This is a genomic window from Thiothrix nivea DSM 5205 (assembly GCF_000260135.1).
Taxonomy (GTDB): Bacteria; Pseudomonadota; Gammaproteobacteria; order Thiotrichales; family Thiotrichaceae; genus Thiothrix; species Thiothrix nivea.
In genome coordinates, this window is record NZ_JH651384.1 from 3,749,379 (window position 1) to 3,804,579 (window position 55,201).

The 55,201-nt window shown below is 54.9% G+C and carries 60 protein-coding genes, 1 other RNA gene and 1 pseudogene (2 of these 62 only partly in view); 29 read left to right on the forward strand and 33 right to left on the reverse strand.

Features of this window, described 5'->3' with window-relative positions:
- Window positions 1-619: the 5' portion of an AfsR/SARP family transcriptional regulator gene (locus THINI_RS18655; RefSeq protein ID WP_002710081.1), read on the reverse strand. The gene continues 605 nt to the left of window position 1, outside the view; only the first 619 of its 1,224 coding nucleotides appear in the window; its start codon is at window positions 617-619; the stop codon falls past the left edge of the window.
- Window positions 620-731: 112 nt separating this feature from the next.
- Between THINI_RS18655 and THINI_RS18660 the strand changes: the two genes are divergently transcribed.
- The 7 genes from THINI_RS18660 (at window position 732) to THINI_RS18690 (ending at window position 5,691) form a co-directional block, all read left to right on the forward strand.
- The gene (locus tag THINI_RS18660; RefSeq protein ID WP_002710082.1) at window positions 732-926 is read left to right on the forward strand and encodes a hypothetical protein; all 195 of its coding nucleotides are present in this window, start codon (window positions 732-734) and stop codon (window positions 924-926) included.
- A 159-nt stretch (window positions 927-1,085) separates the two neighbouring features.
- Window positions 1,086-1,742 (forward strand): pseudouridine synthase, encoded by a 657-nt coding sequence (locus tag THINI_RS18665; protein ID WP_002710083.1) that lies wholly within the window; start codon window positions 1,086-1,088, stop codon window positions 1,740-1,742.
- 118 nt (window positions 1,743-1,860) lie between these two features.
- Window positions 1,861-2,508 (forward strand): YiaD family glycine zipper/OmpA-like lipoprotein, encoded by a 648-nt coding sequence (locus tag THINI_RS18670; RefSeq protein WP_002710084.1) that lies wholly within the window; start codon window positions 1,861-1,863, stop codon window positions 2,506-2,508.
- A gap of 95 nt (window positions 2,509-2,603) precedes the next feature.
- On the forward strand, window positions 2,604-3,152 hold the full coding sequence (locus THINI_RS18675; RefSeq protein WP_211206995.1) for a CDP-alcohol phosphatidyltransferase family protein: 549 nt from the start codon (window positions 2,604-2,606) through the stop codon (window positions 3,150-3,152).
- A complete protein-coding gene (locus THINI_RS18680) occupies window positions 3,149-4,264 on the forward strand; it encodes an AI-2E family transporter (protein WP_002710086.1) in 1,116 nt (371 codons plus the stop codon). The genes THINI_RS18675 and THINI_RS18680 overlap by 4 nt, the downstream gene beginning before the upstream one ends.
- On the forward strand, window positions 4,261-4,977 hold the full coding sequence (hda, locus tag THINI_RS18685) for a DnaA regulatory inactivator Hda (protein ID WP_002710087.1): 717 nt from the start codon (window positions 4,261-4,263) through the stop codon (window positions 4,975-4,977). The genes THINI_RS18680 and hda overlap by 4 nt, the downstream gene beginning before the upstream one ends.
- A 30-nt stretch (window positions 4,978-5,007) precedes the next feature.
- Entirely contained in the window at window positions 5,008-5,691 is a 684-nt protein-coding gene (locus tag THINI_RS18690) for a DUF533 domain-containing protein (RefSeq protein ID WP_002710088.1), read from the forward strand.
- 49 nt (window positions 5,692-5,740) lie between these two features.
- Here the strand turns inward: THINI_RS18690 and THINI_RS18695 are convergent, their stop codons facing one another.
- The 4 genes from THINI_RS18695 to THINI_RS18710 all read right to left on the reverse strand — a co-directional run bounded on the left by THINI_RS18695 (window position 5,741) and on the right by THINI_RS18710 (window position 9,439).
- Window positions 5,741-5,920: a PA3496 family putative envelope integrity protein gene (locus tag THINI_RS18695; RefSeq protein ID WP_002710089.1), complete on the reverse strand. Its 180-nt coding sequence runs from the start codon at window positions 5,918-5,920 to the stop codon at window positions 5,741-5,743.
- A gap of 246 nt (window positions 5,921-6,166) precedes the next feature.
- On the reverse strand, window positions 6,167-8,434 hold the full coding sequence (gene dsbD / locus THINI_RS18700; protein WP_002710090.1) for a protein-disulfide reductase DsbD: 2,268 nt from the start codon (window positions 8,432-8,434) through the stop codon (window positions 6,167-6,169).
- Entirely contained in the window at window positions 8,431-8,730 is a 300-nt protein-coding gene (gene cutA, locus THINI_RS18705; RefSeq protein ID WP_211206996.1) for a divalent-cation tolerance protein CutA, read from the reverse strand. The genes dsbD and cutA overlap by 4 nt, the downstream gene beginning before the upstream one ends.
- A gap of 322 nt (window positions 8,731-9,052) precedes the next feature.
- A complete protein-coding gene (locus tag THINI_RS18710; RefSeq protein WP_245536645.1) occupies window positions 9,053-9,439 on the reverse strand; it encodes an H-NS histone family protein in 387 nt (128 codons plus the stop codon).
- A gap of 311 nt (window positions 9,440-9,750) precedes the next feature.
- On the opposite strand from THINI_RS18710, the gene THINI_RS18715 reads away from it, so the two are divergent.
- Entirely contained in the window at window positions 9,751-10,440 is a 690-nt protein-coding gene (locus tag THINI_RS18715; protein WP_169314646.1) for a PAS domain-containing protein, read from the forward strand.
- A gap of 9 nt (window positions 10,441-10,449) precedes the next feature.
- Here THINI_RS18715 and tnpC (THINI_RS18720) read toward each other — a convergent pair whose 3' ends face one another.
- Window positions 10,450-11,868 carry an IS66 family transposase gene (gene tnpC, locus THINI_RS18720; protein ID WP_002707930.1) on the reverse strand — a complete coding sequence of 473 codons (1,419 nt, stop codon included), beginning with the start codon at window positions 11,866-11,868 and terminating at the stop codon, window positions 10,450-10,452.
- A 29-nt stretch (window positions 11,869-11,897) separates the two neighbouring features.
- Between tnpC (THINI_RS18720) and THINI_RS18725 the strand changes: the two genes are divergently transcribed.
- The 5 genes from THINI_RS18725 (at window position 11,898) to mnmC (ending at window position 17,803) form a co-directional block, all read left to right on the forward strand.
- Entirely contained in the window at window positions 11,898-13,121 is a 1,224-nt protein-coding gene (locus THINI_RS18725; protein WP_081485888.1) for a putative bifunctional diguanylate cyclase/phosphodiesterase, read from the forward strand.
- A gap of 72 nt (window positions 13,122-13,193) precedes the next feature.
- The gene (locus THINI_RS18730; RefSeq protein WP_002710093.1) at window positions 13,194-13,658 is read left to right on the forward strand and encodes an FxsA family protein; all 465 of its coding nucleotides are present in this window, start codon (window positions 13,194-13,196) and stop codon (window positions 13,656-13,658) included.
- A 141-nt stretch (window positions 13,659-13,799) separates the two neighbouring features.
- The gene (gene groES, locus THINI_RS18735) at window positions 13,800-14,090 is read left to right on the forward strand and encodes a co-chaperone GroES (RefSeq protein WP_002710094.1); all 291 of its coding nucleotides are present in this window, start codon (window positions 13,800-13,802) and stop codon (window positions 14,088-14,090) included.
- A gap of 51 nt (window positions 14,091-14,141) precedes the next feature.
- Complete coding sequence (gene groL, locus THINI_RS18740; protein WP_002710095.1) at window positions 14,142-15,779, forward strand: chaperonin GroEL; 1,638 nt, start codon at window positions 14,142-14,144, stop codon at window positions 15,777-15,779.
- Between the two features lie 128 nt (window positions 15,780-15,907).
- The gene (gene mnmC, locus THINI_RS18745; RefSeq protein ID WP_002710096.1) at window positions 15,908-17,803 is read left to right on the forward strand and encodes a bifunctional tRNA (5-methylaminomethyl-2-thiouridine)(34)-methyltransferase MnmC2/FAD-dependent 5-carboxymethylaminomethyl-2-thiouridine(34) oxidoreductase MnmC1; all 1,896 of its coding nucleotides are present in this window, start codon (window positions 15,908-15,910) and stop codon (window positions 17,801-17,803) included.
- Window positions 17,804-17,809: 6 nt separating this feature from the next.
- Here mnmC and THINI_RS18750 read toward each other — a convergent pair whose 3' ends face one another.
- Entirely contained in the window at window positions 17,810-18,310 is a 501-nt protein-coding gene (locus THINI_RS18750; RefSeq protein WP_002710097.1) for a hypothetical protein, read from the reverse strand.
- The gene (locus tag THINI_RS18755) at window positions 18,300-18,743 is read right to left on the reverse strand and encodes a hypothetical protein (protein WP_002710098.1); all 444 of its coding nucleotides are present in this window, start codon (window positions 18,741-18,743) and stop codon (window positions 18,300-18,302) included. Before THINI_RS18755 ends, THINI_RS18750 begins: the two co-directional genes overlap by 11 nt.
- Window positions 18,744-19,014: 271 nt before the next feature.
- Between THINI_RS18755 and THINI_RS18760 the strand changes: the two genes are divergently transcribed.
- Entirely contained in the window at window positions 19,015-19,677 is a 663-nt protein-coding gene (locus tag THINI_RS18760) for a c-type cytochrome (RefSeq protein WP_002710099.1), read from the forward strand.
- Between the two features lie 294 nt (window positions 19,678-19,971).
- On the opposite strand, the gene THINI_RS24545 is transcribed toward THINI_RS18760, so the two are convergent.
- The gene (locus THINI_RS24545) at window positions 19,972-20,544 is read right to left on the reverse strand and encodes a hypothetical protein (RefSeq protein ID WP_002710100.1); all 573 of its coding nucleotides are present in this window, start codon (window positions 20,542-20,544) and stop codon (window positions 19,972-19,974) included.
- Between the two features lie 169 nt (window positions 20,545-20,713).
- Between THINI_RS24545 and ssrA the strand changes: the two genes are divergently transcribed.
- Both ssrA and THINI_RS18770 read left to right on the forward strand, forming a co-directional pair.
- Window positions 20,714-21,080: a transfer-messenger RNA gene (gene ssrA / locus THINI_RS24550) on the forward strand.
- 165 nt (window positions 21,081-21,245) lie between these two features.
- Entirely contained in the window at window positions 21,246-22,469 is a 1,224-nt protein-coding gene (locus THINI_RS18770; RefSeq protein ID WP_002710101.1) for a tyrosine-type recombinase/integrase, read from the forward strand.
- A 278-nt stretch (window positions 22,470-22,747) separates the two neighbouring features.
- Here the strand turns inward: THINI_RS18770 and tnpC (THINI_RS18775) are convergent, their stop codons facing one another.
- The 5 genes from tnpC (THINI_RS18775) to THINI_RS18790 form a co-directional block, all read right to left on the reverse strand.
- Complete coding sequence (gene tnpC / locus THINI_RS18775; protein ID WP_002707094.1) at window positions 22,748-24,373, reverse strand: IS66 family transposase; 1,626 nt, start codon at window positions 24,371-24,373, stop codon at window positions 22,748-22,750.
- A gap of 35 nt (window positions 24,374-24,408) precedes the next feature.
- Window positions 24,409-24,777, reverse strand: coding sequence for an IS66 family insertion sequence element accessory protein TnpB (gene tnpB, locus THINI_RS25805; protein WP_002706841.1), 369 nt, complete (start codon window positions 24,775-24,777; stop codon window positions 24,409-24,411).
- A complete protein-coding gene (gene tnpA, locus THINI_RS25810; RefSeq protein ID WP_002706643.1) occupies window positions 24,777-25,124 on the reverse strand; it encodes an IS66 family insertion sequence element accessory protein TnpA in 348 nt (115 codons plus the stop codon). The genes tnpB (THINI_RS25805) and tnpA (THINI_RS25810) overlap by 1 nt, the downstream gene beginning before the upstream one ends.
- Window positions 25,125-25,170: 46 nt before the next feature.
- Window positions 25,171-25,419 carry a DUF4236 domain-containing protein gene (locus tag THINI_RS27390; protein WP_002710102.1) on the reverse strand — a complete coding sequence of 83 codons (249 nt, stop codon included), beginning with the start codon at window positions 25,417-25,419 and terminating at the stop codon, window positions 25,171-25,173.
- 512 nt (window positions 25,420-25,931) lie between these two features.
- Window positions 25,932-26,231: a TraY domain-containing protein gene (locus tag THINI_RS18790; RefSeq protein WP_002710103.1), complete on the reverse strand. Its 300-nt coding sequence runs from the start codon at window positions 26,229-26,231 to the stop codon at window positions 25,932-25,934.
- A 214-nt stretch (window positions 26,232-26,445) separates the two neighbouring features.
- Here THINI_RS18790 and THINI_RS18795 point away from each other — a divergent pair, with 214 nt between their 5' ends.
- The 8 genes from THINI_RS18795 to THINI_RS18830 all read left to right on the forward strand — a co-directional run bounded on the left by THINI_RS18795 (window position 26,446) and on the right by THINI_RS18830 (window position 31,278).
- On the forward strand, window positions 26,446-26,628 hold the full coding sequence (locus THINI_RS18795) for a hypothetical protein (protein ID WP_002710104.1): 183 nt from the start codon (window positions 26,446-26,448) through the stop codon (window positions 26,626-26,628).
- A 218-nt stretch (window positions 26,629-26,846) separates the two neighbouring features.
- Window positions 26,847-27,035: a helix-turn-helix transcriptional regulator gene (locus THINI_RS18800; RefSeq protein ID WP_002710105.1), complete on the forward strand. Its 189-nt coding sequence runs from the start codon at window positions 26,847-26,849 to the stop codon at window positions 27,033-27,035.
- A complete protein-coding gene (locus THINI_RS18805; RefSeq protein WP_002710106.1) occupies window positions 27,032-27,943 on the forward strand; it encodes a toprim domain-containing protein in 912 nt (303 codons plus the stop codon). The genes THINI_RS18800 and THINI_RS18805 overlap by 4 nt, the downstream gene beginning before the upstream one ends.
- Entirely contained in the window at window positions 27,940-29,484 is a 1,545-nt protein-coding gene (locus THINI_RS18810) for a YfjI family protein (protein ID WP_002710107.1), read from the forward strand. Before THINI_RS18805 ends, THINI_RS18810 begins: the two co-directional genes overlap by 4 nt.
- Complete coding sequence (locus tag THINI_RS18815) at window positions 29,481-29,735, forward strand: hypothetical protein (protein WP_002710108.1); 255 nt, start codon at window positions 29,481-29,483, stop codon at window positions 29,733-29,735. Before THINI_RS18810 ends, THINI_RS18815 begins: the two co-directional genes overlap by 4 nt.
- Window positions 29,736-29,805: 70 nt before the next feature.
- Window positions 29,806-30,153: a hypothetical protein gene (locus tag THINI_RS18820; protein ID WP_002710109.1), complete on the forward strand. Its 348-nt coding sequence runs from the start codon at window positions 29,806-29,808 to the stop codon at window positions 30,151-30,153.
- A gap of 687 nt (window positions 30,154-30,840) precedes the next feature.
- Window positions 30,841-31,041, forward strand: a complete 201-nt coding sequence (locus tag THINI_RS18825; RefSeq protein ID WP_002710110.1) for a hypothetical protein — start codon at window positions 30,841-30,843, stop codon at window positions 31,039-31,041.
- 15 nt (window positions 31,042-31,056) lie between these two features.
- Window positions 31,057-31,278 carry a hypothetical protein gene (locus THINI_RS18830; protein ID WP_002710111.1) on the forward strand — a complete coding sequence of 74 codons (222 nt, stop codon included), beginning with the start codon at window positions 31,057-31,059 and terminating at the stop codon, window positions 31,276-31,278.
- 558 nt (window positions 31,279-31,836) lie between these two features.
- Here THINI_RS18830 and THINI_RS18835 read toward each other — a convergent pair.
- The 4 genes from THINI_RS18835 to phoB form a co-directional block, all read right to left on the reverse strand.
- Window positions 31,837-32,484, reverse strand: coding sequence for a GNAT family N-acetyltransferase (locus tag THINI_RS18835; RefSeq protein ID WP_002710112.1), 648 nt, complete (start codon window positions 32,482-32,484; stop codon window positions 31,837-31,839).
- Window positions 32,485-32,518: 34 nt separating this feature from the next.
- Window positions 32,519-33,052, reverse strand: a complete 534-nt coding sequence (locus THINI_RS18840; protein ID WP_002710113.1) for a phosphatase PAP2 family protein — start codon at window positions 33,050-33,052, stop codon at window positions 32,519-32,521.
- Entirely contained in the window at window positions 33,030-34,226 is a 1,197-nt protein-coding gene (locus THINI_RS18845) for a glycosyltransferase family 4 protein (RefSeq protein WP_002710114.1), read from the reverse strand. The genes THINI_RS18840 and THINI_RS18845 overlap by 23 nt, the downstream gene beginning before the upstream one ends.
- Window positions 34,227-34,336: 110 nt before the next feature.
- Window positions 34,337-35,023, reverse strand: a complete 687-nt coding sequence (gene phoB, locus THINI_RS18850; RefSeq protein WP_002710115.1) for a phosphate regulon transcriptional regulator PhoB — start codon at window positions 35,021-35,023, stop codon at window positions 34,337-34,339.
- Between the two features lie 204 nt (window positions 35,024-35,227).
- Between phoB and THINI_RS23765 the strand changes: the two genes are divergently transcribed.
- The gene (locus THINI_RS23765) at window positions 35,228-36,586 is read left to right on the forward strand and encodes an Lcl C-terminal domain-containing protein (protein ID WP_002710116.1); all 1,359 of its coding nucleotides are present in this window, start codon (window positions 35,228-35,230) and stop codon (window positions 36,584-36,586) included.
- Between the two features lie 6 nt (window positions 36,587-36,592).
- Here THINI_RS23765 and THINI_RS18860 read toward each other — a convergent pair whose 3' ends face one another.
- The 8 genes from THINI_RS18860 to THINI_RS18895 form a co-directional block, all read right to left on the reverse strand.
- A complete protein-coding gene (locus THINI_RS18860; RefSeq protein WP_002710117.1) occupies window positions 36,593-37,282 on the reverse strand; it encodes a hypothetical protein in 690 nt (229 codons plus the stop codon).
- 1 nt (window position 37,283) lies between these two features.
- On the reverse strand, window positions 37,284-37,730 hold the full coding sequence (locus THINI_RS18865) for a hypothetical protein (protein WP_002710118.1): 447 nt from the start codon (window positions 37,728-37,730) through the stop codon (window positions 37,284-37,286).
- Window positions 37,731-37,768: 38 nt separating this feature from the next.
- The gene (locus THINI_RS18870; RefSeq protein WP_002710119.1) at window positions 37,769-43,183 is read right to left on the reverse strand and encodes a DUF7379 domain-containing protein; all 5,415 of its coding nucleotides are present in this window, start codon (window positions 43,181-43,183) and stop codon (window positions 37,769-37,771) included.
- 91 nt (window positions 43,184-43,274) lie between these two features.
- Window positions 43,275-44,075 carry a formylglycine-generating enzyme family protein gene (locus THINI_RS24560; RefSeq protein ID WP_002710120.1) on the reverse strand — a complete coding sequence of 267 codons (801 nt, stop codon included), beginning with the start codon at window positions 44,073-44,075 and terminating at the stop codon, window positions 43,275-43,277.
- 110 nt (window positions 44,076-44,185) lie between these two features.
- The gene (gene tnpC, locus THINI_RS18880; protein ID WP_002707094.1) at window positions 44,186-45,811 is read right to left on the reverse strand and encodes an IS66 family transposase; all 1,626 of its coding nucleotides are present in this window, start codon (window positions 45,809-45,811) and stop codon (window positions 44,186-44,188) included.
- Between the two features lie 35 nt (window positions 45,812-45,846).
- Window positions 45,847-46,215 carry an IS66 family insertion sequence element accessory protein TnpB gene (gene tnpB, locus THINI_RS25815; protein ID WP_002706841.1) on the reverse strand — a complete coding sequence of 123 codons (369 nt, stop codon included), beginning with the start codon at window positions 46,213-46,215 and terminating at the stop codon, window positions 45,847-45,849.
- Entirely contained in the window at window positions 46,215-46,562 is a 348-nt protein-coding gene (gene tnpA / locus THINI_RS25820; protein WP_002706643.1) for an IS66 family insertion sequence element accessory protein TnpA, read from the reverse strand. The genes tnpB (THINI_RS25815) and tnpA (THINI_RS25820) overlap by 1 nt, the downstream gene beginning before the upstream one ends.
- An 84-nt stretch (window positions 46,563-46,646) precedes the next feature.
- Window positions 46,647-48,584 carry a TIR domain-containing protein gene (locus tag THINI_RS18895; RefSeq protein WP_002710121.1) on the reverse strand — a complete coding sequence of 646 codons (1,938 nt, stop codon included), beginning with the start codon at window positions 48,582-48,584 and terminating at the stop codon, window positions 46,647-46,649.
- Between the two features lie 135 nt (window positions 48,585-48,719).
- On the opposite strand from THINI_RS18895, the gene THINI_RS18900 reads away from it, so the two are divergent.
- Window positions 48,720-48,923, forward strand: a complete 204-nt coding sequence (locus tag THINI_RS18900; protein WP_002710122.1) for a type II toxin-antitoxin system VapB family antitoxin — start codon at window positions 48,720-48,722, stop codon at window positions 48,921-48,923.
- A complete protein-coding gene (gene vapC / locus THINI_RS18905; protein WP_002710123.1) occupies window positions 48,920-49,321 on the forward strand; it encodes a type II toxin-antitoxin system VapC family toxin in 402 nt (133 codons plus the stop codon). The genes THINI_RS18900 and vapC overlap by 4 nt, the downstream gene beginning before the upstream one ends.
- A 155-nt stretch (window positions 49,322-49,476) precedes the next feature.
- On the opposite strand, the gene THINI_RS18910 is transcribed toward vapC, so the two are convergent.
- From THINI_RS18910 to THINI_RS18935, 5 genes and pseudogenes are all read right to left on the reverse strand, one after another.
- On the reverse strand, window positions 49,477-50,520 hold the full coding sequence (locus THINI_RS18910; RefSeq protein WP_081485941.1) for an IS701 family transposase: 1,044 nt from the start codon (window positions 50,518-50,520) through the stop codon (window positions 49,477-49,479).
- A 27-nt stretch (window positions 50,521-50,547) separates the two neighbouring features.
- Window positions 50,548-50,874 carry a type II toxin-antitoxin system VapC family toxin gene (locus THINI_RS18915; protein WP_050988089.1) on the reverse strand — a complete coding sequence of 109 codons (327 nt, stop codon included), beginning with the start codon at window positions 50,872-50,874 and terminating at the stop codon, window positions 50,548-50,550.
- Between the two features lie 3 nt (window positions 50,875-50,877).
- Window positions 50,878-51,099, reverse strand: coding sequence for an AbrB/MazE/SpoVT family DNA-binding domain-containing protein (locus THINI_RS18920; RefSeq protein WP_002710125.1), 222 nt, complete (start codon window positions 51,097-51,099; stop codon window positions 50,878-50,880).
- 28 nt (window positions 51,100-51,127) lie between these two features.
- A pseudogene (locus tag THINI_RS27395) lies at window positions 51,128-52,395 on the reverse strand (ISAzo13 family transposase).
- An 85-nt stretch (window positions 52,396-52,480) separates the two neighbouring features.
- Window positions 52,481-52,963, reverse strand: coding sequence for a LabA-like NYN domain-containing protein (locus THINI_RS18935; protein ID WP_002710126.1), 483 nt, complete (start codon window positions 52,961-52,963; stop codon window positions 52,481-52,483).
- A 259-nt stretch (window positions 52,964-53,222) separates the two neighbouring features.
- On the opposite strand from THINI_RS18935, the gene THINI_RS18940 reads away from it, so the two are divergent.
- Entirely contained in the window at window positions 53,223-53,708 is a 486-nt protein-coding gene (locus tag THINI_RS18940; RefSeq protein WP_002710127.1) for a DUF427 domain-containing protein, read from the forward strand.
- 136 nt (window positions 53,709-53,844) lie between these two features.
- Window positions 53,845-54,144 (forward strand): hypothetical protein, encoded by a 300-nt coding sequence (locus THINI_RS18945; RefSeq protein ID WP_002710128.1) that lies wholly within the window; start codon window positions 53,845-53,847, stop codon window positions 54,142-54,144.
- Window positions 54,145-54,186: 42 nt separating this feature from the next.
- Here the strand turns inward: THINI_RS18945 and THINI_RS18950 are convergent, their stop codons facing one another.
- A complete protein-coding gene (locus THINI_RS18950; RefSeq protein WP_002710129.1) occupies window positions 54,187-54,729 on the reverse strand; it encodes a DUF924 family protein in 543 nt (180 codons plus the stop codon).
- 18 nt (window positions 54,730-54,747) lie between these two features.
- Window positions 54,748-55,201, reverse strand: partial view of an RNA-guided endonuclease InsQ/TnpB family protein gene (locus tag THINI_RS18955; protein ID WP_002710130.1) — the 3' end only. Its footprint extends 770 nt past the window's final position; 454 of the gene's 1,224 nt are visible here — the last part of the coding sequence; its start codon lies off the right edge, out of view — the gene reads right to left on this strand; its stop codon occupies window positions 54,748-54,750.

A 55,201-nucleotide genomic window follows, 5' to 3' on the forward strand; every position in this document is an offset into this window, starting at 1 on the left:
CGGCATGGTCGCCAATACCTGCATGAGCCTGCATCAGTGCCCGGTAGCCTGCTTCCTGTAACGGGTCTATTGCTACCAGCCGGGCAGCGTAGTGCAAACTGTGTTCGAAGTCCTTTTGTTTCAACAAGCTGGAAATGCGTTGCCGCAGGAGGGTGGCTACCCGCAGGCTGTATTCATTGCGGTAGGGTTCCAGCCAGTCGCTGAACATATCGGAACGGGGATTGCAGCCTTCCAGCAGTTCGCCCTGGTACAGGTTAATGGCCTGATCGTGGGCAGCCTCATCGTCCTGGGTCAGGGCAACGTTGAATGTTTGCACATCAATCGTCATCAATGCGCTATCCAGTAGCAGCCAGTCACGGGTAGCGCGCAAAACACCGAGTTCTTCCGGCAGGTAGCGGTGCAGATCCACCAGCGTTTGGCGCAAGCTGTGACGTGCCTGGGTTTCATCGCTGTCAGGCCATAACAGGCCAGCAATTTTTTCACGCGGGTGCTGGCGGTCGGGTGTCAGCGCCAGCCATGCCAGTAAGGCTTTGGCCTTGCGGGAGCTTGGGGTTAACGGCTGGCCTTGTGGGTCTGCCAGATGAAAACCACCAAATAGGGTTAGCTTGAATTTTTCCATGGGTATTGACTTGTTTGACCTTGGGTTGACGCTAGGTTGTTATCTTGCATCCAACGGTTAATGAATATTAGTTTTTCATAATTTTCTAAATTTGTAAAAAGAGGTGAATACCATGAACATGAAAAAAATGCGTGGGGTTGTTGATCCATTGACTCTTGGTTTCCTGCTCACCGTTGCAATCGGTGGTCTGGGTGCAGCCACTAACGCCAATATCAAGCAGGCTGAACAGGCGCAGGCCAACGTCCAGGTTCAACAGGCTTCTGTCCAACCCCAGGCGATGCCTGCGTTGGCAGCAGCGGGCAAGTAATCCATGCCGGGATGGAAAGCGGTGGCCAGCCCTAATCACAACAATGAAAGGCTGGCTCCGCTGTTTTAAATTCGCTATTTCCCGTATTTTTCTTGAGAAAGGATGGGTGCTTCTGTCAGGATGCGTGACAAGTAGAATCGCCAGTCTCAGGAAGGGTATTTGATCCAGTACAATCCACCAGCACATGACAGCCTGAAGATCCTTTACCGGGATGCTTCCTTGTTGGTAGTCGATAAGCCTGCGGGTTTGCTCTCCGTCCCGGGTCGTGGCGAAAGCAAGCAGGATTGCCTGCTAAGCCGTGTACAAGCCGAATTTCCCGATGCCTTGATTGTCCACCGGTTGGACATGGGTACGTCGGGCATTATGCTGTTGGCGTTTGGCAAGGCAATGGAGCGCGCCCTCAGCATCCTGTTCCAGACGCGCAATGTGCACAAGCGTTACGTGGCGTTGGTCACCGGGCAATTGCAACAGGCGTGCGGCGAAATCAACCTGCCACTGATGACCGACTGGCCAAACCGCCCACGTCAGATGGTGAGCCTTGAACAGGGCAAGCCTTCCCTCACCCGTTATCGCGTGCTTGACTATGATGTCAGCATGAATGCTTCCCGGGTGGAGCTGGAGCCTGTCACCGGGCGTTCCCACCAGTTACGGGTGCATTTGCAGGCGCTGGGGCATCCAATCTTGGGTGATGAGCTATACGCCAGCGCGGCGGTATGCGCCCAGTCCGTGCGTTTGTTGCTGCACGCAACATTCATTGAATTCCCACATCCTTTGACAAGTAGGCAAATAGCGGTTGAAAGTAAGGCTCCGTTTTAAAATGTCTGTTGTCATTTGAGACAGGTTTGCGTCAAAATCCGCACTGCTTTTCTGAACTCTGTGGGCTAACAGGTTTCTAACTACGTGACGATATACAACAATCATTGAGGTGTTCACTATGAAAATTTCCATGCGTACCCTGTTGATCAGTACCGTTTCTGCGGCAGTGCTGGCAGGCTGCGGCCCCAATGGGGAAATGACCCGCGCTGAACAGGGCGCTATCATCGGCGCGCTGGGTGGTGCTGTCGTCGGCAAGAATACCGGCGACAAGGATCGGGGTCACACCGTAGCCGGTGCTGTCGTCGGCGGTCTGGCCGGTGCGGCCATCGGTAACTATATGGATCAGCAGGAAGCCGCCCTGCGCCAGCAACTGCAAGGCACTGGCGTACAGGTTGAGCGTCAGGACAACAACATCATCCTGACCATGCCGGATGCAATTACCTTCGACTTTGGCCGTTCTGAAGTCAAGCCGCAGTTCTATGGCGTGCTGAACAATCTGGCGACCACCCTGAACCAGTTCCCGGAAACCCGCATCCAGATTGCCGGCCATACCGATGCTATCGGCAGTGATGCGTCCAACCTGACCCTTTCCCAGCAACGCGCCAACAGTGTGCGCGGTTATCTGGCAGGTGCAGGTGTGGCCCAGCAGCGTATGCAGGCAGTGGGTTACGGCGAAAGCCGCCCGGTTGCGGATAACAGTACCGATGCGGGCCGTGCACAAAACCGCCGGGTAGAAATTACCCTGATTCCGGTTCAGCAACAATAACCCCGCAATAGTCGGAAATCCGGCTTCTGCACTATAATCCGTTGTAGGATGAAGGCTCCATAAGGAGCCTTCCTTGTATAAAAATGGATGGTAACGTGCGGGAACAAATTCCAAACATCATCACAGTTATCCGTATCCTTTCTATAGCGCCGATTTGCTGGCTGCTGTGGCAGGGGTCTTATGCGCTGGCGCTGGCATTGTTGGTGGTGGCGGGCTTGTCCGATGCGCTGGACGGTTTTCTGGCGCGCCGCTACGGCTGGTTCACACGGCTGGGGGCAATACTCGACCCGGTGGCGGACAAACTGTTTGTGGTGTCAGTGTTCATTGTATTCGGCTTGAAAGGTAGTCTGCCATGGTGGCTGGTTGCGCTGGTTATCGGGCGTGATGTGGTGATCGTGCTGGGTGCGCTTGCCTACCGGCTGGTAACGGGTACGCTGGATATGCGGCCATTGCTCATCAGCAAGCTGAATACCGGTTTACAGATTTTCCTGCTGGCGACGACCTTGCTAAGTATGGCATTGCATCCATTGCCGGGTTGGTTCAATCAGGGCTTGCAATGGTTGGTGGCGGTCACGACCGTGCTGAGCGGCATTGCTTATGTCTTGTTGTGGAGCCGTTATACGATTAACAGGAGTCATGCATGATACTGGAAAGCGGGCGTTGGTTCTGGTTGACCGTGGGTGTTATCAGTGTTGCCTTGCTGGTGCTGCTGTCCCCCATCCTGACCCCCTTTTTAGTGGGCGCGTTTCTGGCCTATCTGGGGGATCCGCTGGTTGACCGGCTGGAAGGGTGGAAGCTTTCCCGTACCCTGTCAGTCACAACCGTGTTTGTGGCTATCTTCTTGCTGGTGCTGCTGTTTTTCCTGTTTCTGGTGCCGGTGCTGGAAACCCAGGTGAAACTGTTCATCAGTACAGTTCCCCGTTATCTCGACTGGGGCGTGAACATGCTGGGGCCTTACCTGAACGAAAATTTTGGTGTTGATCCTAGCGTGCTGGAGATGGATAGGCTCAAGGGCGTCATCGCTTCGCACTGGAAAGAGACGGGTGGCTTTATCCGCAATGCCATCCAGACCATTTCCAAATCAGGTTTTGTCGTTTTGGGGTGGGTAGCAAACCTGGCGCTGATCCCGATTATTACCTTTTACCTGCTGCGCGACTGGGATCGGATGGTGGCGTATATCGACGACCTGTTGCCACGTTCGATCGAGCCGTTGGTGGCGAAACTGGCGCGCGAATCGGATGATGTGCTGGGCGCTTTCCTGCGCGGGCAATTGCTGGTCATGATGGCGCTGGCGTGTATTTATGCTCTAGGCTTGTGGCTGGTGGGGCTGGAATTTGCCCTGCTGATTGGGTTGATTGCCGGGCTGGTCAGTTTTGTGCCTTACCTCGGCCTGATTGTCGGGGTTGGGGTTGCCGGGGTTGCCATCCTGTTCCAGACACAGGATGTTTTCAACCTGTTCTGGGTGTTTGCCGTGTTTGGCGTAGCGCAGGTAATCGAAGGCACGGTGCTGACGCCGCTGCTGGTGGGGGAGCGTATCGGTTTGCATCCGGTCACCGTCATTTTTGCCGTGCTGGCAGGTGGGCAACTGTTCGGTTTCTTTGGAGTATTATTGGCCTTGCCGGTAGCGGCAGTGTTGGCGGTAATCATGCGCCATGTCCATGAAACCTATAAGCAGAGCCAGATTTACGGCATTGAGACACCTGAAATGCCGCCAGCCATTGAACTGGACGACAGCGAGGAAAAAAGCCGGGGATGACGCAGCAACTGACATTGAACGTCGGGATGCGGGAAGGGCACCGTTTCAGCTCTTTTTTTGTTACGCCCGAAAATGCTGAACTGCTGGGAATCCTCAAGCAGGGGTTTGGGCAGTATTTCCCCCAATTATTTCTGTGGGGCGAGACGGAGGCAGGCAAATCCCACCTGTTACAGGCATATTGCGAGCAGTATTATCAGCAGGGTCTGCTAGCCGCCTATTTGCCACTGAAAAGTTGTATGCACTACGGCCTCAGGGTGTTGGGGGGAATTGAAAACAAGCATCTGGTCGCCATTGATGAACTGGATGCTGTGATCGGTCAGCGCGATTGGGAACTGGCGTTGATGAACCTGATCAATAATTGCCGCGCCAGTGATCGTCCCTTGCTCATGGCAGCGCGTATCAACCCCCGCCAAATGCACTGTGCTTTACCGGATTTTGCCTCACGTTTATTGTGGGGGGCTGATTATCGTGTCCACCCGGTACAGGGTGGGCAGTGCTTTCAGGCAATGGCCTGGCGCGCCCATCAGCGTGGTTTTGATTTGCCGGAACACGTCATGAAATATATAAAGCGGCATTTCCCAGCTGACATGCCAACGCTCATGGCTGTACTGGATCGGCTGGATAAGGCCAGCCTGACTAGAGGGCGGAGAATTACCCGGGAGTTCATCCGGGAAGTCATGCAGGATTTCAATCCTGTGCCACACTTGACATAACCCATTATCATCAAAACAAGGAGATTAATCATGGATATGCATAGTTTTCTCAACCAGTTACTGCAATCCGGTAAGGATATGGCGCAAAAAGGCCAGGACATGGCGGAACAGAAACTGGGTATTCCGGCAGAAGGCGTTGAGCGCGACCAGATGTTATCCGGCCTGAAAACGGGTGCGGCAGCGGCAGGCGTACTGGCGTTGTTGCTGGGCACTGGGGCAGGCCGCCGGGTAACGGGCGCTGCGGTCAAGGTTGGTAGTCTGGCTGCATTAGGTGGCTTGGCCTACCAGATGTACCGACAATGGGAAACAGGTGGCACCGCTGCCAGTGGCACGGCACAAGCCGGTGAGCCTGCCATGCTGGAAGCGCCAGCACCCAAAGCCAGCACGGAAGCCTTGATGAAAGCCATGATTGCCGCAGCCAAGGCGGATGGCCATGTGGATTCCGGTGAACTGGAGAAGATCCGCCAACAACTGGCAGAAGTGGATCTGGATGGCAACGTCAATGACATGATCATGGAAGAGCTTGCCCAGCCGCGCAGCGCTACCGACATTGCCGCACTGGCAAACAATGATATTGCTGTGGCTACCGAACTCTACTTGGTGTCAGCAGCGATTATTGATGATGCCAATGACGCAGAAAAAGCCTGGCTGACTGATTTGCGGGCTGCACTGCAACTGCCAGAAACGATCGATAGCAATATTCAATCATTGTAAAAGCTTTGTGCCCTTGGTTTTTTCCCTGATGGGATAAAGAGCCAGGGGCTTAATCTTCTTCGAACACATCTTTCAGGCGGCGTGCTAGCGCTTTGCGCTCCAGATAATCCTCCAGATTTCGTCTGACAACATGAGGTTTTACCTTTTTGCCATCTGTTGTGGGTGTGGTTTTCTCAAAGCTGAAGAGTTCGTCTTCCTGGTCAATCTCGAATTCTTTATTATCACGCATGGTTTTAACTCCTGTTCCCGTTATGCACGGTAAATCCCAGAACTGAAGTGTTTTGATACGCTTTGTGGTTCTGCCGCAAGCCAGTTTCGGGTTTGCGTTTGCAGTATAAAAAATATAGCTGAACTTGTGCTGATCAAGTCCTGTCAGCCAGTAAATTTTTCAACAGGTGGAATCTGGCTGATGGGTGGCAGGATAGGTGAACGAGTCACTGATGTCACCTATCCTCTATGACAATGTTATGAAGGTTTAGTGGACATTTTGCTGGAAGCGTTGGATACGCCCGAGGAAAGCTTCAGGTGCTTCATACCCTGCCAAACGGACTTCCTTGATTTCTTCCCCATTGGGTTTGAAAAACAGGACTTGTGGTGGGCCAAACAGGCCGAAGTGTTTGTTTAAGGCTTGATCCTGCCCATCATCAGCAGTTACATCCGCTTGTAATAACAGGGTGTTGCCATTGCCAAGGGCGGTAACGACAGCAGGGTTCTTGAAGGTTTTGTGTTCCAGTTCCTTACAGGCAATGCACCAGTCGGCGTAAAAGTCGAGCATCACCGGCTTGTTTTGCGCCTTGGCTTGTTCCAGTGCCTGTTGCAGACCATCCAGCCCCTTGATACGCTGGAAACTTAGGCGCGGTTCAGCCGCGGTTGCTGCATTGGCGTAGCCTCCGCCAAAGATGCCCTTGAGTGGTTGTAGCAGGTTGCTGCTGCCCGCAGCGACGCCAAACAGGATCATGCCGCCATAGAACAGCATGATCAGGCCGAGGCTTTTCCAGAAGCGCCCCCAACCGCCTGATTCATCATCGACCCGTTCCAGTGCGCCCATGTAGATGCCGGAACTCACTAGCAGGATGCCGGTCAAGGCCATGGTGACCTCCGCCGCTACAATGCGGTTGAGCATCCAGATGGCCAGCCCCAGCATCATGATGCCGAAAATGGCTTTGGTGGTGTCCATCCATGCGCCCGCACGCGGCAGCAGGCGGCCAGCGGAGGTGCCTATCATCAGGATGGGCAGTCCCATGCCGAGGCCGAGGGTAAATAATGACAGGCCGCCAAGAATAGCGTCGCGTGTCTGGGCAATGTAAACCAGAGCACCTATCAGTGGTGCGGTAACGCAGGGGCCAACGATCAGGGCAGAGAGAATCCCCATAATGCCAGCGCCGATAAAGCTGCCGCCTTGCTGACGGTTACTGATTTCGGTCAGGCGGCTCTGGATGCTGGTTGGCATTTGCAGGTCGTAAAAACCAAACATGGAGAACGCCAGCAACACAAACAACCCGGCAAAGCCGCCAATAATCCACGGATTCTGGAACATGATCTGAAGGTTGGAGCCGCTCAGCCCAGCGATGACGCCGACAATGGCGTAGGTCAAGGCCATCGGCAGCACGTAGGAAAGGGAGAGCAGGAATGCCTTGCGCGGTGACAAATCAGAGGCTGACCCGGCAATAATGCCAGACAGGATCGGGATCATCGGGAAAACGCAGGGGGTGAACGCCAGCCCCAATCCAGCCAAGAAGAAGAACAGCAGAATGCTTAAATAACTGTCATCCCGCATCCGCATGGTGATAGCGTCCTCGGGAGAAGTTGGGCTATTGGCGGTAGCGCTGGCGCTGTCATCCTGTTCACGGGGCGGGGCGTCCGCTAGCCCGGCAAGGGAGAGTTCAGTGGCCTTTTTTACTGGGGGGTAACAAATGCCGGTGCTGTCTGAACAGCCCTGGTACTCGGTTTCCACCACCAGTTTTTGCAGGCCGGTTGAATCAATAATAGGGACTTCGACATCAATATCCTGCCCATAGACTTCGATTTTACCGAAATACTCATCTTCGACCTGCTCACCCTGGGGGAAAATGGGGGAACCCAGCTGGACACCTTGAGGCTCCTTGACATTAAAGCGGATTTTGGGGCGGTATAGGTGATGGTCAGGCTGGATGACCCAATGCGCCTTGAGCGTGCCTTTGTCCACTGCCACCAGATCAAAGCTGAAAGCTTGTTCCACTGGCAACGCACCGCCGCTCTTGCCGCTTTTTTGGATGACATCCAGCAGGGCGTTAGGTTTGCCTTTTTCAGGCTTCTTGGCATTGTCAGCAGCTGCCAGTGTCAGGCTGGCCGTTTTGCGTTGGGGGGCGTAACAAAGGCCAGCATCAGCGCACCCCTGGAACTTGACCTTGAGGGCCATTTCCACCGCTTCGCCAATGGTCTGACCACGTCCGACGGGAATCTCTACATCAACCTTATGGTGGAAGACTTCAATGGTGCCAAAGTTAGGGTCGTTCTTGCTGTCGCCTTTGGGGAAGCTGGGGTCGGCCAGCGTCAGCCCTGTATTTTCAGTCTCAAAACCGAAGCGGTCGCGGTATAGGTAATAACCGTCTGCTATATCCCAGGTGGCTTTAATCTTGTCAGGTGTAACGGCCTCGGCCTTGAATTTGAAGGCTTCGTCAGGCGGCAATAAGTCTTCCTGCTTGAGTGCATGAGCTTGTAGCGAAGCAACAAGCAATAGCAGGAAGCAGAGCAGTTTTCTCATTCTTGGGTACTCTCTTCAATCCATCCTAAGTAGTCTGGTAAACCGTGGCTGATGCCAGTCGCAATGATTTCTGGCAATTGGTAAGGGTGATGGGCGCGTATCAGGGTCTCGACCTGTGCGTAGCAAGCCTGTCGGGTTTTGATCAGCAACAGGTATTCGCTGTCTTCACAGACTTCACCTTTCCATTGATAAATCGAAGTCATGGGTGGCATGACATTGATACAGGCGGCAAGTTTTTCCTCCAGTAACTTGTGTGCGAGGGATCGGGCGGTATCCTGATCCGGCAAGCTTGTCATTATAAGCAGACAATCCGTCATTCTTTAGAGTCGTTTACCTAGATTCGGGTAATAGTAGAGTAAATGAGGGGGATCGGCAAAACATCTTCGCTTCCTTTTGCGGTGTAGGGTGTTTTTGCTTCTTGGTAAACGGGAAGTCGTTGAAAAAAAGGAATTTACAGTGTCTTTTGCGCAACAGTCGTGGTTTCTTTGCAACAGGCTGGGGGTGTTCTGAAAAGGGCGATACAGGGAGGCTGGGAGATAAAAAACTTATAGCTGAGGCATGGGGGGAGGGATAAAAGGAAGCCTGTTTAAATCAAGCTTCCTTAAACCTGTATGTGAGTTAAATCAGGCATTCATCCAAGCTATGGCCAGAGCCGACCCACTCTTCCACCCAGCCAGGCTTTCTGCCGCGGCCACTCCAGGTTTGTTCCGGGCTATTCGGGTTTTTGTATTTGGGTTTAATCACCCGTTTTTTACCTGAGCGCGCTTGCATGACTTCATCCAGGGTAAAACCAGCTTCTTCCACCATTTCTTCAATGGTTTGGCGCAGGCTTAATAATTCAGTATCACGGCGGTTGGCTATTGCGCTGTCAATGCTGCCCTTTAGTTTTTCAAGTTCGGCGACGCTGAGGCTGGAAATATCAACTGACATAAATAACACCTTTCCTTTTGCATTATGATGAAAAAATATTTTCGGTATATTCCTTTTCTTTAAGGCTAAAGTCAAGTATGGATTAATAAAATTAAAGGCTCCAGATTAAAAATATAAGGGAGGGCACAATTTTTTTAGTTTTGTCACTGGTGTGTTTTCAGGTAAACACCCCACCTTCCCTGATGATTTTTTATCAGACAGGCGGGTGTAGCAGGAAGCGGGCTGATTCTATATACTGAACCCCAATATCTAATCATAACTATTACATTAATAACACATTTCAGGGGGATTTGATGCGCTTGGCCGTTCCAATCCTGTCATTGGCCGGATTAGTGGTTATCTCCACTTGGGCAGTACTCAACAGGCAAACCGATAGTAGTATGCTCATGGCAACCAGTCTGTCGCTGGTGACAGAATTCATGCCTTATTTGATGCTGCTCATATTGGCCGCGCAGGTAACACTGGTGTATCTGCAACTTCGCCCCCGTGCGCTTGCGAACCGTACTGCCCTAGTTGAAGCAGGCGAAATCAGCATGGAAAAGCCGGACACTGCCCCTGAACAAATGAATACTGAGTGGGTGTTGGATGCGCTGGCTGGCGGTGTGATTGTGACAGATCAGCAGGGTAAAATCACTTATATGAACAGCAGCGCGGAAAAGCTGACGCTTTGGCAGCGTGACAAGGTGTTGGGTGAGCATATCGGTAAAATCCTCAAACTGGAAGACATGCAGGGTAATCCGCTGGGGGAACGCGCTTTTGAGGCCAATCGCGCCCATCCCGGGCATCCCTTGCAGTTTGGGCAGGTTAAACTGATTCCACGGGTAGGTGATTTCCGTTTTGTGGAATTAAATACAACCTGCATCTTGGAGAACTGTAAAGCTGTGGTTTTCATTTTTCGTGATGTGACTTCTGACCGGAAAATCATTAATCGTCTGTACCGTCAGGCTTCCCATGATGCGTTGACTGATCTGATGAACCGCACCAGTTTTGAGCAGTATGTAGAACAGTTGGCGCATGATACTTCCAGTCTTACCCGTACCCATGTTTTGGCCAGCGTGGATCTGGATAATTTGTAACTACTCAGTCTATGCCAAAACCGATCTGAGGGACTCAAACGGATTCCGTCCCTGCAGCTTGTTGGTTTCCCAAACGGAACGGATGACACAGAAGGCATCGGCACCACCGATAGCCCGGAATCCGCCCGCCACCTTGAGTTTGACTTTCACGGGGCGCACTGCCCGCTCGGCGAGGTTGTTGTCAAACGGCACGTCAAACCGCTGGATGAACAGCAACACCGAATCCTTGAAGTCGCGCAAGCGGCATAACAGGTTTCTGGCCGGGTGCTGCTTCGCTTTACCCTGTTTGGGGTGGGTTTTGGGCAGTTCAGGGAAGACCAGCAGGCCGTGGTTCACCCATTGGTCATAACGCTGCCCCAGTTCTGCCATCTGGTCAGGCGTCAGGGAGTCATGTTGTGCTGCCCTCGCTTGTGCCACGGCGGTTTTGGCATCAACCAGGACTTGTTTGAGCTGTGCAGGCCATTGGTGCCGGAGGGTTTCGTCAAAGTAGTTCAGCTCACGCAGCAGGTGTGCCCCACACAGGCCATGCACCACGTTGTCGAAGCGGAAGTAAGGTTTCCAGTGGTCATGCACGGCAACCCCGTTGAAGACAGGCAGGATACCGGCGGCGACCATGGCTTCCTGTCCCCGCTTGGCATGGGCGGTGTAGTACACCGCTTCCGGGGTGGCGGCCACATGCAGCCATTGGGTTTTGCCTTGGGCCCGGATACCGCTTTCATCAAAGTGTGCCACCGGGCTGGTGCTGATGGTTTGCCGGATGTCGCCGTAGGTGGCGGTGAGGCTGCCGCTGGCCTGGCTGACCCAGCGTTGCACACTGCCATCGGAAGGCTTGATGCCATATTGGTCAGATATGACCTCCGTTACCCGCGACAGCGAGATGAAATGCCCATGAACCAGGCCGACCGCATACGCTTTCAGGCGTGCCCCATAACTGATGTACGGGGGCAGTGATGCGGGGAATTCCCCTGCATGGGCTTTGCCACAACGGCAAGTGCTGATGATCTGGCGATATTCCGTCACCACGATTTGCGGGGCGGGGATGTCCCATTGCTGGCGGCGTTCAGCCACGGCCACAGCCGCTTCGGATAGCGGCAGGCCACAACCACAGTAGCCGACGGCACGGCAATCCTCAACGTAATCGGGCGATGGGTGCATGACAAGGCTATGCCCCTTGTGTCCCGGCTGGCCACCTTTGGGGCGTTGGCCTGCTTGACGGGGTTGGGCTGGTTGGCGCTTCAGCCCATCCGATGACGGCGGTTTGTGCGAATTCTTGCTGTTTTTGCCCAACTGCGCCTCCAGTTCAGCTACCCGGGTTGCCAGTGACGATAGCTGTTCTATCGTGTCAAACAGCGACAACACCAAATCCACCAGCTGGGCGTGGCTCAACTGCTGCAAATCTTCTCTCGTGGGGTGGATGAACTGGTTCATAAGGATAGCGTAGCTGATTTTTTAGGGAACTGAGTAGTTACGATAATTTCAAAATTATCAATGATACCTGTGGGCATTTGGCGGGTGATGAGCTATTGAAACATGTTGCGCACATATTCCGTCATGCAGTCCGCCGTTCTGACAAGGTGGCGCGTATTGGCGGCGATGAGTTCGCTGTTTTTCTGGAGGATTGCGGGCTGGAAAAAGGCCGCAATATTATGGAGTCTATCCTGACCGAGTTGCGGAATTTCCGTTTTAGCTGGGAAGGCAAAGTGTTTTCGGTAGGGGCGAGTATCGGCTTACTGGAATTTATGCCTGCGGCTAATGTCCAGATCAAGCAATTGTTTTCAGATGCGGACAAAGCCTGTTATACAGCCAAGGCACTGGGGCGCAATCAGGTGTTTATCCATGCTGAGGAAAAGCGTGAGGAAATGTCCAATCAGCGCGTACATGACTGGAGCAAATTGCTGAAAGATGCCATCCGCGAAGACCGTTTTATCCTGTTTGCCCAGCCGATTGTACCTTTGCGGCATGAGCAGGGCAGGTCGTTCCGCCAGTTTGAAGTCCTGTTGCGGTTGCCGTTCCGTCAGGCATTGCTGAACCCGGGCAGTTTTCTGCCGGTTGCCGACCGGCTCGACCTGATGACCAGTATCGACCGCTGGATTATCCGCAAAGCACTGGAAATGTTGGCAGGCTGCCGCTGTGATCCTGCCAGTGGCCAGTGCGTTGAAACCCGTCTGATGATTAACCTTTCCGCCCAGTCGGTGCAGGATGCGCGTCTGTTCCCCTATGTGGAGCAGCAAATCAAGCAATTCAATATTGAGCCGGGTACGATTTGTTTCGAGATTTCAGAATCCGTCGCCATCAGTAATTTTGTCCATGCAAAGCGGGTAATGAATGCCCTGCATGGCCTGGGTTGCCACGTGGTGTTGGATGACTTTGGCAGTGGTTTTTCCTCCCTCAGCTATCTGCGTGAATTGCCGTTGAGTTACCTGAAAATCGACGGCAATTTTGTCCACAACCTGGTTTCCAGCCCGGTGGATGCGGCCATGGTCAAGGCTGTACATGATGTCGGCCAGGTAATGAACTTACTGACCATCGCGGAACTGGTGGAAGACGCGGAAACCCTGCGGAACCTGCGCCAGATTGGCGTGGATTTCGCCCAGGGCTACTATTGCGGGCGACCTATCCCCTTGGTACAGCTTTGCCAACGCATCCAGAATGGCATGGCTATGGATACCAAAGCTGCCTGATTTCGCTATCGGTATTGAAAATACCGGATTCAGACCGATATATATCGTGTTATCGGTTTGAATGGAATTTTCATGCGCCCCCTACCTTTGTTTGGTGTCTTTTTCCTACTGCTCCCGTTTATTGAGATCTGGTTGTTGATTAAGGTAGGCAGTGCCATTGGCGCACTGCCCACCATCCTGCTGCTGATCCTGGCGGGTGTGGCAGGCGTCTTCCTGTTGCGCCATCAGGGCTTTGTCACCTTGACCCGTTTGCAGCGTAGCCTGAATGCAGGCGAGTTGCCGGCCCAAGCCATGCTGGAAGGGGCGCTGCTCGTACTGGCAGGCCTGCTGTTCCTGATCCCCGGCTTTTTCACTGACATACTGGGTTTGTTGCTGGTGTTGCCACCTACCCGTTATTTGTTGTTGAAAGTGCTGTTGAAGAGCAGCCTGACGGTTGTCGGCGATTACCAGCAGCATCCGGGGCAGAGGCGCAAACGGGGGGATATTGAGGGCGAAGTTGTCCGCCGCCAGGACGATGACGGGTCGTTTCTGCCTTGAAACAACAGGCTGATCCAAAAAAATTCATCAAGCTGCCCTTGACTTTGCCTAACCCGACCTTATTATTGGCACTCACTAGCCTAGAGTGCTAACAACAACCCGAATGTCCTAAATTACTTTTGGTTCGAGGAGACAATTCCAATGAATATCCGTCCTTTGCACGACCGCGTTGTAGTCCGTCGTATGGAAGAAGAGCGTAAAACTGCCAGTGGCATCATCATTCCTGACAGTGCGGCTGAAAAGCCGGATCGCGGCGAAGTGGTTGCCGTAGGCCCAGGCAAGATGACTGACAATGGCGAGCGTGCAGCCCTGCAAGTGAAAATTGGCGACAAGGTTCTGTTCGGCAAATACGCCGGCACTGCTGTCAAGATCGATGGCGAAGAAGTGCTGATCATGCGTGAAGAAGACCTGCTGGCTGTTATCGAAGGCTAAGCGGTAAATACATTTCCCTACCCGGACAAGATTTGAAAGAGGTTTAAGACAATGAGTGCTAAAGAAGTACGTTTTGGTGATGACGCCCGTTCCCGCATGGTGAAAGGCGTTAACGTTCTGGCTAATGCTGTAAAAGTTACCCTGGGGCCTAAAGGCCGTAACGTCGTGCTGGAAAAATCTTTCGGTGCGCCAACCGTTACCAAGGACGGTGTATCCGTCGCCAAGGAAATCGAACTGGAAGACAAGTTCGAGAACATGGGCGCGCAACTGGTGAAAGAAGTTTCTTCCAAAACTTCCGACGCTGCCGGTGACGGCACCACTACTGCGACCGTTCTGGCGCAGGCTATCGTCCGTGAAGGCATGAAAGCCGTTACCGCTGGCATGAACCCGATGGATCTAAAGCGCGGTATCGACAAGGCAGTCATCGCTGCGGTTGAGCAACTGCAAGCCATGTCCAAGCCTTGCGCAGACAACAACGCGATTGCCCAGGTTGGCACCATTTCTGCCAACTCTGACGAAGCTATCGGCAACATCATCGCCAACGCGATGGATAAAGTGGGCAAGGAAGGCGTCATTACCGTTGAAGAAGGTTCCGGCCTCGACAACGAACTCGACGTTGTGGAAGGTATGCAGTTTGACCGTGGCTACCTGTCCCCTTACTTTGTCAACAATCAGCAGAGTATGGCTGCCGAACTGGAAACCCCATACATCCTGCTGCACGACAAGAAAATTTCCAACATCCGCGAACTGCTGCCTGCGCTGGAAGGCGCTGCCAAGGCTGGCAAGCCGCTGATGATCATTGCTGAAGACATCGAAGGCGAAGCACTGGCGACTCTGGTTGTGAATAACATCCGTGGCATCGTGAAAGTGGCTGCTGTTAAAGCGCCTGGTTTCGGCGACCGTCGCAAAGCCATGCTGCAAGACATCGCGATCCTGACTGGCGGTACTGTCATTTCTGAAGAAGTCGGCATGAGCCTGGATCAAGTCACCCTCGACGATCTGGGTCAAGCCAAGCGCGTGGTCATCACCAAGGAAAACACCACCATCATCGACGGCGCTGGCGCTGCTGATGACATCAAGGGTCGTGTTGACCAAATCCGTGCACAGATCGAAACCACCACGTCCGACTACGACCGTGAAAAACTGCAAGAGCGCGTAGCCAAACTGGCTGGCGGTGTTGCAGTCATCAAGGTTGGCGCTGCCACCGAAGTCGAAATGAAGGAAAAGAAAGCCCGCGTTGAAGACGCCCTGCACGCAACCCGTGCTGCGGTGGAAGAAGGCGTAGTGCCTGGCGGTGGCGTTGCGCTGGTACGCGCCCTGCAATCCATCGGCGACCTGAAAGGCGACAACCACGATCAGGATATGGGCATCAAGATCGCCATGCGCGCGATGGAAGAGCCGCTGCGCCAGATCGTTGGCAACGCTGGCGAGTCTGCTGATGTTGTCCTGAACGCGGTGGAAGCTGGCGAAGGCAACTTCGGTTACAACGCCCGCACGTCCGAGTACGGCGACATGATCGCCATGGGTATCCTGGATCCTACCAAAGTTACCCGTACTGCCCTGCAAAACGCAGCGTCTGTTTCCGGCCTGATCATCACTACCGAAGCGATGGTGGCTGAACTGCCGAAGAAAGATGCAGCTCCAATGCCTGACATGAGCGGCATGGGTGGTATGGGCGGCATGATGTAAGCGTGCTGCTGACACCGCCTGCCGTTGCGTAGGCAAACTGAAAAGCCCGGCATTCAATCCCCTGAATGTCGGGCTTTTTTATTGCCCACAGTGTTGTCCCGCAATCCGGAACAGTATACTGCGGTGCTATGCAAGAACTTGTTCCCGCCCACATCCAGCTTGATGCCACTGGCACGCCGTATGCGCCTGCATTCGCTGATTGCTATTTTTCCCGTCAGGATGGTTTGGCGGAAACCCGGCATGTATTTCTGCAAGGCAACCACCTGCCCCAACGCTGGCAGGGCAGGGAGCAGTTCGTTATTGCCGAAACCGGCTTTGGTGCCGGGTTGAATTTTCTCGCAACCTGGCAGGCATGGCAGGTTGACCCGCAGCGTTGTGGGCGCTTGCACTTCATTTCCATCGAAAAACACCCCATCACCAAAAACACCTTGCGGGAGTTGCTGGCAGCCTGGCCGGAACTGCAAACGTTTGCCGCTGAACTTTTGGAAAATTATCCACCACTGGTGACGGGCTTCCACCGCCTGCGTCTGGCGCAGGGGCGTATTACCCTGACCCTGTGCTTCATGGATGTACAGGCGGCTTTGGCGGAGCTGGTGGCAAAGGTTGATGCCTGGTTTCTGGACGGTTTCGCGCCTGCCCGTAACCCGGCGATGTGGGCACTGCCGGTTATGCAGGCCATTGCTGGCCTCAGCCATACACAAACCACCCTGGCTACGTTCACGGCTGCCAGCGAGGTGCGCCGTCATCTGCAAGCCGCCGGTTTCAGGGTTGAAAAGCACAAGGGGTTTGGTAAAAAGCGCGAAATGTTGGTGGCAAGTTTGCCAGCAGACGGTGGGGTAGGGCGTATTCCCCCTTGGTTCGCGCTACCGGAACCTGTCGGGGATCGCCGTGCAACCATCATCGGCGGTGGCATTGCCGGTTGCCAGATAGCCAACGCATTGGCGCAGCGTGGCTGGCAAGTGACCCTGCTGGAGCGCCATGCCCGTTTGGCGATGGAGGCTTCCGGCAACCGCGCCGGGGTGCTGACGCCGAAACTGACAGCGGAACCGGGCTGGGGCGAAATGTTCTACCGTCAAGCGTTCCTGTATGTTGTCCGCCAAATCCGCCAATTGGTGGAGGATGGCCATGACATCAGCTGGGCGCAGTGCGGGGCATTGCAACTGGCGCATGAGCCGCGCGAAGCCGCCCGCCAGCAGGCTATTCGTGAGCGTGGGCTGACGGAGGATTTTGTACGTATCCTCGACGCTGGGGAGGCTGCTGAGGTTGCCGGTATCCCCTTACCAGCCGGAGCCAGTTATTTCCCGCAGGCAGGTTGGTTGAACCCGGCCAGCTTGTGCGCTGCTCTGGTTGCCCATGACAATATTGAGGTACGCACCTTGACGGAAGCGCAAGCAGTTCCAGCCGCAACGGTTACCCTGCTGGCCAACGGGCGGGAGGCAGACCGGTTTGGGCAAAGCGCTTTCTTGCCATTCATGCCCGTGATGGGGCAGACCAGCCTGGCGCAGGCGTCGGATGTCAGCGCCAGGCTCAAAATTGCCTTGGGGCATGAAGGTTACCTGACGCCAGCCGTGGAAGGGCAGCATGTTTTCGGTGCGACGTTTGTGCGCAAGGTGCGTGATGCGGTATTGGATGCAGGGGCCGATACCTTCAATTACCACCAGCTTGCGCAGCATTTACCTGCGTTTGCAGCATCCCTCGGGCGGCTTGAAAGTGGCCATGCCGCTATCCGCATGACTACGCCTGACCGCTACCCAGTAGTTGGGGCATTGCCGGATGTGGCGTTTTTCCAGACAGCTTATGTCGATTTGCGGCATGGCAGGTTAGGGCAGGCATTTCCTGCGGCACAATACCAACCGGGTTTGTTCATGCTGGCGGGCTTGGGCGCGCGGGGGTTGGTGACCAGTGGTTTGTGCGCGGAGTTGCTGGCGGCGCAACTGAGTGGCGAGCCATTGCCATTGCAGGCAAGCTTGTATGGCAATCTGCACCCGGCGCGGTTTCTGGTACGGCAACTTAAACGCGGGTGAGGCGTTTTACTGTTGTGCTGCGCCAGTTTCGCCCTGGTTGGCGCGCAGCTTGTCGATTTCGCTATCGAGCTGCTCGTTTTTGGCGCTGCTCTGTTCAATGGTTTGTTGCAGGTCGGCGTTCGCCTGTGTCAGTGTTTCCACCTGTTGTAATACCTGTTGCAGGGATTGGCGCATGTTGTTGTAGTGTTCACGCTCAGCCGGGGTCAGTTCTGCCAGTTCGGTATCGCTCAGGCTCGGCAAGGCCAGCGGTGGCGGGGCAGGGGGTGTGGCAGCCGCAGGCTGTGCGGGCGTTACAGGTGGCGCGGGCGTTATTGGAGGTGGTTGAGCCACAACCTGTGCAGGCACTTTGGCAGGCGCGGGGTCTTTGAATGGGCTGGAAAAGACGATCTGTGGTTTCTGTGGTTGTAATGGTTGCAGCTCAGGTGGGAGGTATAGCATGGCAGCGCCTGTTGCCAGCATGATGGTAGCCAGCAGACCAACAATGGTGATGGGATCTTTAGTGGGCATGGGTAAACAGCTTTTGCCACCAGCGACGGCGGCTATTGGGTTGCGGGAGAGCGGCAGGCAGATTGATGGGCGGCATTTTGGATAATATCCAGCCCGGTAGCGGTGGGTTGCCGCTGGAACCGCAAGTCGACCCCAGGTTGTGGGGGTCAAAAACTTTAACGTAGGAAGGTTTGTGCATGTCATCGGCATACACGATGCCGCAATAATCTTCGTCGTGGTCACGGCGCAGCAATTCATCCAGCTCCCGCACAACGCGGTTAAGCGGCTCACCTGCCAGCGCCGTTACGGGTGGTTCCTCCCCGACTGCATAGACGTACCAGCCATTACCGTGATCAGCCAGTACCTGCTTCCACAGTGCGTCAAGTTGATGCCAGCGCAAAATGCCGGAGAAAGAGCCACGGAATGCTTGCAGATAAGGGTGTTCTTCACTCATGGGTAGCAGCCAATCAATTCCAATGTTGCCAGCATAATTCGGTGGTAAGTGATACTCAAGTGTGGCGGGTATTTTTTAAGGCGTGCAATTGACATGGGCTATAGGGGTCAATTACGATATTCGCCCATTGTTATCTGATATATATGACAAGAGAGAGGCAAAAGCAGCGTGGAGATCTATGCTGCCAATCTGGTTCCACAAAGGAAAAACATAATCCTTCCCCCCTATGTTTCAAAATTTCCATTCCAAAAAATCCCAGGAGATGAAATCAATGAAGAAGATTGCCGTTAGTGTATCTGCGCTGTTCTTGGCGCTTGGCGTTCTGAGTGGTTGTGGTGAGAAAAAAGAAGAAGCCCCAAAAGCTGAAGCACCAGCCCAGGAAAGCTCAACAGCCGGCAACGCTATGGATGCGATGAAAGACGCAGCCCAGAGTGCTGGCGATGCCGCTGGACAGGCAATGGATGCAACCAAAGAAGCTGTTGGCGATGCCGCGCAGGCAGCAGGTGATGCCGCTGGACAGGCAATGGATGCAGCCAAAGAAGCTGCTGGTGATGCCGCCCAAGCCGCCGGTGATGCCGCTCAGGCAGCCGGTGATGCTGCTGCCCAGGCAGTCGATGCCACTAAAGAAGCCGCTGGTGATGCCGCTCAGGCAGCCGGTGACGCAGCCCAACAGGCTGCGGCTCCAGCAGGCGCTGTTGATGGCGAAAAAGTCTACCGTGGCCTGTGCTTCAGCTGCCATGATGCTGGTGTTGCTGGTGCACCAAAGCTGGCTGACAAAGCGGCGTGGGAACCTCGCATTGCCACTGGCAATGACGCCATGTACACTAGCGCCCTGAACGGTAAAAATGCCATGCCAGCCAAGGGTGGTAACCCTGCACTGTCTGAAGATGAAGTCAAGGCAGCGGTTGACTGGATGGTTGCCCAATCCAAGTAATTTCAGTCTTGCTTGAAGCAAACGAAAAAGCCCCTTTCAGGGGCTTTTTCTTTGTCTATGTGGCGAATGTACCCATCTCTTATGATAAGAGCAGCGTAACCCCCAAATTCACTATGGATAGCGAAATCAGCAGTAAGATGATTTTATATTCAATGTCCATGAACAGCCCCCCTTTGGCTGATTTTTGTTATTATCAAATGCTGTGCCGGTCAATGATGGTGCGCGAAAACTATCACTCCTCATTAATATCCCCGATCATATTGGTTAGAGAGTGAATAGTTGCTTAACATTTGTTCATTGTGCAGGTGTCGGGGCAGTTGTTTGGGGTTGCACTTGTGCCTGCGCCCGCATTTGCTGTTGCACCTGGTTAAAACTGGGAGCCTGCGCTGCCATTCCATAAGGTGACATCATAGGGTAACCGTATCCGCCCGGCATAGGGGTATACCCATAAGGCGACCCGTAATAACCCGGATAACCGTATCCCCACGGCCCATTGTTGGTGTAGAAGCTGGTATAACCGTAAAGGTTGTTATAGCCAGAACCATAACCGTCACTGTAACTATACAGGTTAGCGGCTGTGTTGCCCTGTCCGCTGCCATACACGTCAGACGCCATATCAGTTCTGCCGCTGCCTTTGAAGGTAACCGCAAAATCAACTGCCCCGTCAGCATCACCTTGCCCGCTTCCCCAGCCATTCACATCACCAGCACCACTGCCGTAGCCTTGGCCGTATGCATCGGTATATCCCTGACCGTTCCCCTGGCTTTGCCCGCTTCCGCTGCCATTATCAAAACCATCGAAGAATTCAGCAGCGGCAATTCCCGTGATACCCATGATTGAAATGAACAATATCAGCTTGCCTTTCATCGTTTTTTCCTCCCTAGCGGCCTCATATTCAAGCTATTCTTTTTCAGCAGAATTGTCCATGGCGTAAGTCAAGCGTGCGGTGGGGTGGATAGTTTCTGTATGATGGAATTGCATGACAGTTTGCTTGTCTGCTTGTATAATGGAAAATTCGCCGATTTTGGCAGATTCCGGGGGCGACTTGGCTTCGACGTGGATCACAAAGTCTGGGGAGCATGCAGTGGGTGTGGTGACCACTTAAACACTAGTCACAAACAATAGTCGCAAACGACGACTCTTACGCTCTCGCCGCTTAATAACCGGTTGAAAGCTGTCTGATCGGTTCTGTGCTTATGCAGGCCGAATATTCAGGCATCATCCAATCATAAGATCGTGAGGGAGGCTCGCCCAAGGCCAAACCACTAAAACAGTATTGGGACAGCCCGTGAGCAGCCTGTCAGTTGGCGGCAATCGGGTTAAACAAACGACTGACTAAGCATGTAGCTGGCCTTCAGATGGAGGGTTTGCGGACGCGGGTTCAATTCCCGCCGCCTCCACCAATTCAGTGAATCATGACGGTTCACAAAGTACCAAAAACCCCTTACAGGCGGCAATCTGTAAGGGGTTTTTGCTTTTTAACGTCCTAAGCAGATTCATGACATCCCAACATTTTGTTGGTATCTTTGTTGGTACTACCACCACAAGCCAAGGGAGATACCAACAATATGAAACGCCTATTGACGGACGCAGCAACAAAGAACGCAAAGCCAACACCAGATGGCAAGCCAAAACGCTACACAGACGGTGGCGGGCTATACCTGCATGTCACCAGTTCCGGGAAATACTGGCGCTACAACTACCGCATGGACGGCAAACAGAAAACTCTTGCCCTTGGAGCTTACCCGGATACAAGCCTGAAACAGGCGCGTGAAGGGCATCAGGCGGCGCGTGAACTGTTGGCGCGTGGTATTGACCCATCAAGCCACAAGCAAGCGGCAAAGGGCGCACGATTGGCAGAGCAAGCAAACAGTTTTGAGGCAGTGGCCTTGGAATGGCATGTGAAGTTTTCCGCAGATCAGGCAGAAAGCCACAGCAGCAGGAACAAGAGAAGGCTGGAAAAGCACGTTTTCCCCTATGTCGGGGGGCGCATCATTGGAGAGATTGAACCACCAGACATACTGGCAGTCTTGCGCAAGATCGAAGAAGCCGGAACGCTGGAAACAGCCCACAGGGTCAAGACTATCATCAGTCAGGTATTCCGCTATGCTGTGGCTACTGGCAGGGCTACCCGTGACCAAACCGCAGACCTGAAAGGCGCATTGCCACCAGCCAAGGGGAAGCACTTTGCAGCCATCACAGACCCGCAGGAAGTCGGGGAACTGTTGCGGGCTATGGATGACTACCGGGGCGCAATGGAAACCCGTATAGCCTTGCAGCTTTCCGCCTACCTGTTCACAAGGCCGGGGGAGTTGCGGCAAATGGAATGGGCAGAGGTGGACACGGTAAAAGCCGTTTGGGTTATCCAGGCAGAGAAAATGAAAGCTGGTAGGGTGCATGTAGTCCCCTTGTGCAGTCAGGCGCTTGCGCTACTGGAAGAAATGAAGCCAATCACGGGCAAGCGGCGCTATGTGTTTCCTTCCCGCACGGATACCAGCAAGCCAATGAGCAACAACACAATCAGGCAGGCATTGCGGCGGCTTGGGTACGATAACGACACCATGACCGCGCACGGATTCAGGGCGCTTGCCAGTACCCGGCTGTATGAAATGGGCTTCCATTCCGACCTGATAGAAAAACAGCTTGCCCATAGTGTTGGTTCTGAGGTGCGCAGGGCATACGACCGCAGCCAACACATTGAACAGCGTACAGCCATGATGCAGACATGGGCTGATTATCTGGATAGCTTGCGGGATGGTGCGCAGGTGATACCGTTCAAACGGGTAGGATAGCCGTAGGCTTTTGACAAGTACCCTTAGAACCATTTTTGAAATAATAACCTACTATTTAAGTAGGTTATTGTGGTGTGACCCATTCCCTTGCTTGGATGTGATTTTCTGAAAACGCCTAGTTATGGCACTGCCAAAACTGACAGAAGCGGATATTGAACATGGTTCAAGTGCTGGCGCTACACATTGCCACGAACAACACACAGATAATCATCAGCATCCAGAAAAGAGCACGCTTTATCAATGTGGCACATCCAGAACGTAAGCGCCGTTAAATCGCCCTACTTGCCCTTGTCAAAAAAAGGGACTTTTTTCGCACATTTCTCCAGCGGCACATTCCATGGCAGGAGGGCCTCCCATTTTTCCAGGGTGTCGGCCTGGGCGATATGCTCCAGCAGATAGCGGATATAGGCATACGGTTCGAGGCCGTTGGCCTTGGCGGTTTCAATCAGGGAATAACAGGCGGCGCTGGCGCGCGCGCCATGCGGGGTGTCGGCAAACAGCCAGGCTTTGCGGCCCACGGCAAAGGGACGGATGGCGTTCTCCGCCAGCACATTGCTGATATGCAGGTCGCCGCGTTGGCAGTAGCCACTCAGGTATTCCCACTGGTTGAGGCAGTATTCCATCGCCTTGCGGGTGAGGCCGCCTTTCATCACCTTGCCGACCTGCGTTTCCAGCCAGGTTTTCAGTTCGTTGAGCAGGGGCACGCTCAACTGCTGGCGCAGGCGGTATTTCTCCGCCGTGTCCAGGCCCTTGATGTTGTCCTCGATGCGGTAGAGCCTGCGGATCATGCCCAGGGCAATATCCGCCAGGGTGGGTTTGCCACGGGCCTGTTTGCCGCCCGCCGCCTTGACGGCCTCCACGAACTTGCGGCGGGCATGGTCCCAGCAGCCAATGCGGGTGATGGCGTTGTTGCGGCACACGGCGGCGTAACCGGAATAGCCGTCGGCCTGGAAAATGCCGTGGAAGTCCATCAGTAGGCGTTCGGGGACGCTCCCCGCCCGGCTGGGGTCGTATTCAAACAAGACCGCCACCTGGTTCGGCGGGCCGCCCCGCACCACCCACATCCATTTGTCGGCCTGGGCGGTTTTGCCGTCCTCCTTCAGCACCTGGATGCGGGTTTCATCGCCTTGCAGGTAAGCGCCGCTGTTCTGGGTTTCGCGCAGCAGGTTGAGCAGGGGTTTGAAGCTGTCCTCCAGACGGATGATCCAGTGGGCCATGCTGCTGCGGCTGAGTTCCGCGCCGTGGCGTTTGAAAATGCCCTCCAGGCGGTACAGGGGCAGGCCATCGGCGTATTTGGCGATGATGACCTGCGTCAGCAGGTTGAGGCTGGCATGGCATTTGCCCAACGGATGGGGCGGACGGGCGGCGGCGACCAGCGTTGGCCCGCCATCTGCCGTTGCCGGGGCGGGATCCTGGCTGGCCCCGGCGGCAAACACGGCTTTTTCCTGCCAGTATTCCAGCACCACCAGTTGCGCCGGGATGTAGTCCAGCTCTTCCTTGACCTTGGTGAAAAACGTGCGGGTCGCCCCGGCTTTTTCCGCATCACCCAACAACAGCTCCACCCGTTGGCGCTTCAGCCCGGGCGGGAAGCCGCGCTGGCGTTGGCTGGGGCGGGGCCTGGCGGGTTCCGCCTCCGGCAGTCGTCCGGCGATGTCCTCCAGCGCGGTTGCCAACTCGGCTTCATCAAACAGGTCAATCTGGAAGGGGAGCTTTTCAGACTGGGCGCTAAACCGCTGTATTTTGGCCAGGCGCAGCATTTCTTCCAGGAGCTGGATATGGTGGTCACGCTGTTTCAGGACGGCGGCAAATTCCGCCTCTTGCTGCGCCAGCAACTGGCGCAGGCGGGCAGCGTCCAGGTCGCTATGGGATGTGGTTTTGGGGGCTGGCGGCGGTGCTAAATCCATGGGTTAAATGATAACAAAATCATCAGGATAAGTCGCTAAAACAGCGCCCCGTAGCACAACTTTTTATGCCCTTTGAGCAGGCTGATGTCATAACCGTCCAGCAGCCAGTTGATCTGCTGGGCCGTCAGCGCCATCACCCCGCCATCCCCCGTTTGCGGCCAATGGAACTTCTCTTCCGCCAGGGCTTTGTAATACAGCACAAAGCCATTGTCTTCCCAATACAGGCATTTGATTTTCGTGCGCTGGCGGTTGGTGAAGGCGTACAGCGCCCCGGCAAACGGGTCGTGGCCCAATTCCTGCGCCACGATCGCCGCCAGCCCCTGGGCGGCCTTGCGGAAATCAATGGGCGGGCGGTAAAGGTAAATGTCCGGCATCTCCCCGGCGGGGCGGAAATAACGGGCCATTACAACTGCCCCAGCAACCGGCGCAGCAAGGCCACATTGCCGGGGTGGATATTCCTGATCACCAGGCCATTCGGCAGGGACAGCTCCAGGCCATCGCCCGTCCGGGCGTCTGTCCCCGGCTGCGCCGGGCGGACAGTCACGAAACCGGAAGGCTCTGGCAATACCGGGCGTTTGCCATCCCCGGGCGGCTTGCCCGCCGTACCGCATAATTTGCGCCGCCAGTAGACAAAGCCGTGGTAACTCAACTGTTCCTGTTCACAATACTGGACTCCGGAAAGGCCGGAGGACTGGAAGCGTTGGAGCTGGGCTTGCCAGTACGCCAGACGCCCATCTTGACCTGGATTCATCGTGTTCTCCCATGCAATCTGTTGCTGATGGGCTGAGTGTCCGGGATTACGTGGGGCGCTGAAAGGAGGGGGATTTAGAAGCGCTTACTCCAGAACCCGCACCATGACCGGCGCTGATGATATTGCCAGAGTACGATAGGCCAGAACCTGGAATGCTTGCGGTTCCACGAATTCCACGCCTACCGGCGTTTACCGTAAGGCCGTTACCGCCTATGGTTGTACTTGCGCCGCGATGGGTGATATTAAGGCGCATACCCGGCATGATTGAAAAACTTTTGCGAAATCGAAACCCCATAGAATTAGCCCTATTGTTGTTATTTGATTGGTGAACCAAAACTATCCAACAGTTTGTTGGCAAGCAATCAGATTCAGATATTTGGATGTACCACTACCCCGCTTTGGTGTGTCGGATGTGTACCACTATCCCGTTTTGACGTACCACTAAGCGAATAAAGCAGAACAAAATATGCAGGTATTTAACGGCTAATAATTCAGTGTGAAACCCGACATTAACCCGGCGTCCTACCCGGCTTTTTTGTGCAACCCGGCGTTAACCCGATGTCATGCCCGATTCAAAAAGCGTCCTACCCGGTGTGCAACCCGACCGAAAAAGTGTGTAACCCGGTGTGCAACCCGGCGTGCAATCATATTAATTAAGAATTAATATTTTTACTGTTAATTATCTTGCAGTTAATCAGCATGGAAAGGGGTTTTTAATGTTGAAGGTGTACCACTAGACCATTCAAAACGTACCACTACCGTACCACTAGACCGCAAAAGTAAAACGATGGTGTGCCACTTGAACTATTACAGCGTGTCACTGGTGCGCCTCTCCAATTCCTCAACACGCCCCCGCAGTTCTTCCAGCATCATGAACAGTTCCTTGCTTGATGGCGTGGGGGTGCTTGCCGTTGTGTGTTTCGCCTGCATGATCGGGGCAAGTTGCGCGGCAAGTGATAACGGTTCATCGTGAAAAGTGCTTTCCAGTCTGGCGCTTATTTCAGCGGGAAGCGTTCTGCCTGTGATCTTTGCGGCCTCTTCCAGCTTTGCCCGCAATTCTGGCGCAAGCCGGATGGAATACGGTGGCGGTCTGTTGTCTGTTGTCATGCTGTCTACTCTTGTTGTGGGCGGATATGCCATGTTCCCGCCTTTTTGCCCGAAATTGCCCATTACGCAGCCATTACGGGGGTATTACGGCGGGTTCGTGCATATTGCTATGGTATGCAAATGTATTCAAGGGGATGATTACGCGCTACATTGTATTACCATTTCTTGTGTGGTATGCTTTTGTATTACCAATAAGCATAGGAGAAAACATCAGATGAAACAGCAAACCAAACGTGCCGCACCTCGTTCAATTCGCATTGATTCGGCACTGGAAGCGTGGATAGTGGAGCGAGCAAAGCAGGGTGACAGATCGGTGAATGCTGAAATCAACCGGGCGCTTAGAACCATCAAGGCACTGGAAGAAAGGAAGGCACAGGCGCAAAAATCAGCAGCGTAACGGCTTGAAACTTTATGATTCTTATTAGAGCGTGATAAGCTTAAAAATGGTAGGCACAAAAAAGCCGACTATTACCAGTAGTCGGCTTCCTGCTTGCCAGATTGTTATCAGGGTAATACCCGGATACCAGCAGAATAAGAACTTGATACCTCTTATTGCTGGAATTCTAGGACATTACCAAAAAGTTGTAAATCTTTTTTTTACATGCGAGGTAATCCATGAATACGGCTTCAATTTCCAGACTGAAAGACGTTATTGCACAGACAGGGCTTTCAAAATCCACCATCTACCGACTTGAAGCGGCTGGTAAATTCCCGGCGCGGGTCAAGATCGGGCTGCGTGCTGTCGGCTGGAAGTCGGCAGACATTCAGGCATTTATCAACGGATTGCAGGGGGCGCAACAATGAAACACGCCCCCAAAAGTACCGGGGAAATGCTGGATTCCCTGCGTTCTGCCATGCTTGCAGCCATTGGCAACGCCCCCGCAACCCTCCAAGCTACTGGCAAGCTGGAACGGTTCGATACTGCTAGACGTGGCGATAAAGCGGGCTGGTATGCCTGCCACCTGACACGCTGGGGCATGGTTGCCCGCTTTGGTGATTGGCGGGAAGGTTACGCCCACAAGTGGAGTTCATTCGAGGAAAGCAGCCTTTCACGGTCTGACCTTGCAGAACTGAAACGCATCCAGCACCAGCAGGAACAGGAACGGCAGGCGGAACAATCCAGACGGCAGAACGCGGCGCGGGATAAAGCCATTTCAATCTGGTGTAATGCGGAACCGGCAGGCCATACGCACCCCTACCTAGAGCGGAAACAGGTACAGGCGCATGGTATCCGGCAATCTTTGGGCAATCTGGTTATTCCGATTACCGACCTTTCGGGCAACCTGCATAACCTACAAATCATCAAGCCAGACGGAGCAAAGCGTTTTCTGAAAGGTGGGCGCAAACGTGGTTTATCCTTCCTGTTTGGTGAGCTGGCAGGCGCACACGGCGTTATCATCTGCGAAGGCTGGGCAACCGGTGCAAGCCTGCATGAAGCCTACCGATTGCCTGTATTGGTGGCTTTTGATGCTGGAAGCCTGCTACCCGTGGCGCAAGCATTCCGGCGGCGGTTCCTGAATATCCCTATAACCCTATGCGCGGATAATGACCGCAAAACACCGGGCAACCCCGGATTAACCAAAGCAAGGGAAGTATCCGCGCAAGTCCCCGGCGTTACGTTGATTGTCCCTGAGTTCACGGATAACGCCCCCTTGTCCCTTTCGGACTTCAATGACGCGGTGAACTTCTACCGGCTGGGGGTGGCGGCATGAAACCGGCGCACTCTTTGGAAGTCCTGCCATTCATCAGGACGGAACAGGCGGGAACAGATTTTCCAGCACCGCAGAAACTACCCTCAGACCTGCCAGCAGTACATAGGCTTGATTATGACTGGTTGCCGCCGCTTGTCCGTGGTTATGTGCAGGATGTTTCGGAGCGGATGAACTGCCCGCCTGATTATGTGGCTGTATCGGTACTGGCTGGGCTGGCTACCGTTATAGGGCGAAAGATCGGTGTAAGGCCACAAGAAAACACCGATTGGACGGAAACCGCCAACCTTTGGGCGCTGGTGATCGGCAGGCCAGGGGTTATGAAATCCCCATCCATGTCGGCAGCACTCAAACCACTGAAAGCATTAATTGCCCGTGCAAATGCAGAACATCAGCAGAATGCAGCACAACACAAGGCTGATGCCTTGGTTAGGGATATGCGGGCGAAGGCGGCGCAAGCGCAAGCACAGAAGACACTATTGAAAGACCCAAACGCGGCGCTTGATGTGTCGGCATTCATGGCGGAAGACATGGAAGCACCAACGCCTAAACGCTACATGGTGCAGGACACCACCCCAGAAGCCTTGCTTGAAGTGTTGCGCACCAATGACAACGGCGTGATGGTTTACCGGGATGAACTGGTGGGCTTGCTCAAGGGCATGGAGCGGGAGGATAGGGCAGAGCAACGGGCGCTATTCTTGACTGGCTGGAACGGTAACGACTCGTTCACCAGTGACCGTATTACACGTGGCCTGAACCTGCATGTTGAGGCCGTGACCATTTCCATGCTGGGGGCGACACAACCCGGCAAAATTGCCAGCTACGTGAATCAGGCTATCAAGGGTGGGGATGGTGATGACGGCCTGTTACAGCGTTTCAGTCTTGCTGTATGGCCTGACTTGCAGGATTACAAAGAAGTTGACCGACAGCCAGACAGGGAAAAGGCAAGGGAGATTAACCACCTGTTTTCCTATCTGGATGAATTGCAATCACAGGAAGTAGACGCCGAACAAGACACCGACCATGAAGGAAACCCGGACGGCCTGCCTTATCTGAGATTTGATGCTGAAGCTATCGAGATTTTCAGGGATTGGCGGCATGACTTAGAGCGGCGCTTGCGTAGTGATGAACTGCACCCGGCGTTTGAATCCCATCTGTCCAAGTACCGGAAAATGGTTCCTGCATTGGCACTTATTCTGCACCTTGCGACAAAGGGGCGCGGCAAGATCGGTAGAAGGCCGTTACTTATGGCTCTATCACTGGCTGGCTACTTTGAGAGTCACGCAAACCGACTATATGCCAGCGTGAACATGCCGGAAGTGACCGCAGCAAAGGCAATTCTAAGCAAGGTAAAAGCGGGCAACCTTCCCGAACAATTCACGGCGCGGGATATTTACCGGAAGCAATGGAGCGGATTAGGCAACAAATCCGACATTGAAACCGGGCTGGATATGCTGACAGATTACGGCTGGCTTATTGATTCCGAAGAATTGACAGGCGGTAGACCAAAAACCACGTATGCACTGAATCCGAGGGCGGCATGATGGCGAACTATGCAAAGTATCAGCAAATGCTGAAAGCGGACGTGCACGGTGGGGGGCAGGTAGCGCCCCATTTTGTCAGTTTTGGCAGTAGGGTAACTGGGCATTCTAAAGAAGTATCCAGCGAAGAATGGCGGGAAGCCTTCGAGGAAAGAGCCGCCATAATGGAATATTCAGGCGGATTGCCAAAGCATGAAGCGGAACGACAAGCGCGGGTTATCTGCCTCGCAGAGTTCCGCAACCGTAAGCGATAACCACCACCAGAGCCGGGAATGTTCCCGGCTTTCTTCCCTCTAAAATAGAGGAAAAAAAGAGGAACTAACCATGATCGGAACAGGAAACGGCGAAAGCTCAAAAGTGACACAGTTCAAACCCGGACGGGCAAAGACCGGGGGGCGCAAGGCAGGCACTACCAACAAAATCAGCGCAAGCGTGAAAGAGCGGGCAAGCCTATATGTGGATGATGCGCTGAATGCCCTTGTGGAGATTGCCACAGACCCGCAGCAACCGGCAGAGGCGCGGGTAGCGGCTGGCAAGGAAATACTGGATAGGGCAGACGGCAGACCGGCGCAACGGATTGAAACAACCATTACGGACGCCACAGAAAGCAAATACGATGATCTAGCTACCAAAATTCGGGAAGAATTTATGGGGAAGTACGGGAAAGACTAGCCAATAACTACCGCTTGTCGGGAATTTTCAGAGGTTCCCGGCAAGCTGTAGAACTAACATTTACGCCCCCCACATACAGCAAGACAAGGCAGAGCAAGGCATTCAAGCCGCAACCTAGCCAAAACCCGCAGTTATCACCTTCCATATGTAAACTTTTCATTTGCAAAAATCATAATAAATGTAACTTATGTTTAACATGATAGGGCGGCATAATACACCCATAGCGCAACGGAACAGGCAGCAAGGCGCAAAAGAACTAGAACGGCTTGCCATTTGGTTGACTTCCCGAAAGGTTCACGTTTTGGCGTGATGGGTGGATAGGGTTTCAGACTGGCTGCAATGGCAGGCAGCACAAAGCAGGAAGATACCCGACCATTCCATGAAGTCCCTTACTGGCAGGCTGTAAGACCGGAGGAAGCGGCGGAACCGCAACAAATAGCACGGCAATGACGCCACCAAATAGAAGGCTGTAGCGACTGCCTGAGAACTGTCAGGCTACGCATTCAGAGCAAGGAAGGACGCTACCCAGAGCCGGGCAAGGCTTATACCCAGCACCGGGCAAGGTGTAAAAAGAGGTATCACGTGAAGGCGACACGCTCCCCATATTGGGAAACGCCAGGACGGAACGGCTGGGGGGTTATCCTTCCAGCCAACAATGAAACAACAAACTGATAGAGGTATTTCGATATGAAAAACGTATTAGACCTGCACAACCTGCAAATAATCGCTGGCATTGCTGCAAAAGCTAGCTTTGAAGAAAACATAAACATGGCAGAAGCTCATATTGTATTTGAGCTGATTGAACGAAGCCTTTATGCAATCAACTGCCCTGATGAACGAAGCCTTTATGCAATCAACAACCCTGAACCCAACAACACAACAAACTGATAGAGGTATTTCGATATGAATGCTGTTTTTACTTTCCGGGCGTTCACCCCTGACATGGAAACATACCGCTTCAAGCAAGCCTTGCGCAGTCCAGCGCTGGCGCTGGTGGTAATGCGCCGCTACGTTCGGGAATATGCAGAACAGGGCTTGTATTCCCACATTACTTGCAACCTGCCAACCGGCGGACGTGCCAAGTGTTCAAACCGTGGGGGCGTGGCATTTGTGCAGGTCTGGTAATCAAGACATGATCAAGAAAGGCCGGGGCATTGTTCCCGGCTTTTTTGTTGGTATCAGGTCAGTAATAGGCTTCATGTACCAACAAAAGCACCAACTATTCAGGGCTTGCAAAGTATCTTTTGTCAGTTTTGGCAGTAGGGTAACTGGGCATTTCTGAATTATCCCCCCGCTTGTCTGATTGCTTTTATTGTTTCCTTGTGTGGAATTTTCCACCTGTTGCAACGGTAGAGGCTTCCTGATGATGGTACTTTTGTTGGTATTGGGCAGTTTTGAATATGGAATTATCATTATTATTCATTGGCTTATTATCTGAATTCATTGGTCGCCGCCTCAGTGAATCATGACGGTTCACAAAGTACCAAAAACCCCTTACAGGCGGCAATCTGTAAGGGGTTTTCTGTTTCATGGTGTCTTGACGTATCCCACGTTTATGTGGGTAATCTTGTGGGTGTCGTGAATTCATCGAGTTTGTGCTGGGCCACTACGTCGATGAGGGCGGGCTTGTGCCCGACAAGCTGAAAACCTTCATTGACCTTAAGAACGGGTTGTCGAGATGTGCTACCCTGCATGATGTGTCAGGTAGGAAGGTAAGGTCACCATTATGCTTGGCAGGTTGTTGCCTTGTTGCATCCGCGCTTCCAGCCCCTGTTTTGCCAGCCCCCATTCGGTATCCAGAATGCTGTAAATGGCGGTGTCGCGGATTACCCCGTCCGGCATGACGGCACTGCGGCGGAGTATGCCTTCCAGCACTGCCCCCATCTTTTCCAGCGATTGGCGTGAGCGCCTGTTGCGGATGTCGGTCTTGAACTGCACCCGTAAAATGCCAAAAGTTTCAAACGCATGGCGCAATAGCAGGTATTTGCTTTCCAGATTGACACCACTGCGCTGGTGTTCAGTGGCGTACCAGGTAGCACCGATTTCCAGTTTCATGTGTTTCATGCAGATGTCGCGGAAGCGGGTGCTGCCGATGGCCTTGCCGGATTGTTGGTGGATAACGGCAAACGGCAGGTCGGTGCCGGCCTCGCGTAGGCGGATGGCGTTGCCGATGAAACTTTCCATGTGTTGCGGCTCTGCCAGGTTGCCGTAAAACATGTATTGCCACAGCTGTTCATCGCGGGCTGCTTCCAGCAAATCGGGTATATGCCACTTGTTGAGTGGTTCGAGGCGCACTAGTCGCCCCTCCAGGGTTACTGGCTGCAAAGTCATGGCGAAACTCCTTGAGCTGGAGAAGAAACACCGCTTAGAACAGATAAGGCAACAGCAGGAAACTGCCCTGTGCCAACCCCACCCCCAGACATGCGCCGATCAACACGTCGCTAGGGTAATGCAGCCCCAGGATCACCCGTGACAAAGCCACCAGCGCGGCAAACGGAACCACCAGCACCGCCCATTCCGGGTAATAGTGCAGCAGCACCGTACTGAAACCAACCGCGTGTAAGGTGTGGCCGGAAGGGAAGCTGAACTGGTCCAGCGCCGCCACATTCCGGAAAATATGGCCGTTATGGCGGTAAGGGCGCACCCGTTCGGTTGAAGTTTTCAGCCATTTGTAAACGGTCAGCCCGGCCAGCGCCACCAGCCCCATGTGCAGGGAAACCTGTGCTGCTTCCCAGCCGTAAATCAACGGCAGCATCAGCATCAACACATACCAGAACACGCCATCACCGAGGCGGCTGATCACAGCAAAAAACAGGCTGACCGGTTTCCAGTGGTTGACCTGGTTGAACAGCAGGCACAATGGAATTTCACGGTCGTTAAGCTGATGTAACAGTTTCATGGCTCACCTCGTGAAGGACAGTTTGGATGGTGTTGTGCAGGCGCTGTACGACCTTTTCCCAGCTCAGGTTGTGGGCAGTTTGGGTCGCGGCGATGCCCATACGCTGGCGTAAAGCGGCATCCTGCGCCAATGTAGCGCTGGCTTGGATGAAGGCATCATTATCTTCCAGCAGCACCGCCATGCCGTTTTCGCCGCTGCGGATGTGCTCGCGGGCGGCGGCGTAATCGAAAGTCACCACCGGCAGGCCGCTGGCCATCGCTTCCATGATGACATTGCCGAAGGTTTCGCTGGTGCTGGGGTAAAGGAACAGGTCGCCGCTGGCGAAATGCTCCGCCAGTTCCACGCCCCGGCGCATCCCGGCGAACAGGCAGTCGGGGTGTTGTTCCTGCAAACGCCTGCGCTCAGGGCCGTCACCGACCAGCAGGAAACGCGCCTCCGGCACAACCTGCTGGATGGTGCGGAAAGCGGCAAACGCCAGATCCAGGTTTTTTTCCTGCGCCATGCGTGTCACCAATGTGACCAGCAACTGCTCGGGCTGGATGCCGAGTTGCGCCCGCAGTTGTGGGCTGCGGCGTTGTGGGTTGAACAGTTCTGCGTCGATGCCCCGGGCGAGGATGTCGAGCTTTTCATAGCCGGTGGCGGCCAGTTGCTGGCTGAGTTCACGGGTTGGCACCAGCGTGACCAGGGTCTGGTTATGGACGTGGCGCAAATAGCGCTTGGCCAGGTTGAAAAAACTGCTGAGGCGGTAGTAGCGGCTGTACTGGTCAAAATTGGTGTGGAAATCACTGATGACCGGGATACCGAGTTTCTTGGCTGCCTTCATCGCCGAATAGCCGAGCGGGCCTTCGGTGACAATTTGTACGATGTCGGGACGCTGCTTTTTCCACTGGCGCTTGAGGGCGTTGTATTGTGGGAAACCGAGGCGGACTTCCTTGTAAAACGGCAGAGCCAGGCCATTGACCAGGTATTCCTGAAAACCTTCTGCATGGGTGGGGCGTTCGCGCGGTTGTTGTCGCGGGCGTACCAGCTGGATGTGGTAGCCGCCATGGCTACGCAAACCCTCCACCAGCCGGTAGATGGTGTTGGCAACGCCATTGACTTCCGGTGGCCAGGTTTCGGTGACCACTGCCAGCCGGGTGTTGTTGTGGATGAGTTTGAGGTTGGGGGCAGTCACAATTACACAATCTTACAAAGAACATAACCCTGATTTTGCAGGGTAAATGCTGCAAGCCAGTGACGCTTTTGTGACGGTTGTGTTTAGGGCGGGCAGCTTGTTGCCATAGGTCAAGGGTTGGGTGAAAAGCGGTAGCCAGCCCCCCGGACGGTCTGGATGTAATGGTCAAGCCCATGTGGTGCCAACGATTTGCGCAAACGCAGGATGTGCACATCCACCGTGCGTTCTTCCACGTAAACATTGCGCCCCCAGGCATTGTTGAGTAATTGCTCGCGGCTGTATACGCGGTCGGGGTGTTGCATGAAAAACTTTAGCAGGCGGTATTCAGTCGGGCCAAATTCCAGTTCTTCGCCCCGGGCGGTGACGCGGTGGCTGCGCGAGTCCAGTATCAACTCCTCAAACTCCAGCACGTCGGTGGGCTGGGCATTCTGGGTGCGGCGCAATACGGCCTGAATCCGCGCCACCAGTTCAGCAGGGGAGAAAGGTTTGCTGATGAAATCGTCTATTCCGGCGCGAAACCCATTGATTTTATCAGTTTCTTCCGTGCGGGCGGTCAGCATGATGATGGGGATATCTTGCGTATTGCAGTCACGTTGTAAACGCCGTACCAGCTCAAGGCCATTGATGCCGGGCAGCATCCAGTCCATTAGGATCAGCTGGGGGCGCTGGCGGTCGATTTCAGCATACGCCTGTTCGGCATCGGCGGCTTCGGCCAGCTCGTAACCGGCGCGCCCCAGTGCAAAACCCACCATGCTACGGATGGGTTGTTCATCTTCTACGATCAGGATGGTGCTCATGTTAAACCTATGTGAATGCCATTCTCGACAGGCATTAAAGCGTAGGAGTGTGTCAGTTCCATGACAGCGTTAATAAAAAAGCCTGACAGCAGGTTGATTGATGGCAGGTGGTAGGATGTAGTTTGTCGCGGTGATGTAACCCAACTTTTTGGGTTATTCTTGGTCTAATGATAGGACGTAGGTAAAACGGGCGGATGGGGTGTTGTGAGAGAGAAAGCTAAATGTGTTGGGTTATTCATTTCAGTGATTTTGCTCGGGTCTTCCTGTGTGCCCGGTGAGTATGTGCCGGAGCTAAAAGTAGTGCAATTAACAGCCCCTCCTGCTGGTTTGATGATTCCTGAGGGGCAAACTGTACAGGCTGGCCCTGTTGGTAAATTGAATGATACCGGCATTACTTTGTGTGCGGACGACGCTGTGCAGGGCAGCTATAACCATGATGTGCATTGTTCTTTGTTGACGGATATGGAGGGTGATCCTGTTCCTCCGGGACAGGATGCCCTATCGGGACGTGATACGGTTTTTAATGACGACAGCGACGGTCATGCAGGCTTTAGTTTTACTAAATTGGGTGTCAATGGGCTGGCTTTGTCGATACAAGACCAAACATGGGATGATAATGGTTCAGAACGCTTGGGCAGCCGTTGGTCATGTGTCAAAGACAATGTAACGGGCTTGGTTTGGGAAATAACACAAAGCGCTGACAATACCTATCTTTCGTCGCAACTGAGTGAGCGTGTGCAGAAGGCCAATCATGCAGGTTGGTGTGGGGCAATGGACTGGCGTCTTCCAACCATGCAGGAGCTGCGCTCCATCATGGATTTTTCCCATCGGGATCCTGCCATTGATACAAGCTATTTTCCAGAGACTAACGGGGAATATTGGTCTGCCATGCCGGAAAAACAGGATGATGACGGCCTGGTTATCAAGGGCAGTGGAAGTGTCAATTTCCGGGAAGGCAATAGTGGAAAAGAATCCTCTGATACTATTTCCCTAAAGTCGGTACGTTTGGTGTATGGCCCGTTTCTGGGGGCGGGGGCAGGCCTGGATACGTTGGCCGGGGTTCAGTGTACGAATGAAAACATAACGCCCACGACACCTGCCCATCATTTTATTTTCCGTCCCGATGGCACCGTTGCACATACACCTTCCGGTTTGATGTGGAAGCGTTGCCTGGAAGGGCAGGTGTTTACCGATAACGACACGCCAGATGACCCCCAGGATGACCAGTGCATGGGTTATGCAACCGACAATATGCCTTGGGCAGTGGCTTTGAACCATGTTCAAACCCTGGATGCACAAGGTGGTTTTGCCGGTTATGCAGATTGGCGTATCCCCAATATCAAAGAACTGGAAAGCATCGTGGAATTTTGTCGGTCTGACCCGGCATTCAATACGGCAGTCTTCCCCGATTCCGCGTATTCTTTGTGGAGTAGCTCACCCGTCATGAACGATGCGGAACCTTACTGGGTTTGGGTACTCCATTTCCGGTTTGGTGTTGTCACCCAAGCGCTTCAGGGCGATATTAACAACAAGGCCATCCGTTTGGTGCGTACCATGGAGTGATGGGGCTCAGAGTATCCCCATGAAAAAAGCAAACCATTTGTTGATCAGTAAATCCTGCCCCTTGGCATTGATATGGCCATCCCCCTGGATAAGATGGCTTTCATCAAGATATAGAGGTTGCGAGAAAGCGATTTTTATGTTTCCCTTAAACTCAGGGGAGACGGTCAGCATTTCTTGGCTTTTCATGACATTAAAGCCTTTGTCATTAGGGTAAAGCCTGTCTTGCACGGGTATCAGCCAATAACCACCGTGAGCTAATAAGACTTGGGTGGCAGCTGCTTTTTCTTTGACCAAACGAAAAATATTTTGCAGGGCGTTAAAGTAATTCGATGTGCTGGTTCTGGATATGACGTCGCTTTCCCCGTGCTGGAAAATGATGTATTGATATTCCCCTGCTGTCAGTGTTGCCTCCAGTGTTCGCCGTGGGTAAAAGCTTTTGCCGTTGTGTTCAATGGAAAAGCCTGGATCTAGCCAGTCAGCAACATGGGTTGAACCAACTGCAATCGACTTGATAAAAACATCCTTGCCTGCTGCCTGTAAGCGGTTGGTGAGCCCAACCCACAAATTGCCTTGGTAAGTTAGCCCTGAAGAAGCTTCCGAGGTGTCACACTTACCGGGATAGCGCAAACTGTCGACCCGTTCCAGATGGTTGGCGGCATTGGACTGACCCAATACAAGAATACGGGTGGTGGCCATATCAGGCTTTCCTTACTACGGCGGCAAAATTGGCGTGAAAGGAGTCTTGGTTTACAGGCGCGCCGTTATTCTTGTGGGTTGTCAGGTAGCGGAATGAAATTTTTGCGCCTTGTGCCAAGGTTTCAGATAGCACGGTAATGTTCACCGGTTTACGCATTTGGGAGCGGTCAGTAACGTAGTTGTGAATGTGCTGGCCTTCATAAATGGGGACGCCATCAATCAGGATTTGCAGCAAGACAGCCCCAAACCAGTCCTTCCCCAGGTTGTAATAAGTTTCGTCACTGCCAGCCAGAATATGGGCGCTGATGTCATAGTCACCGGTTTCATGGATGGTAATTTCGTGGCCTTCAATAGAGGTGTAGGGATGGTTGGCCTGGATGTATAAGTCAATATTACGCCAAGTTTGGCCATTCCCGACTTCTGAAAGCGTTGAAATAAATTTACTCATGGGTCAGTTACTCTGGTTGGGGGAAATGTGAATATTGTTCAAACTACCAACTTTTCCGCAATCTCCAGTAAAGCCATCACCACCGGCTCCAGTTGGGGTTTATCCTGTTTACGTTCTTCCAGCATTACTTGCAGGAAAGCAAGGTGCTCGGAAACAAACCGCATCTGCCGTGGCGCAGCCCCGCGCCCGACCGCTAGTTCGTAATCCCCCACCACCCGTTGCACCTGACTGGTTTCATTCAGGCGCGCGCCGAGGATGTAATGCACTAGCCCGCATTCCGCCCGCGTGATGCCGGAGCAAAAACTGGGTGCGGTCTTGTCGACCTGGTCAGCACACTGCCGTGCCTGATCCAGCCAGTATTTCAGCTCCTGCCGATCCAGCTGTTCCACCTCACCACGCAGGTAGCGCACCACTTTGCAGGTCAGCCAATTGATCAGCGGATAGCCTGCCACCGTATGCGTCTGCTGCATGGCGAAATCGTGCGCCCGCTTGTAGGCAAGCTCCATCGAGCGCAAGGATTTGGCGCGCTCATCGCCGCTGGCCATCATCGCCCGGCGCTTCCAGTATTTGCCCACTTCTTCAAAGCGTTGCAGGCTGTTGCCCAAACCATCCAGTAACTGGAGGATCGTCCAAGCCTGATCCATCAGCCCCGCAGGCGATTCCGCCACCCGTTTGGGCGGCGGCTCCAGCTTGCCCTGTGACCAGCCCAGCGCCCAAGCCGTCAGCAGACTGGCCTTGTCTTCCAGCAGCAGCACCGGGTAATCGGCCTGTGGGGAATCCTGCGCCGCCGTGTAGGCTTCAATCGCTTGCGGGAACATGTCCAGCTTGCCGTAAGCACGCCCCAATGCAGACTGGATTTCCGCGTGTGCCAACCATTCGGCGGGGATTGCCCGCTGAAGTTGTTGTAAGCGTTCTTGCAACCACTGGGTATCGCCAGCTTGGGCGGTATCCGCCATATTGACCAGATTCTGCAATTCGGCGACGACTTCCACTTCCGCCACGAACCGCCAGGCATCCGTATCCTTGCCGTCGCTGGCGCAGCCCGGTTGGCGGCTCAACAGCTTGTAATCCGGGTCGCCATAGCATTGGTACGCACCCCAGGTATTGCAGTTCGGGTATTGCCGCCAGGTTTCCAGCCGCGCCATCAGCAATGCTTGGCCGAAGGTATAGCCCTGTAACAGCGCGTTGTAGCATTGTTCGGCGAACACCTTGGCAGCATCATCGTTGATGGCCCAGCCCGCCGCTATGACAGCCCGCACACCCATGCGGATCAGTTCCTGCGCCAGGCTCGCGGCCAGTTTGCTGCGGTCGGCGCGCACGGCATTCTGGATGTCGGCTTCCATGAAATCCATCTGCGCCAGGTGGCAACAGTTGATGAAAGCCAGTTCCGGCACCTTGCGCATCTGGCCGATTTCCACCGGGGTGAGGAAAATGCCGTTGCCCAGCACCATGCCGCTGACTTCCAGCTCGCTATCCTTGTCCGGCCTGTAGCGGTACACGCCATGCCCGGCCAAGTGCAGCACGCGGTAATCGCCGGTGTGCAGCGCCTTGAGGATGGATTGCGAATCAGTGCCGATTTCACGCGTTACCTTGGTGAAACCACCCGCTTCCAGCAGTTTGGAGACGGTTTCTGCCTCCTGTTTGGCCGCAGGCAGGCGCACGAATTCGCCACCAACCGGCGGGTCACCAACTACCAACGCAGCACGTTCCACCGGGTTGACCACTTTGGGGCGGAATTGCCCGACCTGCAATTGGCGCACCATGCCAAAGCGTACCGACAACGGCTGCGACTCGTTGTCAAGACGATTGTAGAGCAATTCCCATGGGTAAGCGGAGGCCGCCCCATCCAGCACCAGCACCAGGTTTTCAGCATTCGGCGCTTGCTCTTTCATCGCGGCTGGCAACAGCAGCTCGAACAGGATTTTACCGGTTTCCGGGTCGTCGGCACTGGTGGTAATGGCCTTGTCGATGAACTGGTCGACCAGTTTGCGCTGGGTAGCCTGCAACACCAGTTCGGCGCGCGCCTTGTCGGTCAGGGTGGTGTATTTCAGGCCGCTGTCGTTGGCTTCCACCTGGATGCGCCGCCACCAGCCGGGCGGGTCGTTATACATCACCCGGCGGCGTTTGCCCGGCAGGCATTGCATCAGGCTCTTGACGGTGAATTCGCTGCGGAACTCGGGAAGTTGTACGAAATCCTGCACCAGCCGCGCCGCTTCCACCGCACGGTCTTCATACAGCTCAACGAATTCCACCACTTGTAGGCGCAGGCGGATACCACGTTCGCTCTTATTCAGTGCCTGATTGGCCTGCACGATGGCACGCAAAATGGCGGTGATGGAATCGGCCAGCGTCACGCTGCCACCGCCAACCGTGCCGATCAGCAGGCTGGCAACATGCACCGGGAAGCAATCCCCATCCATTTGCTCATCACCGGGTGGATTGCGTTCCAGTTCCTCGCGGATATTCAGCGCGTAATCCATCATCGCGCGGATGAAACTGGCGGTCAGCACCCCACTGGTGAGTTTGCCAACTTCACCCAGCCCCACGATCACCGCGCCACCGGGTTTTTTGCCGGGATTGAGGAACACATGCGACGTACCCGGCAGCCCGGGATACAACCCCATGCGCTGCAACTCGCTCATGCGCCCGCCCAGCCGCTTGTCGAGCACGGATTCGGCGCTGAGGATGGAATCGCCTTCGTAGTGCCCGACCACTACCGGGTGGTTAACGTATTCCAGGTTGCCGTGGATGACCCGTACTTCCACCAGTGGGCGCACTTCCTCCTCAGTCAGGCTGGTGTGGTAGCCGAGCGCGGCGGCCAGCAGCTCCTGCTCATCCGGGAACAACTGGTTGCGAATGATGGGCAACCACTGGTCAGAGGCTTGCCCGATTTGCGGTGGCTGCTGTTCCAGTTGTCGGGAAACGCCGTCGTCGAGCAGGTATTGCAGGGTCTGGAAATATTCGGCGTGGCTGGCCATGCGCCCGTGTTCCACCGGCATGAACCAGGTGGGCAATTTGGCGTCCAGAGCCGACCACAGGGTGACGCCATCGCCCGCGCCAGTGGCGTGGAAACGCCATTCCCCTTGCCGTTCCAGCAGCTCGTCGGGCGTGAGGGCGGATTTGCCGTAGATATAAATCAGGCGTTGCGCGTCCAGTTCCACCTGTTGCAATTGTTCGCGCACCCGCAAGGCATCGGCCAGCAGACTACGTGCAGGCCAGGTGTGGAAGGCGTCGCCCAACAGTTGCTGCCAGCGTTCTTCATGCAGCCACGCGGCAGGCAACAGTTCCAGCACGCCGGGGTAGCGGGCGAACTGATCCGCCAGCCGCTTGCTTTCATCTGCATCCAGCCTGCCATCGAGCATGTTCAGCAGCCCCAGCAGGCGGTGCTGACCGGAAAGGATTTGTACGGCGGTATACGTGCCTTTCAGCGGCGTACCCAGCATGACGATGCGGCAATCAGCTTCCTCGCGCAGGCGTTTCCACACCCCCGGCGTTTCACTCATCATGGCGATGGCGACCAGACCGCCGCTGGAATGCGCCAGTAGCCGCAGCACCAGCTTGTTGCCTGCTTCCTTGGCGTTATCCAGTTCGCGTTCCAGCGCTTCGCCGAGGCGGCGGCCTGCGTCGGTGAAGGAACGTCGCCAGTCGTAGGCGAATTCCACCAACCGGTGGTTGTCGTCGAGCCTGTCCAGCAGCGGGCGGTAGGGCGCGTCCAGCACGCCTTCCGGCTTGATTCCGGCGCTGTCGATTTGCAGGCGGGTAAAATCGCCCCAGTTCAGCGCCGAAAAGTCCAGCCATACCGGTGTACCGTTCACCAGCAGGCGCGAACTCATGAAGCCGGGCAGGAAATAGATGGTGCTGGCTTTCGTTTTGCTCTTGCCGGTTGCGCTAGGCGCGGCACGGGCAGTCAGCGGGCGTAGCGGCGCGCCTCCGGTTCCCCCTGCATTCGGCAACGGCAACAAACGCAGGTCAGTATCGGGATGCTGCAAGGCATTGAGCAAACGTTCGCGGATTTCAGGCTTGCGGAAATAGCCGAAGTGGCTGCTGTCATCGCCCTGGTCGAGGTAAAAACGCATCCCCTGCAAACGCCGCGCGCCGCCGTACATCCCGGCGGTATTGACCACGAAATCGTTGTCTTCGCCGAAGAAACGCTGCGTCACCCATTCCTTGAAACTGCCCAGCAGGCTGGAGGCTTTCATGTCCCCGGCGATGATGGTGATGTCGGAATCGAGTTGCACATTGGGGCGGTTGAGCAGCCGGATCAGCGGGGAACCCGGCATCATTGCCTCGATCCCCGGCAGTTCCTGCGGGTCGGTGCGTTTGTGGGCGACCGCCATCACCACCATGCGCACGAATTCCGCCTGCTCCTGAAAACGCGGTGAGGGGATGAAACGCAGCACGTTGAACACCAGCGACAGGTTGTCTTCCAGCCGCTCCGATGCCAGCACCGTGCCGCGCCCTGGGCAGGCCACGCGCACGAAACGTTCCACGCGGATTTGCTTGTCGCGCAGCAGCTCCTCGATTTCCTGCAAGCCTTTCAGGTCAGATGCCCGGTTGGCGGCTTCAAACGCGGTCAGTTCGTCACGGGCAAACACATCCTCGCTGTCCAGGAACTTGTCGCCGGAATCGCGGGTGCGGCGTTTCAACACGCCCTGGCACAGCAGCTCGCCGACCAGCCCGCCGCGTGAATGGCTGATGACGTGCAAGCGGGTATGCGGCGGTAACAGGCGCAGCACTTGCAGGGCATTCTGCACCGGGCTGACGGTCAGGGTGTGGTGTTCCAGCGCGAACACTTGCTGGCCGTAGGGCGCGAACAGGCGTTGCAGCCACGCGGGCGCGTTGTAGCCTTGGCGTGATTCCCACAGGTCGCCGAAACTGCCGTTGGTGCTGGAAAAGGTGCCGTGCAGGAACAACAGCACCGGCTTGCCGGTGTCGATGTCGCCTGCTTCCTTGACGGCTTGCAGCTCCAGCGTGTCGGGGTTGGCGCAACGGTAGACGCCGGGTTTGGCAATCTGGTGGGTTTCCAGTTTGTCGATCAGATCGCTGGTGATGGCGTTGCTGGCGTCAGCTACCGAACTAGCTGCCGGGTTGACTTGCAGTACGCGCAGGAATTTCAGCACCAGGCTGAGTGCGCCGCGCTTCGCGCCAACGTCGAAGCTGGCGGGGGTGATCATGGGTTCGGCAAAGGCTGTGAGGTCGCGGGAGGCTTGTTGCCCCGCTTGCGCGCGCAGGTCGCCCGCCCGCACCCAGCGTTTGAAGCCGCCCTCGAATTCGAGTTCCACCAGGGTGTCGTCCGCCACATTTTGTAATTCGACGGCAGCGCCGCCGCTGCGGACGGTTTCGACCGCCACTTCCTGCTGGCAGGTGACGTTAAACAGGTCGGCGTAAGCTTTGCCGGTCTGGAGCGGAAGGTTTTGCCCGGTTAACTTTCCGCTGATCTTGATGGGTTGCATGGGTTCCCCGCGTTGTTTTTGGCCTGACTAATGTTTAGTACAAAAAGGGGGGTTGGGCAATGGGTGGGATCGAGAGGAGATTCAAAGATTTTCAAATGTCTTCAACCACACGAAAACCGATGCTACTCATCCTGCTTGTAGAGTACTGTATCCACATAAAGAAATTGGTTCTTGCCCAGCCCGCATGTTCACTCCACATGCCTCCACGATACATAAAAATACATCCTTCTATGCCATATAGATTTTCATTATTATTAAAACGATTCCGTACATCTTGACACCATTCAGCAACATTGCCTGCAACATCAAGCAAGCCATACGGTGACGCACTTTGAGGATAAATCCCCACAGCAGATGTTTCGCCTAAACTAAAAGCACCTGTGTTGTTTCCTTCCCAAGACTCATCGATATTAGCATATCCTGTTTTATACTCATTTCCCCATGGATATTTTCTACCATCCCCTCCTCTAGCAGCTTTTTCCCATTCATAGCCAGTTGGCAGCCTAAAATTTCGCCGAGTTTTAGCGGATAACCAGCGGCAAAAAGCAACTGCATCGAGCCAATTTACATTCTCTACAGGACGATTACCCTCAAACCACCGTTGAGTTCTTGTTTCATTATTTTTGTATAAGCCTTCCCACCATTTATCCTCATCATAACCCCCATCATTTACAAAAGCCTGAAACTGTAGATTTGTAATTGGATAGCGGCTAATTTTATAGGCAGCAAGCTGTATGATATTTTCTTCAAGTTCTACAGGTGGATATGTTTCAGACGCCCCCTTTGTTCCTGAAATAAACTCACCTTCAGGAATTTCTATTGAATCAATATCAGGCAAGCCATTGGTATCCAGCCCAATACCGGGGCGTTTGTCCCAGTCCAGCCATGCCAAGGCCGTGCTGATGGCATGACGCTCATGCGGACTGGGGTAGTTTTCAATATCGGTAATGGCAGCTTGCCACTGATTGCGGAAAGCAGTAAAGTAAGCGCCGTTAAATCGCCCTACTTGCCCTTGTCAAAAAAAGGGACTTTTTTCGCACATTTCTCCAGCGGCACATTCCATGGCAGGAGGGCCTCCCATTTTTCCAGGGTGTCGGCCTGGGCGATATGCTCCAGCAGATAGCGGATATAGGCATACGGTTCGAGGCCGTTGGCCTTGGCGGTTTCAATCAGGGAATAACAGGCGGCGCTGGCGCGCGCGCCATGCGGGGTGTCGGCAAACAGCCAGGCTTTGCGGCCCACGGCAAAGGGACGGATGGCGTTCTCCGCCAGCACATTGCTGATATGCAGGTCGCCGCGTTGGCAGTAGCCACTCAGGTATTCCCACTGGTTGAGGCAGTATTCCATCGCCTTGCGGGTGAGGCCGCCTTTCATCACCTTGCCGACCTGCGTTTCCAGCCAGGTTTTCAGTTCGTTGAGCAGGGGCACGCTCAACTGCTGGCGCAGGCGGTATTTCTCCGCCGTGTCCAGACCCTTGATGTTGTCCTCGATGCGGTAGAGCCTGCGGATCATGCCCAGGGCAATATCCGCCAGGGTGGGTTTGCCACGGGCCTGTTTGCCGCCCGCCGCCTTGACGGCCTCCACGAACTTGCGGCGGGCATGGTCCCAGCAGCCAATGCGGGTGATGGCGTTGTTGCGGCACACGGCGGCGTAACCGGAATAGCCGTCGGCCTGGAAAATGCCGTGGAAGTCCATCAGTAGGCGTTCGGGGACGCTCCCCGCCCGGCTGGGGTCGTATTCAAACAAGACCGCCACCTGGTTCGGCGGGCCGCCCCGCACCACCCACATCCATTTGTCGGCCTGGGCGGTTTTGCCGTCCTCCTTCAGCACCTGGATGCGGGTTTCATCGCCTTGCAGGTAAGCGCCGCTGTTCTGGGTTTCGCGCAGCAGGTTGAGCAGGGGTTTGAAGCTGTCCTCCAGACGGATGATCCAGTGGGCCATGCTGCTGCGGCTGAGTTCCGCGCCGTGGCGTTTGAAAATGCCCTCCAGGCGGTACAGGGGCAGGCCATCGGCGTATTTGGCGATGATGACCTGCGTCAGCAGGTTGAGGCTGGCATGGCATTTGCCCAACGGATGGGGCGGACGGGCGGCGGCGACCAGCGTTGGCCCGCCATCTGCCGTTGCCGGGGCGGGATCCTGGCTGGCCCCGGCGGCAAACACGGCTTTTTCCTGCCAGTATTCCAGCACCACCAGTTGCGCCGGGATGTAGTCCAGCTCTTCCTTGACCTTGGTGAAAAACGTGCGGGTCGCCCCGGCTTTTTCCGCATCACCCAACAACAGCTCCACCCGTTGGCGCTTCAGCCCGGGCGGGAAGCCGCGCTGGCGTTGGCTGGGGCGGGGCCTGGCGGGTTCCGCCTCCGGCAGTCGTCCGGCGATGTCCTCCAGCGCGGTTGCCAACTCGGCTTCATCAAACAGGTCAATCTGGAAGGGGAGCTTTTCAGACTGGGCGCTAAACCGCTGTATTTTGGCCAGGCGCAGCATTTCTTCCAGGAGCTGGATATGGTGGTCACGCTGTTTCAGGACGGCGGCAAATTCCGCCTCTTGCTGCGCCAGCAACTGGCGCAGGCGGGCAGCGTCCAGGTCGCTATGGGATGTGGTTTTGGGGGCTGGCGGCGGTGCTAAATCCATGGGTTAAATGATAACAAAATCATCAGGATAAGTCGCTAAAACAGCGCCCCGTAGCACAACTTTTTATGCCCTTTGAGCAGGCTGATGTCATAACCGTCCAGCAGCCAGTTGATCTGCTGGGCCGTCAGCGCCATCACCCCGCCATCCCCCGTTTGCGGCCAATGGAACTTCTCTTCCGCCAGGGCTTTGTAATACAGCACAAAGCCATTGTCTTCCCAATACAGGCATTTGATTTTCGTGCGCTGGCGGTTGGTGAAGGCGTACAGCGCCCCGGCAAACGGGTCGTGGCCCAATTCCTGCGCCACGATCGCCGCCAGCCCCTGGGCGGCCTTGCGGAAATCAATGGGCGGGCGGTAAAGGTAAATGTCCGGCATCTCCCCGGCGGGGCGGAAATAACGGGCCATTACAACTGCCCCAGCAACCGGCGCAGCAAGGCCACATTGCCGGGGTGGATATTCCTGATCACCAGGCCATTCGGCAGGGACAGCTCCAGGCCATCGCCCGTCCGGGCGTCTGTCCCCGGCTGCGCCGGGCGGACAGTCACGAAACCGGAAGGCTCTGGCAATACCGGGCGTTTGCCATCCCCGGGCGGCTTGCCCGCCGTACCGCATAATTTGCGCCGCCAGTAGACAAAGCCGTGGTAACTCAACTGTTCCTGTTCACAATACTGGACTCCGGAAAGGCCGGAGGACTGGAAGCGTTGGAGCTGGGCTTGCCAGTACGCCAGACGCCCATCTTGACCTGGATTCATCGTGTTCTCCCATGCAATCTGTTGCTGATGGGCTGAGTGTCCGGGATTACGTGGGGCGCTGAAAGGAGGGGGATTTAGAAGCGCTTACGCAGTAAACAGCGTTTGATCCAGCAAACCCTGTTCGCGGGCGATTTCCGCCGCCAGTTTGGGGTTGCCCGCCGCCAGCCATTGCAGGAAAGGTTTCGGGTCGGCCTCATATTCGGCGGCGAGTTTGGCGGCTTCCTCCCAACCGTTTGGCTGCCACCAGCGGTCGGCAAGCCACAAGTCGCTGGCTTGCAACCCGGCGTCGCGCCGTTCCCCGAAGCTTTGCGCGGTGAAAAACTCCTGTAGCAACTGGTGGGAAAAGCGCACGCTGTCGCGGGTCAGTTCCAGCAGGCTGGCGGCGGCAGCAAATTCCAGCCGCGCCAGTGGCATGGTTTGTTCCGCATCAGTGCGAGGCAAGGTGGTGCGGGCTTCTTCCAGTGAACCGGTGCGGCTTTGCAACTGCCAGGCAAGCTGTTTGAGTTCCGCCTGTAACTCGGCCTGATGCGCCTTGGGGTAGTGGTTTTCCGGTTTGGCCTGCACTTCCCGGTAAATCAGGTCTTCGACGAATTCGCTGAACAGTGCGATACGGCTTTGCGGCAGTTGCTGCTGTTCGCTGTAGATCACCACCATCTGAGTCAGCAGGTAGGGGTTCGCCGCCAGTTTCATCAGGCTACGCGGGTCGTTCAGGTATTGCTGCCTGTCGCCATCCCACCAGTATTTATTGTCGCCGGTTTGCCATTCCTGCGGGATTTCGGCCAGCGTCCAGAATTCTTCCCAATGCTGTTGGTGACCACGTTTGATCCAGTCCTGCCAGATGGAACGCATTTCCTCCCCGCCAGCCAGTCGCCAGAACAGGCTTTCCGCCATCTGATGTGCTGTTTCATCTTCGGCAAAGTAGTTGTGCAGGAAATCGTGGATGCGCGGCGGATCAAGCGGCTCGATCGTCAGTCGGTCAAGTTCCTGTTCCAGCGGCCCGCGATAATCGCGCAGGCGGCAGGTCAGCAACACCTGTTCAGTCGGGTAACACTCCAGCCAGCGGCGAACTTGCGGCAGCTTTTCCTCACGCTGGTCGAACGGGATTTCGTTGAGGGCGTCGAACAGCGGCAGCAGGCGTTTGGCCTGCAACAGGGCGTCAAACTGACCAGCCAGACCATCCAACTGTTGCAGCACGAAGTCATGCAGCTCAAGCCCCGGCGCATCCCAGCGATTGAGCGGGATCACCACCGGCAGGATTTGCCCCGGCTGCGCCTGCGCCTTGAGCGCATAATCGGCGGCAATGCGCCACAGGGAAAAGGTTTTGCCCGCACCCGGTTCACCCAGCAGCACCAGCCGTTTGTGTTCGTGGAAGGCGGCAATGACATCATCATGCTCAATGCCCTCGCCCGCCAATTCGGCAGGTTCGGCATACTCGGTGCGTTTGCGGTGACGCAGGCGTGGCGACATGCAGGCAGCGGCAACCCGTTTATGCTCTTTGCGAAATTGCCCTGCCAGCGGGGCGTAAACCTTGCCCGCGAAACGCAGGGCGCGTTCTTCATTGTCGCGCAGCAAAGCTTCCAGATAAGCAGCTTCAGCCTTGCGAATTTCATCAGCAGCATTGCCAGGCAAACGTTTACGGATTTGTGCAAGCACACGCCGCCATTCACTTTCCTTATGCTCTCCGTACAGTTTCGCTGCCTGCAAATCCTTGATCTGAAATGGCAGATTACCTGCATCCGCCAGTACAGGAATGATCAGGACTTTCAGTTCACTGGCGGCGATGAACTCCTTTTCCACCCACGGACGGTCATGCGCCGCAGGCGACACTACTGACAGCATCACCTGACACTGTTGCGCGCTATCCGCCAGCGTATGAATCCAGCGATCACCGGGAAGAATATTTTCCTCATCCAGAAATGCCGAAATGTTCTCAGCCTGCAAACGTTGGTGCAGCTCACGCGCCAATGCCTGACCGTTCGCGCCATCGCGGGGGTAGCTGATGAAGACTGGTGGTTGCGACATGATTCCCGGTAAGCCCCTGTAAAACTCCTGATGAATTAATAGCAGAATTTGCGCCGGACGGAAACCATAAACAACACTTGTCCCGTAACCCTGTCCAGCCTAGAATGTGTAATTATTTTCAAATTCATACACATCATGGCCATGCGCACCAACATCGTGATCGACGAAACCCTGATGCAGGACGTTCTCAAGGAAACCGGCATCAAAACCAAGCGGGAAGCGGTTGAGCAGGGCTTGCAGCTGTTGCTGAAACTTGCCCGGCAGGCGCGCATCCGCCAGTTCCGGGGCAAGCTCCAGTGGGAAGGAGACCTGGATGAGATGCGGCAGGACAAGGCATGATCTTTGTCGATTCCAGCGTCTGGATAGACTATTTCAACGGTAAATCCACCCCACAAACCGACTGGCTGGATTATTTGCTGGGAACGCAGCCCATCGCTACCGGGGAGTTGGTGCTGACCGAAGTCCTGCAAGGCTTCAGACTGGACAAGGATTACCGGCAAGCGAAGGAACTGCTGCTGGGGTTGGACTATTTCCCCATGCTCAACCAGCCTCTAGCCCTGAAAAGCGCAGATAATTTTCGCGCCCTGCGCAAACGTGGTATCACGATACGCAAAACCATTGATGTGCTGATCACCACCTTCTGTATCGAAAAGGGTCTGCCCCTGCTGCAATCGGATGGCGATTTCCAGCCCTTCCATGACCATTTCCAGCTCAAGAATGCCCTGCCAAAACATTAAATCAACTACGCAGGGATAAATCAGTCACCCAGCAACTCACACCCCGGTAGTTTCGCCGCCTTCTCATCAAACGTCAGCATCGCGGTACACCCGCTACGCTGGTAACGGCTGGCCATCAGGCAATCAGCAAAGTCGGCATTGCTGTTTTTTAGGACTTACGCATTGACGGCGGCCTGAAATTGTGGGTTGAGGTGCTGCTTGCCTTGCATGAAGCGGCTGACAAAAGCAGCCACAGCATCCGTGTACAAGTCGCGTTGCCATTGGTAGGCGTTGCTGATGATGTCAACAAACTGCATCTGTTGCAGGTGGACATAGCTGCACAAGGCGGCAAAGATATGGTTACGTATCGGGACGTTGCCGCGTACCTGGAATTTCTCGATATGGCAGACCTGCTTGATCATGCGGTGGTATTGCTCAATCTGCCAATGCTGGTCATGCAGGGTCTGGAAATCCGCTTGCTGGAAGGTGTCATAGGCGTCAGCATTCGGGAGGAAAACCACGTAATGGCGCAGTTGGTCTTTTAACTGCGTCCGAAACAGCTTTACCTCGCCAAATTCGCGTAACCAGACCCTCAGCCCGTCAGCAGGGATGTCCAGTTTCTGTACCTGCACCCATGACCCCTTTTCGGTGGATACCCGGCGGTTGCTTTCCACAGCGAACAGGAACCCCATGCGGTGGTTTCTTACCGTTTTGAGGTTGCCCACACAGGAATACCAGCTATCCCCGGTCATGAAGGCGGGTTGCAGCCCCCATGCCAACACGTCCTCCAGCATGTCGAGGAAATAATCATTCTTGGTCTTGCCCTCTGCCTTGTCATACACCCGGTAGTTGACCGGCAGGCTGCGCCCTTGCGGGTCACTGTAATACAACGTGATCAGGTTCAGCCCCTTGACCACCCGGTGGTGCTTGCCTGACCAGAAGTGTCCAACCAGCTCCATATGCTGGCTGTAGGGTTTGTCCAGCGTACTGTCATCCACATTCAATGTCCCGCCCACCAGGTTCAGCAGCCGCGATGCTTCGTTGAACAGGTCTTTTGGCTCATAGGCTTCCCGCAACAGGAAGCGGTTTACACTGTCATGCGAGATGCCCATCACTTCCGACAGGCGGGTGCAGGTGCTTGATTTCGGTTCACTCATCAGAAACCCCATGTACATTGGCAGGGTGCAATTGGCTGTCGGTGGGCGTTTGGGCCTTCTTATCATTGGCTTTTATGTCGCGTGAAAAACTTATTCCTGACACAGACAGGGCTGCTTCGTCAATGCGTAAGTCCTATTTTTGTAGTAATGCAGCGCCTGTTCCAGTGATTCTTCCAGTTCGATCTCGACATCACGGCTTTCCAGCAAAGCCTGAAACACGCCAATGACGGTCGTCTTGTCACGTTTGCCATAGCTGCGCAACACCCATTCGGTTTCGAGGATGGCCAGCAGGCTGATACGCACCGGTTCACCCTCCGCAACGGCTTGCTGGATACGCTGGCGGGCAATGGCGGCCTGCCGAGGGTCGTCGTTTAGCAGATAACGCACCAGTACGTTGGTGTCGAGGCCACAGACCATGCGTTATTTCCAGGGATTCATGTCGTCCAGCGGGATCGGTTTGTTGCCGGGCTGGTGCAGCATTCCGTGCAGGTCAAGGATGCTGCGGCGTTTAGCGCGCAGGATCACAGTGCCATCCGACAACAGGGTGAACTGGATTTTGTCTTTGGGCTGCAAATCCAGCGCATCCCGGATGTCCTTGGGGATGGTGGTCTGGCCTTTGCTGGTGATGGTGGCGGTTGACATGCTGTTTAGGTGATTTACCTCAAAGACATTACCCAAAAACAGGGCGAATCAGAATGTCCCATTTTGGTAAAGCAGCATTTCTTTCCAGCCTCGCCTCAACAGCCTCCATAGCTTTTTTGCTGAGGGTCACACCCTTCTCATAAACCTTGCGACTGAATTCGACCATGGGGTTGATGCCTTTCCAGGTCATGGTTTTTGCCCATTCCAGCAGGGTTTCGGCATCCTTGAGCTGGGTGCCGTTCCAGTGTTGTTCCAGAATCCCCCAGCAGCGTTCAATCGGGTTGTACTTGCTGTGGTAAGGCGGGTAGTACAGCAGGTGGACTGTCTTACCGGTATGGTTGGCGAATTCCACCATGCGCTTGAGGAATTGCGTCCTGATCCCGCTGCTTTCCGGGCCATTGTCCGCTTTGATCTGGATGCACTGGCAGGCGTCCTTGTCAGCAGAAGGCATCTGTTCCCATACCCGGCACAGGGAATCCACGATGAAGTCACTGGTTTTGCTGGAACTGCCGAAGGTCAGGTAAACCTGCCCACTGTCCTCATCCAGTACGCCAAAAGGGATGTATTTCTCTTTGCAGCCCATCTCATGGTCAGCGGCTTTATTGTCACCCCGTGTTTTCCCGCCCCGTGAGTAGTCACCGATGTTGACGGTCGCCTTGCAGTCCATGCTCAGGCGTTTGACCGCCCCATCGGCAAACTGCCCATCGTTGGCCTGGATATTGGCGAAGATGGCGTCGGTTTCTGGAATTTTTTTTGCGGCTTGGCTTTCTCCACCTTGCGCAGGCGGTAGCCATTCCGGTTGAGTATCCGCGCCATGGTGCTGGGGGCGGGCACTTGTCCACCGCTGAAACCCATGGCCTGTAACTGCCGGATGGCTTCCGCCGCCGTCAGGCGGGTGTAGGCGATGCTGCTGCGGAATGTCGGGTCTTGCTGGCTATGTGCTTCCGCCAGCGCCAGCAAGGCGGCTGCCGCTTCCGGCTGGGTTTCCTCCCAGCGCTTCTGGCCACAATACGCCGCCTGCGCACCCACGCAAACCATGCCGCTGCGCTGTTCCTCCAAACCCAACTGCACCCCCTCCCGACCCCAGCCAAAACACCTTTCAGTCTGGCGGGCGTTGCCTGCACAATATTTCCGGCTCATGTCCGCCTGGAACGCACGGCGGGTGCTGCCAGACATTTTCGAGGCCGCCAGTTTCAGGTCGGCTATCTGGGATTCACTCAGGATCGGGTTAGCTGTTTGGGGTTCGGGGGGCATGGGGATAGGGACTCCGCTTGTCGATAAGACAAGTGTAGCCATTGCGGGGGAATCTTTCAGGGAAATCCCCTTACCTCTATTCCTTACCTTCTAAATTATAGTAAGGAATGAGTCGGGGGGGGTAAACCTACTTCGCCTTCAGCAGCAAACCGTCATCAATCGCGATATACCGCGTCGCCGCCTGAATCAAGGAATTCGCCGTCAGCCCCGGCACGCCATACGCCTCGGTTTCCACCCCATAACGCTCGTTCGCCCGCTTCAGCAACAGGTCGAAATCGCCATCGCCGGAAGCCAGCACGATGATGTCGGTATTGGCGGCGGCTTCGATCACGTCCAGCGTGATGCCGACATCCCAGTCGCCCTTGGCAGAACCGTCGCTGCGCTGGATGTAGGGTTTCAGCTTCACCTCGAAACCAATGGCGCGCAGGATGTTCTGGAACTGCTTCTGCTTTTCGTCACCACGCCCGATGGCGTAGGCGCACGCCTGCACCACTTGCCGCCCGGCAGTCGCCCGCGCCCAGAAACGGTTGTAATCAAAACCGCGCCCGTAGGCGTCGCGGGTGGTGTAGTAGATGTTCTGCACATCGACAAACAGGCTGACTTTTCTCACAGGTGGATGCTGCTCACTTGGTGGTATGGTTGTTGATTTGATAATGTTTTAGTACAAGATTGAAGTTTGGGCAACGGTAGCTGCAAAAGGTAAGCGCAGCGCAAAACGACTGCGGCGCAACATAACGCTAAGCAAATGAATCTCTTTTAAATCATTTGTTTGACAGGGATTAGACGCATGAAGAGACGGGTTTCTCAACAAGGCTTCAGGCCGCGAATATACTTAGCGCTTTAGTCAAGTATTCAGAGGTGTCCGGCTGATGTCCAATGATAACAATGTTCGACCTGCTGACGCTGGCGCTACCTGCCAAGACCCGCCATCAGCTTGGGAACAGTCTTGCCCGCCCAGCCTGATTCCCGAAAACCGGACGATTGAAGTTTACTTGGGTGACACATTAATTGCCCGCAGCAACAGCATTATCCGCGTGGTGGGCGGCCCAGGTGCGCCAGTCACGTTTTACTTACCCCGGAAAGATGTGCGTACCCAATATTTGCAGAGTGAAAACGAGGGTGGCCATTGCCAGTGGCGGGGAGATTCCTGCTACTACACCATCGACACTGGCGCACGTACCTCGTCACGGGCGGCCTGCCATTATGCCAACCCCAGCGCAGCGTTTGTTGCCCTCTCTGATCATGTCTGTTTTCACCCGGCACGTGTTGCCTGCTACATCGACGGGGAGCGTGTCTGGTCACAGCGCGATGACCGCAATGGCAGCTGGATAACGGCGGGTAGAGTTTGTTCATAATCGCCTTGTTTATGGGAATGCAGTTCTATACATTAGCCCCTATTTCGATGAAGAAGAAGGCATCATGTATTACATCGGTGTGCAGCGGGATGTGTGCCCGTTTGTGAAAGTCTGATAACCAGGGAGGATCGTCGTTATGATTTTCATCTACCTACTCAGCGCCTTCCTCATTGTCGGTTTCGTGCTGGCGGCTCTGCTGCCGGAACGCGCCCGTTGGCTGCTGGCATCACTGGGGCTGTGGGAAACGGTGCAGTCCATCGACGGAGCCATGATGCAACGTTGGATGCGTTGGCTGGGGCAGCTTCTGGTGTTGATGGCGTTGATTCTGGCTATCTCCGTTATGGCCGACCACCCCAAAATATGGTTTGTGCCAGCCGTTCAGGCACTGTTTTTCGGCAGCATTTTGTGGTGGTTGGGTAAGCCAGCACGCAACTAATTCACGGCAATAGCATACTGGCTTGCCGTATAGCACCTTCTCTCAACCCGTAAACGCATCTTTGGAGGCCAGATAGGCCAGCTCTGCCGCTGTACTCTCACGCCCCAATGCAGCGTTACGGTGTGGGAACCGCCCGAAATATTGCACAATTTCACGGTGATGATGAGCGAAACGGGCATTTGCTTCCAACCCCGCGGCTTCAAACAGACGCACCGACTCGTCCTGATCGCCCAGATGTTCGCTGTGCATCAGGGGCATGTAGAGAAAACTGCGGCGCTCTACAGGCAATCGCTGGTCAAAGCCACGGGCTACTGCGTGTTTTGTCACCGCAACCGCTTGCTGTTCGGTGGAAAAACTGTGGGCTTCCCCCCGGAACATGTTCAGCGGAAACTGATCCAGCACGATGCACAGGGCAAGGCAACCTTCCGGTGTTGCCTGCCAATGATCCCACTCGCCCGCCGCCGCTTGCTCCCAATGCGTGCCGAAACGCGCGCGGATGTCGGCATCAATAGCGGGGGTTGATGCAAACCAATGCTGCGGCATGGGCGGCGTGTACCAAAAGGTGAGAATGTCTTCGGGGGTCATGAACTGTTCCTTTTTCCGTTACTTTGAACTTATACAAACTTGAACATCGTCAAATTTACTGTCAAATTCCTGCTTCGCTGGGGCTGGTTTCGTCTTCGGTTTGCACCCAAGGCCAGAGTCTTCCCCTCCACAGGCAGACACCGTGTAACTCACGGCGTAGTTGGCTAAATTAATAGCCGCATTTACGTCCCGATCATGGCTTGCGCCACAGGCCGGGCAATCCCACTGCCGGACGGACAGCGGGAGTTTTTCCCGTTTCTCACCACAGGCGGAACAGGTTTTGCTGCTGGCAAAGAACCTGTCTGCGACAATCACCACACCGCCACGCATTTCTGCTTTGTATTCCAGTTGCCGCCGGAACTCGAAAAAGCCCATGTCACTGACAGCACGGGACAAATGGCGGTTTTTCACCATGCCGGACACGTTCAAATCTTCGATGCTGATGGTATGGAAACGGCGGGTTAAATCGGTG

What these genes read in the sequence shown, in the direction of transcription:
- THINI_RS18940 (WP_002710127.1), top strand. Translation starts at nt 53,223, where the DNA reads ATGTCCAATGATAACAATGTTCGACCTGCTGACGCTGGCGCTACCTGC.
- THINI_RS18825 (WP_002710110.1), top strand. Translation starts at nt 30,841, where the DNA reads ATGAAAAACGTATTAGACCTGCACAACCTGCAAATAATCGCTGGCATT.
- THINI_RS18770 (WP_002710101.1), top strand. Translation starts at nt 21,246, where the DNA reads ATGAAACGCCTATTGACGGACGCAGCAACAAAGAACGCAAAGCCAACA.
- tnpA (WP_002706643.1), bottom strand. Translation starts at nt 46,562, where the DNA reads ATGAATCCAGGTCAAGATGGGCGTCTGGCGTACTGGCAAGCCCAGCTC.
- THINI_RS18945 (WP_002710128.1), top strand. Translation starts at nt 53,845, where the DNA reads ATGATTTTCATCTACCTACTCAGCGCCTTCCTCATTGTCGGTTTCGTG.
- THINI_RS18690 (WP_002710088.1), top strand. Translation starts at nt 5,008, where the DNA reads ATGGATATGCATAGTTTTCTCAACCAGTTACTGCAATCCGGTAAGGAT.
- tnpB (WP_002706841.1), bottom strand. Translation starts at nt 46,215, where the DNA reads ATGGCCCGTTATTTCCGCCCCGCCGGGGAGATGCCGGACATTTACCTT.
- THINI_RS18800 (WP_002710105.1), top strand. Translation starts at nt 26,847, where the DNA reads ATGAATACGGCTTCAATTTCCAGACTGAAAGACGTTATTGCACAGACA.
- THINI_RS18915 (WP_050988089.1), bottom strand. Translation starts at nt 50,874, where the DNA reads ATGGTCTGTGGCCTCGACACCAACGTACTGGTGCGTTATCTGCTAAAC.
- THINI_RS24545 (WP_002710100.1), bottom strand. Translation starts at nt 20,544, where the DNA reads ATGAAAGGCAAGCTGATATTGTTCATTTCAATCATGGGTATCACGGGA.
- hda (WP_002710087.1), top strand. Translation starts at nt 4,261, where the DNA reads ATGACGCAGCAACTGACATTGAACGTCGGGATGCGGGAAGGGCACCGT.
- THINI_RS18820 (WP_002710109.1), top strand. Translation starts at nt 29,806, where the DNA reads ATGATCGGAACAGGAAACGGCGAAAGCTCAAAAGTGACACAGTTCAAA.
- THINI_RS18835 (WP_002710112.1), bottom strand. Translation starts at nt 32,484, where the DNA reads ATGACTTTGCAGCCAGTAACCCTGGAGGGGCGACTAGTGCGCCTCGAA.
- THINI_RS18680 (WP_002710086.1), top strand. Translation starts at nt 3,149, where the DNA reads ATGATACTGGAAAGCGGGCGTTGGTTCTGGTTGACCGTGGGTGTTATC.
- THINI_RS18660 (WP_002710082.1), top strand. Translation starts at nt 732, where the DNA reads ATGAACATGAAAAAAATGCGTGGGGTTGTTGATCCATTGACTCTTGGT.
- THINI_RS18695 (WP_002710089.1), bottom strand. Translation starts at nt 5,920, where the DNA reads ATGCGTGATAATAAAGAATTCGAGATTGACCAGGAAGACGAACTCTTC.
- tnpC (WP_002707094.1), bottom strand. Translation starts at nt 45,811, where the DNA reads ATGGATTTAGCACCGCCGCCAGCCCCCAAAACCACATCCCATAGCGAC.
- THINI_RS18870 (WP_002710119.1), bottom strand. Translation starts at nt 43,183, where the DNA reads ATGCAACCCATCAAGATCAGCGGAAAGTTAACCGGGCAAAACCTTCCG.
- THINI_RS18795 (WP_002710104.1), top strand. Translation starts at nt 26,446, where the DNA reads ATGAAACAGCAAACCAAACGTGCCGCACCTCGTTCAATTCGCATTGAT.
- cutA (WP_211206996.1), bottom strand. Translation starts at nt 8,730, where the DNA reads ATGACAAGCTTGCCGGATCAGGATACCGCCCGATCCCTCGCACACAAG.
- groL (WP_002710095.1), top strand. Translation starts at nt 14,142, where the DNA reads ATGAGTGCTAAAGAAGTACGTTTTGGTGATGACGCCCGTTCCCGCATG.
- THINI_RS18730 (WP_002710093.1), top strand. Translation starts at nt 13,194, where the DNA reads ATGCGCCCCCTACCTTTGTTTGGTGTCTTTTTCCTACTGCTCCCGTTT.
- THINI_RS18810 (WP_002710107.1), top strand. Translation starts at nt 27,940, where the DNA reads ATGAAACCGGCGCACTCTTTGGAAGTCCTGCCATTCATCAGGACGGAA.
- tnpA (WP_002706643.1), bottom strand. Translation starts at nt 25,124, where the DNA reads ATGAATCCAGGTCAAGATGGGCGTCTGGCGTACTGGCAAGCCCAGCTC.
- THINI_RS18670 (WP_002710084.1), top strand. Translation starts at nt 1,861, where the DNA reads ATGAAAATTTCCATGCGTACCCTGTTGATCAGTACCGTTTCTGCGGCA.
- THINI_RS27390 (WP_002710102.1), bottom strand. Translation starts at nt 25,419, where the DNA reads ATGGGGTTTCGATTTCGCAAAAGTTTTTCAATCATGCCGGGTATGCGC.
- THINI_RS18805 (WP_002710106.1), top strand. Translation starts at nt 27,032, where the DNA reads ATGAAACACGCCCCCAAAAGTACCGGGGAAATGCTGGATTCCCTGCGT.
- THINI_RS18790 (WP_002710103.1), bottom strand. Translation starts at nt 26,231, where the DNA reads ATGACAACAGACAACAGACCGCCACCGTATTCCATCCGGCTTGCGCCA.
- phoB (WP_002710115.1), bottom strand. Translation starts at nt 35,023, where the DNA reads ATGAGCACCATCCTGATCGTAGAAGATGAACAACCCATCCGTAGCATG.
- THINI_RS18950 (WP_002710129.1), bottom strand. Translation starts at nt 54,729, where the DNA reads ATGACCCCCGAAGACATTCTCACCTTTTGGTACACGCCGCCCATGCCG.
- THINI_RS18860 (WP_002710117.1), bottom strand. Translation starts at nt 37,282, where the DNA reads ATGGCCACCACCCGTATTCTTGTATTGGGTCAGTCCAATGCCGCCAAC.
- tnpC (WP_002707094.1), bottom strand. Translation starts at nt 24,373, where the DNA reads ATGGATTTAGCACCGCCGCCAGCCCCCAAAACCACATCCCATAGCGAC.
- groES (WP_002710094.1), top strand. Translation starts at nt 13,800, where the DNA reads ATGAATATCCGTCCTTTGCACGACCGCGTTGTAGTCCGTCGTATGGAA.
- dsbD (WP_002710090.1), bottom strand. Translation starts at nt 8,434, where the DNA reads ATGAGAAAACTGCTCTGCTTCCTGCTATTGCTTGTTGCTTCGCTACAA.
- tnpB (WP_002706841.1), bottom strand. Translation starts at nt 24,777, where the DNA reads ATGGCCCGTTATTTCCGCCCCGCCGGGGAGATGCCGGACATTTACCTT.
- THINI_RS18755 (WP_002710098.1), bottom strand. Translation starts at nt 18,743, where the DNA reads ATGAGTGAAGAACACCCTTATCTGCAAGCATTCCGTGGCTCTTTCTCC.
- THINI_RS18830 (WP_002710111.1), top strand. Translation starts at nt 31,057, where the DNA reads ATGAATGCTGTTTTTACTTTCCGGGCGTTCACCCCTGACATGGAAACA.
- mnmC (WP_002710096.1), top strand. Translation starts at nt 15,908, where the DNA reads ATGCAAGAACTTGTTCCCGCCCACATCCAGCTTGATGCCACTGGCACG.
- THINI_RS18920 (WP_002710125.1), bottom strand. Translation starts at nt 51,099, where the DNA reads ATGTCAACCGCCACCATCACCAGCAAAGGCCAGACCACCATCCCCAAG.
- THINI_RS18715 (WP_169314646.1), top strand. Translation starts at nt 9,751, where the DNA reads ATGGCAACCAGTCTGTCGCTGGTGACAGAATTCATGCCTTATTTGATG.
- THINI_RS18760 (WP_002710099.1), top strand. Translation starts at nt 19,015, where the DNA reads ATGAAGAAGATTGCCGTTAGTGTATCTGCGCTGTTCTTGGCGCTTGGC.
- THINI_RS18840 (WP_002710113.1), bottom strand. Translation starts at nt 33,052, where the DNA reads ATGAAACTGTTACATCAGCTTAACGACCGTGAAATTCCATTGTGCCTG.
- THINI_RS18750 (WP_002710097.1), bottom strand. Translation starts at nt 18,310, where the DNA reads ATGCCCACTAAAGATCCCATCACCATTGTTGGTCTGCTGGCTACCATC.
- THINI_RS18895 (WP_002710121.1), bottom strand. Translation starts at nt 48,584, where the DNA reads ATGTCGCAACCACCAGTCTTCATCAGCTACCCCCGCGATGGCGCGAAC.
- THINI_RS18815 (WP_002710108.1), top strand. Translation starts at nt 29,481, where the DNA reads ATGATGGCGAACTATGCAAAGTATCAGCAAATGCTGAAAGCGGACGTG.
- THINI_RS18865 (WP_002710118.1), bottom strand. Translation starts at nt 37,730, where the DNA reads ATGAGTAAATTTATTTCAACGCTTTCAGAAGTCGGGAATGGCCAAACT.
- THINI_RS18900 (WP_002710122.1), top strand. Translation starts at nt 48,720, where the DNA reads ATGGCCATGCGCACCAACATCGTGATCGACGAAACCCTGATGCAGGAC.
- tnpC (WP_002707930.1), bottom strand. Translation starts at nt 11,868, where the DNA reads ATGAACCAGTTCATCCACCCCACGAGAGAAGATTTGCAGCAGTTGAGC.
- vapC (WP_002710123.1), top strand. Translation starts at nt 48,920, where the DNA reads ATGATCTTTGTCGATTCCAGCGTCTGGATAGACTATTTCAACGGTAAA.